This window comes from Streptomyces sp. NBC_01618 (assembly GCF_045209435.1).
Lineage (GTDB): Bacteria > Actinomycetota > Actinomycetes > Streptomycetales > Streptomycetaceae > Streptomyces.
The window spans coordinates 6,804,341-6,862,011 of sequence record NZ_CP109297.1 but is presented as its reverse complement, the minus strand read 5'-3'; the positions used below and the strand labels follow the sequence as shown (position 1 = coordinate 6,862,011).

General features: G+C 69.8%; 45 protein-coding genes and 4 pseudogenes (2 of these 49 running past the window's edge). 26 read left to right on the top strand and 23 right to left on the bottom strand.

All coding sequences use genetic code 11. The annotated features are described in order from the left end of the window. The 3 genes from OH735_RS31865 to OH735_RS31855 all read right to left on the bottom strand — a co-directional run. Window positions 1-171, bottom strand: partial view of a DinB family protein gene (locus OH735_RS31865; protein WP_406385119.1) — the start only. Its footprint begins 387 nt before the window's first position; 171 of the gene's 558 nt are visible here — the first part of the coding sequence; it begins with the start codon at window positions 169-171; its stop codon lies beyond the left edge, outside the window. Between the two features lie 208 nt (window positions 172-379). Further along, window positions 380-886 carry a DinB family protein gene (locus OH735_RS31860; protein WP_406385118.1) on the bottom strand — a complete coding sequence of 169 codons (507 nt, stop codon included), beginning with the start codon at window positions 884-886 and terminating at the stop codon, window positions 380-382. A 76-nt stretch (window positions 887-962) separates the two neighbouring features. Further along, the gene (locus OH735_RS31855; RefSeq protein ID WP_406385117.1) at window positions 963-1,964 is read right to left on the bottom strand and encodes an aldo/keto reductase; all 1,002 of its coding nucleotides are present in this window, start codon (window positions 1,962-1,964) and stop codon (window positions 963-965) included. 113 nt (window positions 1,965-2,077) lie between these two features. Between OH735_RS31855 and OH735_RS31850 the strand changes: the two genes are divergently transcribed. After that, a complete protein-coding gene (locus OH735_RS31850; RefSeq protein ID WP_406385116.1) occupies window positions 2,078-2,968 on the top strand; it encodes a LysR family transcriptional regulator in 891 nt (296 codons plus the stop codon). A 124-nt stretch (window positions 2,969-3,092) separates the two neighbouring features. On the opposite strand, the gene OH735_RS31845 is transcribed toward OH735_RS31850, so the two are convergent. Next, a complete protein-coding gene (locus OH735_RS31845; protein ID WP_406385115.1) occupies window positions 3,093-5,543 on the bottom strand; it encodes an MFS transporter in 2,451 nt (816 codons plus the stop codon). Window positions 5,544-5,730: 187 nt separating this feature from the next. Then, window positions 5,731-6,174, bottom strand: coding sequence for an SRPBCC family protein (locus OH735_RS31840; protein ID WP_406385114.1), 444 nt, complete (start codon window positions 6,172-6,174; stop codon window positions 5,731-5,733). A gap of 150 nt (window positions 6,175-6,324) precedes the next feature. Between OH735_RS31840 and OH735_RS31835 the strand changes: the two genes are divergently transcribed. The 3 genes from OH735_RS31835 to OH735_RS31825 all read left to right on the top strand — a co-directional run bounded on the left by OH735_RS31835 (window position 6,325) and on the right by OH735_RS31825 (window position 8,877). Further along, window positions 6,325-6,480, top strand: coding sequence for a hypothetical protein (locus OH735_RS31835; protein WP_406386976.1), 156 nt, complete (start codon window positions 6,325-6,327; stop codon window positions 6,478-6,480). Window positions 6,481-6,626: 146 nt separating this feature from the next. Then, window positions 6,627-8,240 carry an alpha/beta hydrolase gene (locus OH735_RS31830; RefSeq protein WP_406385113.1) on the top strand — a complete coding sequence of 538 codons (1,614 nt, stop codon included), beginning with the start codon at window positions 6,627-6,629 and terminating at the stop codon, window positions 8,238-8,240. 67 nt (window positions 8,241-8,307) lie between these two features. Next, window positions 8,308-8,877 (top strand): GNAT family N-acetyltransferase, encoded by a 570-nt coding sequence (locus OH735_RS31825; protein WP_406385112.1) that lies wholly within the window; start codon window positions 8,308-8,310, stop codon window positions 8,875-8,877. On the opposite strand, the gene OH735_RS31820 is transcribed toward OH735_RS31825, so the two are convergent. After that, entirely contained in the window at window positions 8,849-9,427 is a 579-nt protein-coding gene (locus OH735_RS31820) for an adenylosuccinate lyase (RefSeq protein ID WP_406385111.1), read from the bottom strand. The two genes, OH735_RS31825 and OH735_RS31820, sit on opposite strands and share 29 nt — an antisense overlap. A gap of 358 nt (window positions 9,428-9,785) precedes the next feature. Between OH735_RS31820 and OH735_RS31815 the strand changes: the two genes are divergently transcribed. The 10 genes and pseudogenes from OH735_RS31815 to pssA all read left to right on the top strand — a co-directional run bounded on the left by OH735_RS31815 (window position 9,786) and on the right by pssA (window position 21,655). After that, complete coding sequence (locus tag OH735_RS31815) at window positions 9,786-11,567, top strand: 3-hydroxyacyl-CoA dehydrogenase family protein (protein ID WP_406385110.1); 1,782 nt, start codon at window positions 9,786-9,788, stop codon at window positions 11,565-11,567. Window positions 11,568-11,656: 89 nt separating this feature from the next. Further along, window positions 11,657-12,472, top strand: a complete 816-nt coding sequence (locus OH735_RS31810) for a TetR family transcriptional regulator (protein ID WP_406385109.1) — start codon at window positions 11,657-11,659, stop codon at window positions 12,470-12,472. A gap of 78 nt (window positions 12,473-12,550) precedes the next feature. Next, window positions 12,551-13,346, top strand: a pseudogene (locus tag OH735_RS31805) (GNAT family N-acetyltransferase). Between the two features lie 371 nt (window positions 13,347-13,717). After that, window positions 13,718-15,049, top strand: a pseudogene (gene ccrA, locus OH735_RS31800) (crotonyl-CoA carboxylase/reductase); the annotation flags it as partial. A gap of 223 nt (window positions 15,050-15,272) precedes the next feature. Continuing rightward, entirely contained in the window at window positions 15,273-17,285 is a 2,013-nt protein-coding gene (locus tag OH735_RS31795; protein WP_406385108.1) for a protein meaA, read from the top strand. Beyond that, window positions 17,282-18,244 carry an HpcH/HpaI aldolase/citrate lyase family protein gene (locus OH735_RS31790; protein WP_406385107.1) on the top strand — a complete coding sequence of 321 codons (963 nt, stop codon included), beginning with the start codon at window positions 17,282-17,284 and terminating at the stop codon, window positions 18,242-18,244. Before OH735_RS31795 ends, OH735_RS31790 begins: the two co-directional genes overlap by 4 nt. A gap of 2 nt (window positions 18,245-18,246) precedes the next feature. Then, a complete protein-coding gene (locus OH735_RS31785; RefSeq protein ID WP_406385106.1) occupies window positions 18,247-18,774 on the top strand; it encodes a MaoC family dehydratase in 528 nt (175 codons plus the stop codon). A gap of 2 nt (window positions 18,775-18,776) precedes the next feature. Further along, entirely contained in the window at window positions 18,777-19,982 is a 1,206-nt protein-coding gene (locus tag OH735_RS31780) for an acyl-CoA dehydrogenase family protein (protein WP_406385105.1), read from the top strand. Window positions 19,983-20,163: 181 nt separating this feature from the next. Then, window positions 20,164-20,811, top strand: coding sequence for a phosphatidylserine decarboxylase (locus OH735_RS31775; RefSeq protein ID WP_406385104.1), 648 nt, complete (start codon window positions 20,164-20,166; stop codon window positions 20,809-20,811). A gap of 22 nt (window positions 20,812-20,833) precedes the next feature. Then, window positions 20,834-21,655 carry a CDP-diacylglycerol--serine O-phosphatidyltransferase gene (pssA, locus tag OH735_RS31770; protein WP_406386844.1) on the top strand — a complete coding sequence of 274 codons (822 nt, stop codon included), beginning with the start codon at window positions 20,834-20,836 and terminating at the stop codon, window positions 21,653-21,655. Window positions 21,656-21,758: 103 nt separating this feature from the next. Here pssA and OH735_RS31765 read toward each other — a convergent pair whose 3' ends face one another. Next, window positions 21,759-22,790, bottom strand: coding sequence for a zinc-binding alcohol dehydrogenase family protein (locus OH735_RS31765; RefSeq protein WP_406385103.1), 1,032 nt, complete (start codon window positions 22,788-22,790; stop codon window positions 21,759-21,761). Between the two features lie 143 nt (window positions 22,791-22,933). Here OH735_RS31765 and OH735_RS31760 point away from each other — a divergent pair, with 143 nt between their 5' ends. The 3 genes from OH735_RS31760 (at window position 22,934) to OH735_RS31750 (ending at window position 25,426) form a co-directional block, all read left to right on the top strand. After that, entirely contained in the window at window positions 22,934-23,761 is an 828-nt protein-coding gene (locus tag OH735_RS31760) for a PP2C family protein-serine/threonine phosphatase (RefSeq protein WP_406385102.1), read from the top strand. Between the two features lie 84 nt (window positions 23,762-23,845). Continuing rightward, on the top strand, window positions 23,846-24,802 hold the full coding sequence (locus OH735_RS31755; RefSeq protein ID WP_406385101.1) for an MASE1 domain-containing protein: 957 nt from the start codon (window positions 23,846-23,848) through the stop codon (window positions 24,800-24,802). A 129-nt stretch (window positions 24,803-24,931) separates the two neighbouring features. Continuing rightward, a complete protein-coding gene (locus tag OH735_RS31750; RefSeq protein WP_406385100.1) occupies window positions 24,932-25,426 on the top strand; it encodes an SRPBCC family protein in 495 nt (164 codons plus the stop codon). 156 nt (window positions 25,427-25,582) lie between these two features. On the opposite strand, the gene OH735_RS31745 is transcribed toward OH735_RS31750, so the two are convergent. Beyond that, window positions 25,583-26,698 carry a glycerate kinase gene (locus OH735_RS31745; protein WP_406385099.1) on the bottom strand — a complete coding sequence of 372 codons (1,116 nt, stop codon included), beginning with the start codon at window positions 26,696-26,698 and terminating at the stop codon, window positions 25,583-25,585. Between the two features lie 131 nt (window positions 26,699-26,829). On the opposite strand from OH735_RS31745, the gene OH735_RS31740 reads away from it, so the two are divergent. Then, window positions 26,830-27,324, top strand: a complete 495-nt coding sequence (locus tag OH735_RS31740; RefSeq protein ID WP_406385098.1) for an NUDIX domain-containing protein — start codon at window positions 26,830-26,832, stop codon at window positions 27,322-27,324. 389 nt (window positions 27,325-27,713) lie between these two features. Then, window positions 27,714-28,451, top strand: coding sequence for an SIR2 family NAD-dependent protein deacylase (locus tag OH735_RS31735; RefSeq protein ID WP_406385097.1), 738 nt, complete (start codon window positions 27,714-27,716; stop codon window positions 28,449-28,451). A 119-nt stretch (window positions 28,452-28,570) separates the two neighbouring features. Here the strand turns inward: OH735_RS31735 and OH735_RS31730 are convergent, their stop codons facing one another. Continuing rightward, entirely contained in the window at window positions 28,571-28,975 is a 405-nt protein-coding gene (locus OH735_RS31730) for a (2Fe-2S) ferredoxin domain-containing protein (RefSeq protein WP_406385096.1), read from the bottom strand. Between the two features lie 337 nt (window positions 28,976-29,312). Between OH735_RS31730 and OH735_RS31725 the strand changes: the two genes are divergently transcribed. Then, window positions 29,313-29,897, top strand: a complete 585-nt coding sequence (locus OH735_RS31725; protein WP_406385095.1) for a TMEM165/GDT1 family protein — start codon at window positions 29,313-29,315, stop codon at window positions 29,895-29,897. A 118-nt stretch (window positions 29,898-30,015) separates the two neighbouring features. On the opposite strand, the gene OH735_RS31720 is transcribed toward OH735_RS31725, so the two are convergent. The 6 genes from OH735_RS31720 to OH735_RS31695 all read right to left on the bottom strand — a co-directional run bounded on the left by OH735_RS31720 (window position 30,016) and on the right by OH735_RS31695 (window position 36,902). Beyond that, window positions 30,016-30,540, bottom strand: coding sequence for a methylated-DNA--[protein]-cysteine S-methyltransferase (locus tag OH735_RS31720; protein ID WP_406385094.1), 525 nt, complete (start codon window positions 30,538-30,540; stop codon window positions 30,016-30,018). A gap of 19 nt (window positions 30,541-30,559) precedes the next feature. After that, entirely contained in the window at window positions 30,560-32,032 is a 1,473-nt protein-coding gene (locus OH735_RS31715; protein ID WP_406385093.1) for an AlkA N-terminal domain-containing protein, read from the bottom strand. Between the two features lie 365 nt (window positions 32,033-32,397). Next, entirely contained in the window at window positions 32,398-33,243 is an 846-nt protein-coding gene (locus tag OH735_RS31710) for a carbohydrate ABC transporter permease (protein WP_406385092.1), read from the bottom strand. Further along, entirely contained in the window at window positions 33,240-34,196 is a 957-nt protein-coding gene (locus tag OH735_RS31705; RefSeq protein ID WP_406385091.1) for a carbohydrate ABC transporter permease, read from the bottom strand. Before OH735_RS31705 ends, OH735_RS31710 begins: the two co-directional genes overlap by 4 nt. A gap of 103 nt (window positions 34,197-34,299) precedes the next feature. Continuing rightward, on the bottom strand, window positions 34,300-35,598 hold the full coding sequence (locus OH735_RS31700) for an ABC transporter substrate-binding protein (RefSeq protein WP_406385090.1): 1,299 nt from the start codon (window positions 35,596-35,598) through the stop codon (window positions 34,300-34,302). Window positions 35,599-35,726: 128 nt separating this feature from the next. Next, entirely contained in the window at window positions 35,727-36,902 is a 1,176-nt protein-coding gene (locus tag OH735_RS31695) for an ROK family protein (RefSeq protein WP_406386843.1), read from the bottom strand. A gap of 367 nt (window positions 36,903-37,269) precedes the next feature. Here OH735_RS31695 and OH735_RS31690 point away from each other — a divergent pair, with 367 nt between their 5' ends. Together OH735_RS31690 and OH735_RS31685 are read left to right on the top strand one after the other, a co-directional pair. Continuing rightward, complete coding sequence (locus tag OH735_RS31690) at window positions 37,270-37,695, top strand: hypothetical protein (protein ID WP_406385089.1); 426 nt, start codon at window positions 37,270-37,272, stop codon at window positions 37,693-37,695. Window positions 37,696-37,798: 103 nt separating this feature from the next. Continuing rightward, window positions 37,799-38,918: pseudogene (locus OH735_RS31685) on the top strand (IS630 family transposase). A 72-nt stretch (window positions 38,919-38,990) separates the two neighbouring features. On the opposite strand, the gene OH735_RS31680 reads toward OH735_RS31685, so the two are convergent. After that, window positions 38,991-39,368 carry a nuclear transport factor 2 family protein gene (locus OH735_RS31680; protein ID WP_180360588.1) on the bottom strand — a complete coding sequence of 126 codons (378 nt, stop codon included), beginning with the start codon at window positions 39,366-39,368 and terminating at the stop codon, window positions 38,991-38,993. A gap of 224 nt (window positions 39,369-39,592) precedes the next feature. On the opposite strand from OH735_RS31680, the gene OH735_RS31675 reads away from it, so the two are divergent. Next, on the top strand, window positions 39,593-40,357 hold the full coding sequence (locus tag OH735_RS31675) for a GNAT family N-acetyltransferase (RefSeq protein WP_406385088.1): 765 nt from the start codon (window positions 39,593-39,595) through the stop codon (window positions 40,355-40,357). A gap of 49 nt (window positions 40,358-40,406) precedes the next feature. On the opposite strand, the gene OH735_RS31670 is transcribed toward OH735_RS31675, so the two are convergent. The 3 genes from OH735_RS31670 to OH735_RS31660 all read right to left on the bottom strand — a co-directional run bounded on the left by OH735_RS31670 (window position 40,407) and on the right by OH735_RS31660 (window position 45,098). Then, window positions 40,407-41,281, bottom strand: a protein-coding gene (locus tag OH735_RS31670) for an IS5 family transposase (protein ID WP_406385087.1) whose coding sequence is annotated in 2 segments (ribosomal slippage) — window positions 40,407-40,924 and window positions 40,924-41,281 — 876 coding nt in all. Because the reading frame shifts where the segments join, the coding sequence is not laid out codon by codon here. Between the two features lie 179 nt (window positions 41,282-41,460). After that, window positions 41,461-42,651 (bottom strand): ROK family protein, encoded by a 1,191-nt coding sequence (locus OH735_RS31665; protein WP_406385086.1) that lies wholly within the window; start codon window positions 42,649-42,651, stop codon window positions 41,461-41,463. 326 nt (window positions 42,652-42,977) lie between these two features. Further along, on the bottom strand, window positions 42,978-45,098 hold the full coding sequence (locus OH735_RS31660) for an OmpL47-type beta-barrel domain-containing protein (protein ID WP_406386842.1): 2,121 nt from the start codon (window positions 45,096-45,098) through the stop codon (window positions 42,978-42,980). Window positions 45,099-45,851: 753 nt separating this feature from the next. On the opposite strand from OH735_RS31660, the gene OH735_RS31655 reads away from it, so the two are divergent. Both OH735_RS31655 and OH735_RS31650 read left to right on the top strand, forming a co-directional pair. Further along, window positions 45,852-46,829, top strand: a complete 978-nt coding sequence (locus OH735_RS31655) for a multicopper oxidase domain-containing protein (RefSeq protein WP_406385085.1) — start codon at window positions 45,852-45,854, stop codon at window positions 46,827-46,829. Between the two features lie 285 nt (window positions 46,830-47,114). Further along, window positions 47,115-51,158, top strand: coding sequence for a ThuA domain-containing protein (locus tag OH735_RS31650; RefSeq protein ID WP_406385084.1), 4,044 nt, complete (start codon window positions 47,115-47,117; stop codon window positions 51,156-51,158). Between the two features lie 443 nt (window positions 51,159-51,601). Here OH735_RS31650 and OH735_RS31645 read toward each other — a convergent pair whose 3' ends face one another. After that, window positions 51,602-53,017 (bottom strand): phytoene desaturase family protein, encoded by a 1,416-nt coding sequence (locus OH735_RS31645; RefSeq protein WP_406385083.1) that lies wholly within the window; start codon window positions 53,015-53,017, stop codon window positions 51,602-51,604. Between the two features lie 158 nt (window positions 53,018-53,175). Between OH735_RS31645 and OH735_RS31640 the strand changes: the two genes are divergently transcribed. Then, window positions 53,176-53,979 carry a DUF4037 domain-containing protein gene (locus tag OH735_RS31640; RefSeq protein ID WP_406386840.1) on the top strand — a complete coding sequence of 268 codons (804 nt, stop codon included), beginning with the start codon at window positions 53,176-53,178 and terminating at the stop codon, window positions 53,977-53,979. Between the two features lie 56 nt (window positions 53,980-54,035). Here the strand turns inward: OH735_RS31640 and OH735_RS31635 are convergent, their stop codons facing one another. The 3 genes and pseudogenes from OH735_RS31635 to OH735_RS31625 all read right to left on the bottom strand — a co-directional run. Beyond that, on the bottom strand, window positions 54,036-54,863 hold the full coding sequence (locus tag OH735_RS31635; protein WP_406385082.1) for an inositol monophosphatase family protein: 828 nt from the start codon (window positions 54,861-54,863) through the stop codon (window positions 54,036-54,038). A 110-nt stretch (window positions 54,864-54,973) separates the two neighbouring features. Next, window positions 54,974-56,809, bottom strand: a pseudogene (locus OH735_RS31630) (gamma-glutamyltransferase family protein); the annotation flags it as partial. Between the two features lie 379 nt (window positions 56,810-57,188). After that, window positions 57,189-57,671 carry the 3' portion of a Pycsar system effector family protein gene (locus OH735_RS31625; RefSeq protein WP_406385081.1) on the bottom strand. 63 nt of this gene lie beyond the right edge of the window, so the window shows 483 of its 546 coding nt (coding positions 64-546); its start codon lies beyond the right edge, outside the window; the stop codon is at window positions 57,189-57,191.

Here is a 57,671-nt window from a genome sequence, read left to right as displayed (position 1 = left end):
GGTGGTGCGGGCCAGTTGCGCCGGGTCGAGTCCGGCGCACTTGGTGAGGAGCGTCTCCCGGTGCCAGTGGAGCCAGCCCTCCAGCATGACGCGCTCGTCCGCGGTGCCCGCAACGTTCAGCTGGTCGCCGTCGGATGTCGTACGTTCGATGCTGGGCGCCGTCCAGGTCATGGTGGTCATCCTCCCACCGGGCGATCCCGTCCATCCACTTCACGACCGGGATCCCACGCGCGTACGTCTCCTTCGGCGCACCGGATACGGCGCCAGGATCAGTTTCGACACCCACCGGGGTGGGCCTGCACCGCGGCCAGGGCGTATCCTCCGCCGCCCGAGATGCTCGACGCCCCGACCCCCCGTAACCCCCTGGAACCGGGGGTGTTCACTCCCCGGTGACGCCGTCGATGCTCTCCCTGAGCAGGTCCGCATGGCCGTTGTGCCGCGCATACTCCTCGATCACGTGAGTGAGGATGTACCGCAGCGAGAACACCTCGTCGCCGTAACTTCCGGTGATCTCAAGGGACTCGGCGGCCTCCACGGTCGCCCGCGAGCGCGCGCACTCCTCGTGCCAGATCCTGAACGCCTCGTCGGGGTCGGCGGTTTCCACGTCGAACTCGGCGAACTCGCCCGCGTTCGGCCCGGGCCAGTGCGGCGGCGCCACCTCGTCCTTCAGCACGCGGCGGAACCATGAACGCTCCACCTCGGCGAGATGACGGACCAGCCCGAGCAGGGTCAGGTCCGAAGCGCGAACGGCCGCCCGCCTCAACTGCTCGGGCGTGAGCCCGGCACACTTCATGGCCAGGGTCTCGCGCTGGAACTGGAGGAAGCCGCTCAGCGACGCACGTTCGTCGCCCGTCTGCGGAGGAAAAGTTCTCTCGTCGTCGTGCATCGCGTCATCATGCCAACCACGACGGCCAGGCGCCCGATGATTTCGCCGGGCCCGGCGGCAGGGCCCGGCGGGGTGCTCAGCCGGCGTCCCGACCCTTGAGGATCTCGTGGATCCGGGCCAGCTCCTCGTCGGCGAACTCGAGGTTGCGGACCGCCTCGACGCTGTTCTCCAGCTGGGCGACGCTGCTCGCCCCGACCACGGCGGAGGTGACCCGGCCGCCTCGCAGCACCCACGCGAGCGCCATCTGCGCGAGGGACTGCCCACGCGCGGACGCCACCTCGTCGAGTGCCCGCAGTCGCTCCAGCAGTTCCGGAGTGACCGAATCGGGCGTCAGGAAGGGGCTGTCGCCCGCCGCGCGCGAGCCCTCCGGGATGCCGCGCAGATAGCGGTCGGAGAGGATGCCCTGCTCCAGCGGCGAGTAGGCGATCGCGCCGGTGCCCAGCTCGTCCAGCGCCGTGAGCAGACCGTCCTCGGCCCGGCGGTCCAGCATCGAGTAACGCGGCTGGTGGATGAGGAGCGGGGTGCCCAGCTCCTTGAGGATCCGGGCGGCCTCCCGGGTCTGCTCGGGCGCGTAGTTGGAGATGCCGGCGTAGAGCGCCTTGCCCTGCCGAACCGCCGAGTCGAGCGCCCCCATCGTCTCTTCGAGCGGGGTGTCGGGGTCGGGACGGTGCGAGTAGAAGATGTCGACGTATTCGAGCCCGAGCCTGGAGAGGCTCCGGTCCAGTGACGAGAGCAGAGTCTTCCTGGACCCCCATTCCCCGTACGGGCCGTCGCCCATCAGATAGCCCGCCTTGGTCGAGATGACGAGCTCGTCCCGCAGCCGGGCGAAGTCCGTCCCCAGCGCGCGCCCCATCGCGGTCTCGGCGGCGCCGGGCGGCGGTCCGTAGTTGTTGGCGAGGTCGAAGTGGGTGATGCCGAGATCGAAGGCCCGGCGCAGGATCCGCCCCTGGGTCTCCGGCGTCCGGTCGGCGCCGAAGTTGTGCCACAGACCGAGGGAGAGCGCGGGCAGCAGCAGCCCGCTGCGTCCGGTGCGCCGGTAGGGCATGGTGCGGTAGCGGTCGGCGGACGGGAGGTACATACGGGCTCCACGGAAGAGGGGCGGGTGCGGTGCGCGGAGTCCAGGTTCGCCGACCACGATCCAGCAGTCCAACAGGAGATTCTGCTGGGATTCAGCGACTACATTGCTCAATCATGGAATTGCGTCAGCTGGAGCACTTCGTCGCCGTCGCGGAGGAACAGCACTTCACCCGTGCCGCCGAGCGCCTCGCCGTGTCGCAGTCGGGTCTGTCCGCCTCCGTCCGGGCCCTGGAGCAGGAGCTCCGGACCCCGCTCTTCAGCCGCACCACGCGCAGCGTGCGGCTGACCGAGGCGGGCCGCGCCCTGCTGGTGGAGGCCGAGCGCACACTGGCGGGGGCGCGGGCGGCGCGGGACGCCGTCGACGCGGTACGGGGGCTGCTGCGCGGCACGCTGTCGGTGGGCGTCGAACAGTGCGTGGCCGGGTTGCGTCTCCCGCGTCTGCTGGCGGCCTTTCACCGCAAGCATCCGCTCATGGAGATCCGGCTCCGTCAGGAGGGCACCACCAGCCTGGTGGACGGGGTGGCCGGCGGGCGGCTCGACGTCGCCTTCGCCGCGACCGTCAGTTCCGTCGAGTGGCGCGGCGAGCTCCTCCCGCTGGCGCGTGAGCCCCTGATCGTCCTCTGCGCCCCCGGCCACCGGTTCGCGGCGGCGCGCGGCGCTGCGTGGGGTGAGCTGCCCGGTGAGTCCTTCATCGACTTCCATCCGGACTGGGGTCCGCGCCGGGCGGCGGACGCGGCGTTCGCCCAGGCGCGGGTGCGGCGCACGGTGGGGCTGGAGGTCAATGACGTGCACAGTCTGCTGGAGTTGGTGCACGAGGGGCTGGGGATCGCGCTGGTGCCGCACCACTTCTCGCGCAAACCCGAGGCCCGCGGGCTGGTGACGGTGGAGCTCGAAGAGCCCCGGCCGCCGTTCTACGAGAGTGTCGTGGTGCTCCCGGCGGCCCGGGCCATGAGCCCGGGCGCGCGGGAACTGATGACGCTGCTCCGGAGCGGCGACGGGACGTAAGGACGAGCGACGGCCGACCGTCGGCCCCGGGCGGTGTGCAGAGCGAAGCCCGGCGCACCCGGCCGCGCACGGAACGGCTCCGGCCGGGCGCCGGGCGGTGGGACCACGCCTTCCCGTGGAACGGTCAGTCCTCGTGCCCCAGTTGGAGGTCGCGTTCGGTCCGCCCGCCGCCCGCGACCTGGAGGACGGTGGCCACCGGCGGATACCCGGCCGCGATCACCGTGTACTCACCGGTGGACAGGTCCACGAACCGGAATGCGCCGTCGGGCCCGGTGGTCAGGGTGTCGACCACATTGCCCGCCGCGTCCAGGAGCGTGACCCGGGCGTCCTCGACGGGCCGGCCGCCGCTCGCCCGTACGACACCGCGCAGCACCGCACCACCGGCGAGTTCGATGTCCTGCCGGGTCTCCCTGGCGGCCTGCACGCTCACCGGCAGGGCGGCAGGCCGGAAGGCGGGGGCGCTGGCCGCCAAGGTGTACTCGCCGGCCACCAACTCCGTGATGACGTAGCCGCCTTCGCGGCCGCTGCGGGTGGAAGCGACCACTTCGCCGCGCACATCGGTGAGGGTGACGGCGGCATCGCGCACCGGGATCCCGTCAGCGGTGACGACGGTCCCGGCGAGACGCCCGGCGCCGCCGAGCACCACGTCGAGTTCGACGGGCCGTTCGCCCACGGTGACGCTGACGGCCTGCGGCTGGTGGCCGCCGGCCGCGGCGATGAGGACATAACTGCCGGCGCCGGGCACGCTCAGCGCGTACCGTCCGTCGTCCCCGCTCGCGCCCCGTCCGACTTGCTGTCCCTGGACGTCGATGAGAGTTAGGGCGGCGCGCGGCACCTTCGTACCGTCGGGGTGCTGGACGCTGCCGCACACGGGCACGCCCGACAGGTACACGGGCGGCGGAGCGGCGGCGGCGGCGCGGGCGGCGGGGATCGGTGCGGACTCGGCGGCGGATTCGGGGCTGTGGTGGGACACCAGCGGTTTCTCCTTGAGGAAGAAGGCGAAGAACAGACCGAGCGCGAGCACCGGCACGAGGTAGAGGAAGATCCGCGGCATCGCGTCGGCGTACGCCTGGATATAGCTGTCGCGCAGCGCGGGCTCCATGGCATGGACCAGCTGCGGGGTGATCGACTCGGGGTCGGGGAGATCGGCGCCGGACGGCAGACGGACCGCGAGCGCGTCCGCGAGGCGGCCGGCGAAGAGCGTCCCGAAGACGGCGGCGCCGACGCTGCCGCCGATCTGCCGGAAGTAGTTGTTGGCACTGGTGGCGGCGCCGAGGTCGGCGGGCTGTACGGAGTTCTGCACGGCGAGTACGAGTACCGGCATGATCAGGCCGATCCCGATGCCGAGCACGGCCTGCGCGATGCTGTACTCGAGGCGCGGCGTACCGGTTTCGAGCCGGGAGAGCAGCCACATGCCGACCACCGAGACGGCGCCGCCGAGGATCGGATGGACGCGGTAGCGGCCGGTCCGGGAGATCATCTGGCCGGAGACGACGGACGCGACGACGATGCCGCCCATCATCGGGAGCATCAGCAGCCCGGACTCGGTGGCCGTGGCGCCGTCGACCATCTGCAGGAACGTCGGCAGATAGCTGGCGGCGCCGAACAGCGCGACCCCGACAACGGCGCCGACGAGCGCGGTGACGTTGAAGATCGAGTCGCGGAACAGCCGCAGCGGAATGATCGGTTCGGCTGCCCGGTGCTCGACGACGAGGAACAGCAGGGCCGTTCCGACCGCCCCGGCGCCGAGCCCGAGGATGGTGCGCGATCCCCAGGCGTACTCCGTACCGCCCCAGCTGGTCAGCAGCACCAGGCAGGTGGAGGCGGCCGCGAGGAGCAGCGCGCCGAGGACATCGAGGCGGGGGCGGACGGTGGGGCGGGGAAGTTTCAGTACGACGGTGATGACGGCGAGGGTGATCAGGCCGAACGGGACGTTGATGTAGAAGCACCAGCGCCAGGAGGCGTGGTCGGTGAAAAAGCCGCCGAGCAGCGGGCCGGCGACGGAGGCGAGGCCGAAGGCGGCGCCGATGAGCCCCATGAACCGGCCGCGTTCCCGGGGCGGCACGACATCCGCGATGATCGCCTGGACACCGATCATGAGTCCGCCGCCGCCGATGCCCTGGACGGCGCGGAAGGCGATCAGTTCGTCCATGGTGCGGGACCAGCCGGCCAGCGCGGAGCCGATGACGAAGACGACGATCGCGAACTGGAAGACGCCCTTGCGGCCGAAGAGGTCGCCGAGCTTTCCGTAGATCGGCAGCCCGATGGTGGAGGCGAGGAGGTACGCGGTGACGGCCCAGGACATCTTCTCCAGGCCGTGCAGCTCACCGACGATCTTCGGCAGTGCGGTGGCGACGATCATCTGGTCGAGCGCCGCGAGCAGCAGCGTCAGCATCAGCCCGAGGAAGACCAGCCGGATGTGGCGGGGGCTGGTCTCCGGCACGGGGGACGGGGCGGCGGCGGCCCCTTTCTCGACGGAGGGCGGCGAGGGCTGCGGCATCTGCAGCGTGGACGCAGCCTCGTCGGCCCCCGTGCCGCTCGGCTCGTCCTCCAACAGAGTGATCCCACCCACCACGTGCCGCTCCCCTCGTCGCATCTGCGCCGCCCATTTCTCGCATCGGGCGACAAGCAAGGGCAAACGCGACGGGGGGCGCTGACGGCGCACTCGGGGGGCTTATCCCCCGGTGAGAGCCACTACGGCGCACAACCGACGGGCCGAGAAGACCACCCGAACCGGTGAGGCCGGCCAAGAGGGCATGGAGCTACTTCTCGACCTCGGCGGCGAGGTTCTGCAGCAGCTCGTCGTAGATCCGGCCGAGTCCCTTGGGGGCAAAGGTCTTCTCGAAGAATCCGCCGATGCCGCCGGCGCCGTTCCAGACGGTCGACACGACCGCCTTCGACTTCCCCTCACCAGCCGGGGTGACGGTCCAGGTGGTGACCATGGAGGAGTTGCGGTCCTTCTCCACGAGGCGGCCGTCGGTGGGCTCGGTGACCTCCAGCAGGCAGTCGCGCACCCGCTTGCTGGTGGCCTGGAGCTTCCAGTGGACGAGGGTCCCCTCGCCGTCACCGCCCTCACGCACCTCGTACTCGCTGAAGTGGCCGGTCAGCACCTTGCTCCGGGTCTCCGCGTAATCGGCCAGCGCGTCGAACACCGTCTCCGCGTCCGCCGCGATGACTCGCTCTGTCGTGGCCTCGACCTGCGCCATGGCTGTTCCTCCAGCACTCGGTTGTTCGGGGGTGTGCTGAGCCAATCACCTCCGGCACGCCGCTCAAAATCCGGGCCGGGACGAAGGGGAGAAAACGATCAAGGGAACAAGCGTTCCATTCTCTGCTCCAGTGCTACCGAGGAGGCGTCCATGCGCTGGGACAATCCGGTCGAGAACCCCGCCACGGCCGGGAACAGCGCGCTCTTCACCGCCGACGCGGTGACCACGCGCACCTTTGACACCCCCGGCACCGCTCGACGGCCCCGGGCCGACCCGGCTGCCCCTGCCCCGACCGTGCGGACGTGACGTATCCGGGTCGGGGGCCCGGCGCATCCGGTGGGGGCAAACGGGTCAACTCTCACCAGAACAGGTCCTTCCCGGCGTGAATGCGGGGAGCATGCGGCGGGGGCTGCACCCCGCGCAGCCGCGTTTCCCCCACCACGGGAGGGCATATGACGAAACGTCCAGGAATTCTGTTCGCCGTCGGTGCGACGGTCGCCGGTCTGGTGACCGCCGCTCCGCCCCCGGCGACCGCCGACACCGGCGCGCCGAGCGCCGCGGCCCAGCTCACGTGGACCGACTGCGGCACCGAGTCGTACCCGCGGCTGCAGTGTTCATCGGTCAGTACACCGCTCGATCATGACGATCCGTCGGGCCGGCGGATCACCCTTGCCCTGTCCCGGATCCCGCACACCTCGAAGACCTTCCAGGGCCCCCTGTTCGTCAACCCGGGCGGCCCGGGCGGCAGCGGCCTCTCGATGGCCGGGTTCGTCGCGTCCTCGCTGCCGAAGCGGATTGCGGCGCAGTACGACGTGATCGGCTTCGACCCGCGCGGCGTCGGCAAGAGCCGGCCCGCGATGGACTGCGTACCGAAGTACTTCGCTCCGCTGCGTCCCGACTCGGTGCCGGGCTCGCCCGCCGTGGAGGAGGCCAACCGGAACCGGGCCCGCTCGTTCGCGCAGGCATGCGGGGAGAAGTATCCGGATCTGCTGCCCCACATGGATACGGTCAGCGCCGCCAAGGACCTCGACGTGATCCGGCAGGCGACCGGTTCCCGGCAGCTCAACTACTTCGGGTACTCCTACGGGACCTACCTCGGCGCGGTGTACGCCAAGCTGTTCCCGGAGCGGGTGCGGCGCCTGGTGCTCGACTCGAACGTGGACCCGGAGGGCGTCTGGTACGACGACAACATCGGCCAGAACTACGCCTTCGACGCCCGTCACAAGGCGTTCGCCGCCTGGGTGGCGAAGCACGACAGCGCCTACGGGCTCGGCAGCGACCCCGCGGTGGTCGAGCGTGCCTGGTACGCGATGCGTGACGCCGTCGAGGCGCACCCCGCGGGCGCAACGGTCGGGGCGAGCGAGGTCGAGGACACCTTCTTGCCGGGCGGCTACTACAACGGTTACTGGCCCTACCTGGCCGACGCGTTCGCCGCGTATGTGAACGACCACGACCAGGACGCGCTCGTGAAGGCGTACAAGAAGCTCGGCGCGGTCGACGCGAAGGGCGACAACGGGTACTCGGTCTACACGGCCGTGCAGTGCCGCGACGCCCAGTGGCCCCGCGAGTGGAACACCTGGCGCAACGACAGCTGGATCGTCCAGGCCAAGGCGCCCTTCTTCACCTGGAACAACACCTGGTACAACGCCCCGTGCGCCGACTGGCCGGTGGAGCCGCTGAATCCGGTGCGGGTCTCCAACAGCAGCCTGCCGCCGGTGCTGCTCTTCCAGGCCACCGAGGACGCGGCCACGCCGTACGAGGGCGGTGTCACCTTGCACAGCAAGCTGCGCGGCTCCAGCCTGGTGGTCGAGCAGGGCGGCGGAAACCACGGCATCACGCTGAGCGGCAACGACTGCCTGGACACCTATCTGGCGGACTATCTCGCCAAGGGCACCGTCCCGCGCGGCAGCGGCAGCCAAGCCGACGCGGACGCGGTCTGCGCGAAGTCCCCCGACCCGAATCCGCTGACCGGCAAGGCGGCGGCGAAGTCGGTCAAGTCGGTTCCGGGAACGGAATCCGGCAGCAGGGGCAGCGTCCTGCACACCCTGCTCGGTTTCCGCGGCTGACGGCCGTCGGACCGGGGCCGGACGAACCGGTACGGGCCGTCCTGGCGCATGGGCCAGGACGGCCCGTATGACGATACGGACCACGCCGCCCCGCATGCCCGATGTGCGCGTTCGGGACATGACCGTCGACGACTGCGAGGCGGTCGCGAAGGTCCGGGTGCGCGGCTGGCAGGCCGCGTACGCCGGGCTGATGCCGCAGTCGCATCTCGACGCCATGGACATCGCCGAGGACGCGCGGCGGCGCCGCGGGTTCTTCGCCGAGGGAAACACGGTCGTGAATATGGTGGCCGAGCGGCCGGGCCTCGGGGTGATCGGCTGGGCCTGCTACGGCCCGTACCGCGAGAACGGCCGACGGACGGCGCGGGGCGAGCTGTACGCGATCTACGTGGCGCCCGAGCAGATCGGGACCGGGGTCGGCCGCGCCCTGATGACGGAGATGCTCAGCCGTGCCGCCGCGGACGGCTTCCCGGACCTGGTGCTGTGGGTCCTGAGGGAGAACGCCCCGGCCCGCCGCTTCTACGAGCGTGCCGGGTTCCTCCCCGACGGCGCCGAGGAGCCCTTCGAGGTGGACGGCGTACCGGTGCCCGAGTTTCGCTACGTACGCGCCCTCAGGCCTCCGGCCCCCGCAGCCGACTGAGCGCGTCCCGCGCCGCGCCACCCAGTCGCGGGTGCGGCACCGCCGACTCCAGAACCGGGCGGGCCCGCTCGTCCCCGAGTTGCCCGAGCCCCTCCACACAGGCGAGCGCCACCCGCCAGTGCGGATCGCCGGGGGCCAGCAGCCGCTCCAGGATGCTCATCAGCGCCGGTACGGACTCCGGGGCCCGCAGCGCGGTGAGGAGCCGCACCGGATGCAGGGCGTACGCGGTGCGCAGGGTGTTGGTCGCCAGGGCGGCGGCTGCCCGCGGGGTGCGGGGGTCGCCGAGGCGCACCAGTGCGTGGGCGGCGCAGACGCAGCGCTCGGGGTCACGGTGGTTGAGCAGCAGGACCAGCGCCTCGAAGGCCCGTCGGTCTCCGGCGCAGCCGAGCCGGAACGCGGCGATCTCCCTTGCCCAGAGCGGGCGTTCGCGTTCCACGAGGACGCGGGCCAGTTCCTCGTCGTCGTCGGTGGCGAGCAGCCTGCGGTACGCCGCCGACTCCCCCGCCTCGTCAGCCAGCCGGTCCGCCAGGGACCGGAACTCCTCGTCCATGACCGTCAGCGTATCGACGGGGACTCTGCGTATCGAGGGCCGTGGCGAATGTGACATGACCCACGACGACGCGGGGCTGGCGCGCTCGTTACCCACCGGTTAAGCTCATGTGAGCGGGACACACTCCCCGCTTGCTCCGATGGCCTGGTGACGCAGCCATCCGGAGTGCCTGTCGGTTCGGCAGCTTTGCGAGACGTGACTCGGGACAGAGTCCGTCGCCCCTTCCCGGTCCGGGCGCGCCCAGCGTTCCCCGGCCCTGAGCACCACGACACGCAATTCCCTCACGCACTGCGCCCGTTCGCCCTTTCGGCGCGCGCCGTGCTCCTCACAGTCGTCACTCATTCTCTGGAGTCCCGTGATGGACACCCCGCTCAGCACCATCGCCGTCGTCGGTCTCGGCACCATGGGCACCGGCATCGCCGAGGTACTCGCCCGCGCCGGCCACGAGGTCATCGGTATCGACATCAGCGAGGCGGCCGCCCGTCAGGCCGTCGCCGCCCTGGAAGCCGCGACCGCCCGCGCCGTGCGGCGCGATCGGATCACGGAGGAGGAGCGGAGCGACACCCTCGCCCGGTTCCGTACCTTCGGGGACCTTCGGGCCGCCGCGGAGGCGGAGCTGGTCATCGAGGTCGTGCCCGAGTCGTACGAGATCAAGCAGCAGGTCTTCCGGGAGCTCGACGCGATCGTCTCCCCCACGGCGATCCTGGCGACCGGCACCAACGCCCTGTCTGTGACCCGGCTGGCCGCCGAGTCGCTGCGCCCCGAGCGCGTGCTCGGCCTGCACTTCTTCAACCCGGCGCCCGCGATGAAGCTGGTCGAGGTGGTCTCCTCGGTGCTGACCGCGCCGCCGGCCGTCGAGGCGGTCACCGCGCTCGCCCGCAGCCTGGGCAAGGAACCGGTCGCGGTCGGCGACCGGCCGGGTTTCGTCGCCGACGGACTGTTGTTCGGGTACCTCAACCAGGCCGCCGCGATGTACGAGGCGAACTACGCCTCGCGTGAGGACATCGACGCGGCGATGAAGCTGGGCTGCGGTCTGCCGATGGGCCCGCTCGCCCTGCTCGACCTGATCGGGATCGACACGGCCCGTACCGTCCTGGAGGCGATGTACTGCGCGTCGCAGGACCGGCTGCACGCCCCGGCCCCCGTTCTCAGGCAGCTCAGCGAGGCGGGGCTGACCGGCCGCAAGTCGGGCCGCGGCTTCTACACGTACGCGGAGTCCGGCAGCCAGACCGTGGTGCCGGACGCGCTCACCCCGCAGGACAGCGCGTCCGCGGTGGCCGGGCGCACGGTGCGGTCGGTGGGTGTCGCGGGCTCGGGGACGATGGCCTCGGGGATCGCCGAGGTCTTCGCGAAGGCCGGCTACGACGTGGTGCTCGCCGCCCGCAGCCAGGAGAAGGCGGACGCCGCGAAGGGCCGGATCGCCAAGTCCCTGGAGCGTTCCGTCACCAAGGGGCGGCTGACCACCGAGGCCCGGGACGAGGCCCTGGCCCGGATCACCGCGGCCGGTTCGCCGGACGCCTTCGCCGATGTCGATCTCGCGGTCGAGGCGGTCGCCGAGGACCTGGCGGTCAAGCAGCAGTTGTTCGGGACGCTGGACAAGGTCTGCAAGCCGGGCGCGGTGCTCGCCACCACCACCTCGTCGCTGCCGGTCGTGGCGATCGCGCGGGCCACCTCCCGTCCGCAGGACGTCATCGGGATGCACTTCTTCAACCCGGCGCCCGCGATGAAGCTGGTCGAGGTGGTCCGCACGGTGCTCACCGCGGACGATGTCCACGCCACGGTCCGCGAGGTGTGCGTCAAGGTCCGCAAGCACCCGGTGGACTGCGGGGACCGGGCCGGCTTCATCGTGAACGCGCTGCTGTTCCCGTACCTCAACAACGCGATCAAGATGGTCGAGGAGCACTACGCGAGCCTCGACGACATCGACGCCGCGATGAAGCTGGGCGGCGGTTACCCGATGGGCCCGTTCGAACTCCTCGACGTCGTCGGGCTCGATGTCTCGCTCGCCATCGAGAAGGTGCTGCACGGCGAGTTCCGCGATCCGGGCCTGGCCCCCGCACCGCTGCTGGAGCACCTGGTGGCGGCCGGCTGCCTCGGTCGCAAGACGGGGCGCGGCTTCCGCGAATATGCCCGGCGCTGAGCGGGTCCGGGTGGGGAGGGCTGCTCGATCCGTCGGGCGGCCCGCCCCCACAGGCGCGTTCCCCCGCACCGATGCAGTACGTTCACACCATGTCCCAGCCCGCCAGGTCCCCCCGTGTCTCCGCCGCGCCCGACCCCCAGGAGAGTGCCGCAGGCACCCGCGCCGCCGCCCAACGGCTCAAAATGCGCCGCGAACTGGCCGCCGCGGCAATGGAACTCTTCGCCACGAAGGGGTACGAGGCGACGACCGTCGACGAGATCGCGGGCGCCGCCGGAGTCGCCCGGCGGACCTTCTTCCGGCACTTCCGTTCCAAGGAAGAGGCGATCTTCCCGGACCACGACGACACCCTCGTCAGGGCCGAGGCCGTTCTCAATGCCGCCCCCGCGCACGAGCACCCCCTCGACACCGTCTGCCGCGGCATCAAGGAAGTCATGAAGATGTACGCGGCGAAGCCCGCGGTCTCCGTGGCCCGCTACAAGCTCACCCGTGAGGTCCCGACCCTGCGCGAGGCGGAGATCGCTTCGGTGGCCCGCTACGAGCGGCTGTTCACCCGCTATCTGCTGGGCCATTTCGATGAGCGCGACCACCACGTCGGCAACGACGACCCGCTGCTCGCGGAGGTCGCCGCGTCCGCCGTCGTCACCGCGCACAACCATGTGCTGCGCCGCTGGCTGCGGGCGGGCGGCGAGGGCGATGTGGAGGCCCAGCTCGACCACGCATTCTCGATCGTCCGCGACACGTTCGGGACCGGCATCGGAGCCGGCCGGACCGTCGGCGCCGAGCCCGCGAAGCAGCCGGCCGCCTCGGTGACGTCCCAGAACGAGGTGCTGGTCGCCGTGGCACGGACGGACGCGCCGCTCGACGAAGTGATGCGCACGATCCAGCAGGCGCTCCAGGACCGCTGACCGGGGCGTGCCGCCCGGCACGCCCCCCCCCGCCGGAACCTGGTTGCCACGCCCCCGCTCCGGTGCTGTGGTGGGCCGATGAATCGTGATCACGAAGCACTGCTGACCCTTTTCGACCGCGAGATGCGCGAGTACGCCCGCCCCGACGGCCCCGGCGTCCGGGTCGAGCGCACCGGCGACTTCGTACGGCAGACCGGCACGGCCGACGACTGGAACGGCGTCGTCTGGTCGGCCCCGGACCTGGACCCCGCGCGGGCGGACGCGGTGATCGCGGCCCAGGTGGCGCACTACGCGGCGCTCGGGCACGGCGGGTTCGAGTGGAAGCCGTAACGCGCACGACCGGCCGGCCGGTCTGGCGCACCGGCTCCTGGCGGCCGGTTTCGAGGCGGAGGAGCCGGAGACCCTGCTCGTCGCCCCGGTCGAGGAGCTCTCGACGGCAGTGGAGCTGCCCGACGGTGTGCGGCTGCGCACCGTGCGGGACGCGGACGATGTGGAGCTGATGGCCAGTGCCCATGAGCGGGCGTTCGGCTCGGACCGGTCGCGGCTGCGGCACCAGGTGCTGGCCAGGCTGGCCGAGGACCCGGACGGCTTCGTCGGCGTCCTCGCCATGGTGGGCGACGAGCCGGTGAGCTCGGCCCGGATGGAGCTGTACCCGGGCACGGGCTTCGCGGGACTCTGGGGTGGCGGAACCGTCGAGGCGTGGCGTGGGAAGGGCGTCTACCGGGCCCTGGTGGCCTTCCGCGCCCGGATCGCAGCGGAGCGCGGCTACCGCCACCTTCAGGTCGATGCCTCCGAGATGAGCAGCCCGATCCTCCGGCGGCTCGGATTCGTGGCCCTGAGCACCACGACCCCCTATGTGTACCGGTCGCGCTGATCGATCATTCGCGGTTTTTTCCAGGGCATATCCCCGTGAAACACCCCCCACACCGCTCATCGGTGCCCGGCGGGTGACAAGTGAGGGAAATTGTTGGCACCGAGTGCCTTGTCAGGTGTCACGGAGTGCCATACGTTGAAGTTGTCCGGGCGGCCGGCGTGCTGGAATCTCACGTACGCCGGCTGTCCCCGCAAGCGATTTGCCTGCGCGCCCGGACGCCTGCGTCACAGGCGAACCCTTCTGCTCCACAGAGCAAGCCGAAGCTTTGACAGCCGAACCGACGGCAGCACCTCCACACCACACAGCTCCCCCCGCTGCTGGCAGGGACCCTCAAACGCTCCCTCAGCGCCCCCATCCGCCGGAGGCACACCGTGAAGGAAATCCTGGACGCGATCCAATCGCAGGACGGTACGGCCGCGGATTTCGCGGCCCTGTCCATCCCTGAGTCGTACCGCGCGGTGACCGTGCACAAGGACGAGACGGAGATGTTCGCGGGGCTCGCCACCCGTGACAAGGACCCCCGCAAGTCGCTACATCTGGACGAGGTCCCGGTACCCGAACTCGGCCCCGGTGAGGCACTGGTCGCCGTCATGGCGAGCTCGGTGAACTACAACTCCGTCTGGACCTCGATCTTCGAGCCGATGTCCACCTTCGGCTTCCTGGAGCGCTACGGAAAGCTCAGCGAGCTCACCAGGCGCCACGACCTGCCATACCACGTGATCGGCTCCGACCTGGCGGGCGTCGTCCTGCGTACCGGCCCCGGCGTCAACGCCTGGAAGCCCGGCGACGAGGTCGTCGCACACTGCCTCTCGGTCGAACTGGAGTCCTCGGACGGCCACAACGACACGATGCTCGACCCCGAGCAGCGCATCTGGGGCTTCGAGACCAACTTCGGCGGCCTGGCAGAGATCGCACTTGTCAAGTCCAACCAGCTGATGCCGAAGCCGCAGCACCTCAGCTGGGAGGAGGCCGCCGCTCCGGGCCTGGTCAACTCCACCGCGTACCGCCAGCTCGTCTCGCGCAACGGCGCTGCCATGAAGCAGGGCGACAACGTGCTGATCTGGGGCGCCAGCGGCGGACTCGGTTCATACGCCACGCAGTTCGCCCTGGCCGGTGGCGCCAACCCGATCTGTGTCGTCTCCAGCGAACAGAAGGCGGACATCTGCCGGAAGATGGGCGCCGAGGCGATCATCGACCGCAACGCCGAGGGCTACAAGTTCTGGAAGGACGAGCACAACCAGGACCCGCGCGAGTGGAAGCGGTTCGGCAAGCGCATCCGTGAACTGACCGGCGGCGAGGACGTCGACATCGTCTTCGAGCATCCGGGCCGCGAGACCTTCGGCGCCTCGGTGTACGTGACCCGCAAGGGCGGCACGATCGTCACCTGCGCGTCGACGTCCGGCTACAACCACGAGTACGACAACCGCTACCTGTGGATGTCGCTCAAGAAGATCGTGGGCTCGCACTTCGCCAACTACCGCGAGGCGTGGGAGGCCAACCGCCTGGTGGCGAAGGGCAAGATCCACCCGACGCTGTCAAAGGTCTACTCCCTGGAGGAGACCGGCCAGGCCGCGTACGACGTCCACCGCAACCTTCACCAGGGCAAGGTCGGCGTGCTGGCGCTGGCGCCGCGCGAGGGCCTGGGCGTGCGCAACGAGGAGCTGCGCGAGCAGCACATCGACGCCATCAACCTGTTCCGTGACGCGTCAGCGGAGGGGACCGACAAGCACAGCCGTGACGCGTCAGCGGAGGGGACCGACAAGCACAGCCGTGACGCGTCAGCGGAGGGGACCGACAAGCACAGCCGTGACGCGTCAGCGGAGGGGACCGACAAGCACAGCCGTGACGCGTCAGCGGAGGGGATCAATAAGCACAGCCGTAAGGCGTCAGCGGAGCGGACCGACAAGCACAGCAGGGATGTCTGACATGAGTGGGCGTCAGAAGGACCGCCCGTGGCTCATGCGGACGTACGCCGGTCACTCGACCGCCGAGGCGTCCAACGAGCTCTACCGGCGCAACCTCGCCAAGGGCCAGACCGGCCTGTCGGTCGCCTTCGACCTGCCGACGCAGACCGGGTACGACCCCGACCACGTCCTCGCCCACGGCGAGGTCGGCCGGGTCGGCGTGCCCGTGTCGCACCTCGGTGACATGCGCCGGCTGTTCCAGGACATCCCCCTGGAGCAGATGAACACCTCGATGACGATCAACGCCACCGCAATGTGGCTGCTCGCGCTCTACCAGGTGGTCGCCGAGGAGCAGGGCGCCGATCCCACGAAGCTCCAGGGCACCACGCAGAACGACATCGTCAAGGAGTACCTCTCGCGCGGGACGCATGTCTTCCCGCCCGGCCCCTCGCTCCGGCTGACCACCGACATGATCACGTACACGGTCAACCGCATCCCGAAGTGGAACCCGATCAACATCTGCAGCTACCACCTGCAGGAGGCGGGAGCCACTCCGGTCCAGGAGATCGCGTACGCCATGTCGACGGCCATCGCGGTCCTGGACGCCGTACGGGAGTCCGGCCAGGTGCCCGAGGAGAAGTTCGGCGATGTGGTCGCACGGATCTCCTTCTTCGTGAACGCGGGCGTCCGCTTCATCGAGGAGATGTGCAAGATGCGCGCCTTCGGCCGCATCTGGGACCAGGTCACCCGCGAGCGGTACGGCATCACCGACGCAAAGCAGCGCCGCTTCCGCTACGGCGTCCAGGTCAACTCGCTCGGTCTGACCGAGGCGCAGCCGGAGAACAACGTCCAGCGCATCGTCCTGGAGATGCTGGCCGTCACCCTGTCCAAGGACGCCCGCGCCCGGGCCGTCCAACTGCCCGCCTGGAACGAGGCGCTGGGGCTCCCCCGGCCGTGGGACCAGCAGTGGTCGCTCCGCATCCAGCAGGTCCTCGCGCACGAGAGCGATCTGCTGGAGTACGAGGACATCTTCGCCGGCTCGCACGTCGTCGAGGCCAAGGTGGACGAGCTGGTCACCGAGTCGCTCGCCGAGATCGGCCGGATCCAGGAGATGGGCGGCGCCATGGCTGCCGTGGAGTCCGGCTATCTGAAGTCCGAGCTGGTCTCCTCGCACGCGGCCCGCCGGGCCCGGATCGAGGGCGGCGAGGAGAAGATCGTCGGCGTCAACATCTACGAGACGACGGAACCGAACCCGCTCACCGCGGACCTCGACGGGGCGATCATGACCGTCGATCCCGCCAACGAGGCCAGGGTCGTCAGGGCCTTGGCCGAGTGGCGCGACAACCGTGACGAGGCCCGCGCCACCGACGCGCTGGCCGCGCTGAAGAAGGCCGCCGCGGGCACCGAGAACCTGATGGAAGCGACCGTGGAGTGCGCCCGCGCGGGTGTCACCACCGGCGAGTGGTCCTGGGCGCTGCGCGATGTCTTCGGCGAGTTCCGGGCTCCGACGGGCGTCTCGTCGGCGCCGGTCGCGGTGACCGCGGAGGCCGGCACACCGCTCGCTCTGGTCCGCCAGAAGGTCGCCCGGACCGCGGCCGACCTGGGCGCCGGGCGGCTGCGGCTGCTGGTCGGCAAGCCGGGCCTGGACGGGCACTCCAACGGCGCCGAGCAGATCGCCGTACGGGCCCGCGACGCCGGCTTCGAGGTCGTCTACCAGGGGATCAGGCTGACCCCCGAGCAGATCGTCTCGGCCGCCCTCGCCGAGGACGTGCACTGCGTCGGCCTGTCGATCCTGTCCGGTTCGCACGCCGAGCTCGTGCCGGACGTACTCACCCGACTGCGCGAGGCGGGCGCCGCCGACATCCCGGTCATCGCGGGCGGGATCATTCCGCCCGCCGACGCGTCGGCCCTGATCGGGGTCGGTGTCGCCGCGGTATTCACCCCGAAGGATTTCGGTATCACGGAGATCATCGGCCGTATCGTCGACGAGATCCGGAAAGCGAACAAGCTCGACCCTCTGGAGGTCCCCGCATGACTGCCGTCAACCGCCTGCGTCCGCGCCGCTCGTGCCTGGCCGTGCCCGGCTCGAACCCGCGGTTCCTGGAGAAGGCCCAGGGCCTCCCGGCCGACCAGGTCTTCCTCGACCTGGAGGACGCCTGCGCGCCGCTCGCCAAGGAGGGCGCCCGGCACACCATCGTGGACGCGCTGAACAATGGCGACTGGACGGGCAAGACCCGGGTCGTGCGGGTCAACGACTGGACGACGCACTGGACGTACCGCGATGTCATCACGGTCGTCGAGGGCGCCGGCCAGAATCTCGACTGCATCATGCTGCCGAAGGTCCAGGACGCCCAGCAGGTCGTCGCCCTGGACCTGCTGCTGACCCAGATCGAGAAGACGATGGGCTTCGAGGTCGGCAGGATCGGCATCGAGGCGCAGATCGAGAACGCCAAGGGCCTGGTGAACATCGACGACATCGCCGCCGCCTCGCCCCGCCTGGAGACCCTGATCTTCGGCCCGGCCGACTTCATGGCGTCGATCAACATGAAGACCCTGGTCGTCGGTCAGCAGCCGCCCGGGTACGGCGCGGACGCGTACCACTACATCCTGATGCGCATTCTGATGGCGGCCCGTACGCACGACCTCCAGGCGATCGACGGCCCCTTCCTGCAGATCCGTGACGTGGACGCGTACCGCGAGGTCGCGGGCCGTGCGGCGGCGCTGGGCTTCGACGGCAAGTGGGTGCTGCACCCCGGTCAGGTGGACGCGGCCAACGAGGTGTTCTCGCCCACGCAGGAGGACTACGACCACGCCGAGCTGATCCTCGACGCGTACGACTGGTGCACCTCGGAAGAGGGCGGCAAGAAGGGCTCGGCGATGCTCGGCGACGAGATGATCGACGAGGCGAGCCGCAAGATGGCCCTCGTCATCGCGGGCAAGGGCCGCGCGGCCGGCATGCAGCGCACCTCCAAGTTCGAAGCGCCGGAGGCCTGATCATGCGGTTCGGACGTACCTATGAGGAGTTCGAGGTCGGTGCAATTTACAAGCACTGGCCCGGAAAGACGGTCACCGAGTACGACGATCACCTCTTCTGTCTGTTGACCATGAATCATCACCCGCTGCACATGGACAGCAACTACGCGGAGAAGACCACCGATTTCGGCAAGAACGTTGTAGTGGGCAACTACATCTACTCGTTGCTGCTCGGCATGTCCGTGCCGGACGTCTCCGGAAAGGCGATCGCCAACCTGGAGGTCGAGTCACTGAAGCATGTCGCGCCGACGTTCCACGGCGACACGATCTACGGCGAGACGACCGTTCTCGACAAGACTCCGTCAAAATCCAAGAACGACCGCGGAATCGTCCACGTCGAGACCAAGGGCTACAAACAGGACGGGACGCTCGTCTGCGTGTTCCGTCGCAAGGTGATGGTCCCCACCGAGACGTACATCAAGGAACGCGGCGGGGAGCAGCCCGGCCGTCCCGAGCTGAACCAGCCCTCGCAGAAGAACGTGGAGAAGTAGCCATGACGCGACTCGCCCAGACTGCCGGCCTCAATGACGTCCAGCAGGAAATCCTCTCCACGGTCCGGGATTTCGTCGACAAGGAGATCATTCCGGTCGCGACCCAGCTGGAGCACCGTGACGAGTACCCGACGGAAATCGTCGAGGGGCTCAAGGAGCTCGGCCTGTTCGGGCTGATGATTCCCGAGGAGTACGGGGGGCTGGGTGAGTCGCTTCTCACATACGCGCTGTGCGTGGAGGAAATCGCGCGCGGCTGGATGAGCGTGTCGGGAATCATCAATACGCACTTCATCGTGGCGTACATGCTCAAGCAGCACGGCACCCAGGAGCAGAAGGACACGTTCCTGCCGCGGATGGCGCTGGGCGAGGTCCGGGGCGCCTTCTCGATGTCCGAGCCGGCGCTGGGCTCGGACGTCGCGGCCATCACGTCCAAGGGCGTCAGGGACGGCGAGGAGTACGTCCTGAACGGCCAGAAGATGTGGCTGACGAACGGTGGCACGTCCTCGCTCGTCGCCGTCCTGTGCCGGAGTGACGAAGGCCACCCCGAGGGGACCGCTCCGCACAAGTCGATGACGACGTTCCTGGTGGAGAAGGAGCCCGGATTCGGTGAGGTCCTGCCCGGTCTCACCATTCCCGGCAAAATCGACAAAATGGGCTATAAGGGCGTGGATACGACCGAACTCATCATGGACGGGCTACGTATTCCAGCCAATCGCGTACTGGGCGGCACCACCGGTCGCGGGTTTTACCAAATGATGGACGGCGTCGAGGTCGGCCGGGTAAATGTGGCCGCGCGTGGCTGCGGCGTCGCTCAGCGTGCATTCGAACTGGGCATTTCCTACGCACAGCAGCGCCAGACCTTCGGAAAGCCGATCGCGCAGCACCAGGCGATCCAGTTCAAGCTGGCCGAAATGGCCACCAAGGTCGAGGCCGCCCATGCAATGATGGTAAATGCAGCACGCAAAAAGGACTCTGGGGAACGAAATGACCTGGAGGCAGGGATGGCGAAGTACCTCGCCTCCGAGTACTGCAAGGAAGTCGTCGAGGACGCCTTCCGAATCCACGGCGGCTACGGCTTCTCCAAGGAGTACGAGATCGAGCGCCTCTACCGGGAGGCCCCGATGCTGTTGATCGGTGAAGGTACCGCCGAGATCCAGAAAATGATCATTGGGCGCCGACTCCTGGAGGAGTACCGGTTCCAGGGTTGATTGTCCCTTTCACGCCGCTTTGGCCGCGAAGAAGATCACACCCTGTCATCCTAGGCCGGTGCCTTCAAGCCGTCCGACTCGGCTGCTGGCTTGCCCAGTTGCGGCTGGCAACCGCTAACATCGCCGGAAAAGCCGCCGTCCCCCGTTGCCAGCGCGGCATCATCCGCTACGAAGGTCATCCATGCCCGACAGCCAAACCTCTGCACCACGCGGCGGAGTCCGCCTTGCGCGCGGAGCTTCGCCGTGGCTCCTGCCGACCGTCGCCACCGCGGCACTCAGCCTCGCCCGGGCCCGCAAGTCCGGACGCTGGGCGGCGGTGGCCGTGCCCACCACCGCGCTCGCGGCGGGCATGCTGTGGTTCTTCCGCGACCCCGAGCGCGAGATCGCCCAGGGCCGGGTCATCTCACCGGCCGACGGTGTGGTGCAGAGCATCATGCCGTGGAAGGACGGACGTACCCGCGTGGCGATCTTCATGAGCCCGCTGAATGTCCACGTCAACCGTGCGCCCCTGGCCGGCACGGTGGCCTCGGTCGAGCACGTCCCCGGTGGGTTCGTTCCGGCGTTCAACAAGGAGAGCGAGAACAACGAGCGCGTTGTCTGGCACTTCGACACCGAGCTCGGCGACATCGAGATGGTGCAGATCGCGGGCGCGGTCGCACGTCGTATCGTCCCCTACATCCCGCAGGGCACGAAGGTGGAGCAGGGCGAGCGCATCGGCCTGATCCGCTTCGGCTCCCGGGTCGACATCTACCTTCCGGAAGGTATCGATGTCGCGGTCGAGGTCGGCCAGGCCACCACCGCGGGGGTGACTCGAATTGACCGTGATTGATCCCGAGACCCAGGCAGGCTGGGTGCCCGAGGCGGAGTCCGAGGAGGACGCCGGCGAGGACATGCCGCTCTCTCTGCGGCTGTCGATAGCGGACACCCTCACTCTCGGCAATGCCACGTGCGGTTTCATGGCGGTGTACTTCACCACCACCGGAATCCTCATCCCGCACCTCACGGGCAGCAACGAGACCGGCATGGCGCGGCACTCCGCGGCCACCGCCGTGATCCTCATGCTGCTCGCCGCGGTGTTCGACCTCTTCGACGGGCTCGTGGCCCGCAAGCTGCGCTCCTCGCCGATGGGTGCCGAGCTGGACAACCTCTCGGACCTGATCAGCTTCGGGCTCGCCCCGGCGTACTTCGTCCTCGTCTACGGCATGGTCGCGGACGACGCGCACCAGCGCGTGTCGGCGCTGGCGGCGATCGTGGTGCTGCTGGCGGTGGTGCTCAGGCTTGCCAGATTCTCCTGCGTGACCATGAAGGACGGCATGTTCCAGGGCATGCCGAGCCCCTTCGGAGCGCTCACGGTCGTCTCGATCGTGCTCCTGGAGCTGCCCTTCGTACCGACGCTGCTCGCGATCGTCGCAGTGGCGTGGCTGATGGTCAGCCGGGTCGAGTACCCGAAGCCGCGGGGCATTCTCGCGGTGGCGATGCTCAGCTGGATCGTGGCCGCGATGGGGCTCCTCGCCGCGTGGGCGTTCGAGGCCCCCGGCGGCCAGCTGCTTCTCCAGACCGGCTGTGCGCTGCAGGTGGTCCTGGGAGCGGTCATCCCGCTCTTCGCGACGGCCCGGCGGGTGAACACCTTCCGCGGCAACCGACGTGAGGCCCGGGCGGCCCAGCTACCGTAGGGCCGGAACAACGGAACACGCAGAACACGCGAGAGGGCCCCGGGTGCTCCCCAGCACCCGGGGCCCTCTCGCGTGTCCGCCGGTCGGTCCGGGCCGGTGGCTCTCAGCCGGGTACGAGTACGGCGGCCCCGTTCACCCGGTCCGCCGCCAGATCGGCCAGCGCATGGTCGGCCCTGCTCAGCGGGTAGGGGCTCACCGTGACCCGGATGCCCACGCGCGCCGCCAGGGCGAGAAATTCGCGGCCGTCCTCACGGGTGTTGGAGGTGACGCTGCGCAGATCGCGCTCCTGGAACAGGTGGCGCTGATAGTTCAGCACGGGAACGTCCGACAGATGGATTCCGGCGACGGCCAGCGTGCCGGACCGGTCCAGTGCCTCCAACGCCACCGGCACCAGGTCGCCGACGGGTGCGAACAGGATCGCCGAGTCCAGGGGTTCCGGCGGGCGGTCGTAGGCGTCACCCGCCGACGCGGCCCCCAGGTCGAGAGCGAGCTCGCGTGCCCGCGGTGAGCGGGTCAGGACGTGAACGGTGGCGCCCTCGGCGAGGGCCACCTGGGCGGCGAGGTGGGCGGACGCGCCGAAGCCGTAGATACCCAGCCGCCCGCCCTCGGGCAGCGCGCTGCGTCTGAGGGCCCGGTATCCGATGATGCCCGCGCAGAGGAGCGGGGCGAGCCGGGCGGCGTCCTGGTCGGCCGGGAGCCGGTAGGCGTACGCCTCCGGAACCAGTGCCGTGTCGGCGAAGCCGCCGTCCGCGTCCCACCCCGTGTAGACGGACCGCGGGCAGAGGTTCTCCCGGCCGCCCCGGCAGTACCGGCAGCTCCCGCACGTGCCGCGCAGCCAGGCTCCACCGACCCGGTCGCCGACACGGAAGAGGCCGACCCCGGCACCGAGGGCCGCCACCCGCCCGACGATCTCGTGGCCGGGGACGGTGGCGGGCCGGTGCGGCGGGAGATCGCCCTCGGCCAGATGGAGATCCGTACGACAGACGCCGCACGCTTCCACGTTCAGCAGCAGCTCCCCGGGGCCGGGAGCCGGCACGCCTCGCCGTACACGCACCAACGGCCCGGTGCCGATCGGACCGGGTGTCTGGACGGCCCAGCCGGTCTGCTCGGCCGGGGCCGGCGCGGGAACAGCCACAAGTCCAGCGTGCGGCTGCACGGGGGCGGAGGCAACCGGCCCCGACCGCGTGCACCGGGGACGTGCCGCACCCGTGCCGTGCTGCGCCCGCCGGTAGGAGGGCTAAGGTTTCACCAGGGGCCGCACCGACACGCGCGGGAATTATGCACCGACACCACAGCGCACCGGACAGCACCCAGGAGCTCCTGGTCACCCTCGGGCGTCTGGTCGATCAGACGTTGGAGAACATCAGGATCGAGCGGTCCCGGGCGGAGCTGGGCATGGCGCTGCAGCAGCACATGCTCCCGGGCGAACTGCCCGACTTTCCGGGGCTCCGGATCGCGGCCAGCTACTCGCCCTCGCAGGACGGGCTGGCTGTCGGCGGTGATTTCTACGACGCGTTCCCGATGCGGGACGGGGTCGCCGGTATCGCCATCGGTGACGTGCAGGGGCACGGGGTGGAGGCGGCGGCCTTCATGGGTGAGGCGCGGGCCAGTCTCCGGGCCCTCGCCAGCGTCACGGACGACCCCGGACAGGTACTGGCCTGCGCCAACGATCTGCTGATCTCGTTGGGCGGCGACCTGTTCACGACCTGTTGCCTGCTGAGCATCGCCCCGCAGAGCGGTGCGCTTTCCGTCGCCCGGGCCGGACACGTCCCGATCATCTGGGGCACCGATGACGGCGATTCGGGCATCTCCCTGGACGTCGGCGGGGTTCCCCTGGGGATACTGCCTGGTCAGCAGTACCCCGTGACCCGTCGGAGGATGAAACGGCCCGGTTTTCTCGTCCTGGTGACCGACGGGGTCGTGGAAGGTCCGACCTACCCGATCGACGAGGGACTGGCCACGGTGTGCGCGCTGGTCGGCACGGCGGCCACGACGGATCCCGCCGAGCTCGCCGCACAGGTGATCCGGGTGGCGGACCTGACGGGTCATGAGGACGACGCCGCTGTTCTCGTCATCCGCTACGACGGTGTGCCGGGCGCAGGTTAGCCGGATGCGCCTCGTGCGTCCGCTTCGCGGGTGTGGCGTCGGCGTGGCCCCGGCGTGCCAGAGCGGCGGGGGCACCCGGGTGTGGTGTCTGATGCTGATGTGGTGGACAGCGCACAGCTCCGGCGGCACACGGCTACGGCCCTCACGCTCCTGGCGGTGGCCGTCTGCTACTACGCGACGGCCCGCCTGGGGCTGCTCGAGCAGCTGGTGCGCGGCCAGGTCACGCCGCTGTGGCCACCGACCGGGATCGCGGTCGCGGCTCTGCTCGTGTTCGGTCTGCGCGTCTGGCCGGGGATCGCGCTCGGCGCCCTCGTGGCCAACGTGTTGATCGGGCCTTCCGCCCTGCCCGTACTGATCATCGCGGTGGGAAACACCCTGGCCCCGATCTGCTCCTGCCTGATGCTGCGCCGGGCCGGCTTCCGCGACGACCTCGACCGCTTACGGGATGCGCTGGCCCTGGTCTTCCTCGGTGCGCTGGGCGGCATGCTGATCAGCTCGACCGTGGGCAGCGGCATCCTGGCCATGTCGGGGGCGCTCCCGGCCGGGGGCTTCTGGCCGACCTGGTGGGTCTGGTGGACGGGCGACGCCATGGGCGTCATGGTCGTCACGCCGTTCCTTCTCGTCCTGCGCAGGGCCCGGCTGCCGCACGGTGTCGGCCTGACCCGATGGGCCGAGGCGATCGCGCTGGTGGCGTGTACGACGGCCGTCACCCTCGTGGCGACCGACACCTCCCATACCTCGTTCCTCTTCCTCGTGTTCCCCTTCCTGATCTGGGCCGCGTTCCGCTTCGAACGGGCGGGCGCCGCGTGCTGCGCACTGGGCGTGTCCGTGTTCGCGATCCTCGCCGCCGAACGGATGACCGGCCCCTTCGCCCACCACCGCCTCCTCACCAACATGATCACGCTCCAGGCGTTCAACGGAGCGGTCTCACTCACCGCTCTGCTCCTCGCGGCGGTGATCACCGAGCGGAAGCGCACATATCAGGAAATCAAGCGGCTCTGCGAGCAACTCTCCGAGAAGGTGGCGCGACTCGACACCTGATTCACTCCATCGGTCGTGCGACGCGTGCGCGGACCCCCGATCGGCAGCAGGCTGAGGGGCGACGGCACCGCGACGAGGGCTATCGGACGCCGAGACTTCGGGCGACCGGTCGCCGTAAGAGGTGGAGCCATGCCCCGTGTGTCAGCGAATGTCCATGTGTCCCGCCCTGCCGACGAGATCTTCTCGTTCCTACGGGATCCGCGGAATCTGGCCGTGTGGTCATCGACCATCGATCACGTGATCGAGGGCCCGATCACCACGGAACTCGGCGACGAGTACACCTGCAAGTTCCCGGGCAGGCGGCGGGCGCACCGCCTTACGTGCACCGCGAGCACACCGGTCGAGTACCTGGCGTTCCGCGGTGCGTGCATGTGGACCCCGCTGGGGCGCCACTCGCCGGAACTGGAGTTCCGGCTGAGTCCCAGCCGACGGGGAACGATGGTCAACGTATCGGTCAAGCCGCATCTGGACGGCGGCATGATCATCCTTGCCCCGTTCGTGACGATGGCGTGGCGTCGTGACCTGCCGGCGGAGCTGCGGATCCTGGCGGAGCTGCTCGCCGATGGGGAGGGTCCTGACGCGGACACGAGTGACGGTCAGGGGGCCGAGCCGTCCGTGGGGTGACGCGGAGGGGTGGGGGGTTCGTCCTGGAGGGTCCGTCCTGGGTGGTCCGTCCTGGGTGGTCCGTCCTCGCCTGCCGGACGGACGCGGATTTTCGATCGCCGGACGGGCCTGGTCTGCTGCCCCGCCCGGCGATCCACGGTCGTAACCGGGGGCGTACTACAGCAGGAAGTCGCGCGCGATCGCCTCGGACGCCCGTTCCAGCAGCGGTCCCGCCTGGGCCATGGAGATCGCGGGGTCCGGTTCCAGGTCCGCGAGGGCGTACGCGCGGCTGATGCCCGCGCCGGCCAGGGCCTCCGGCGGCAGGGCGAGGCGGCCGCAGACGGCCACGACCTCGATGCCCGCGGCGCGGGCGGCCGCGGCCACGCCCGCCGGGGCCTTGCCGTGGAGGGTCTGCTCGTCGAGCGAGCCCTCTCCGGTGATCACCAACGTGGCGCGTGCCAGGGCGGGGGCGAAGCCGAGGACGTCGAGCATGACCTCGATGCCGGGGCGGAACCGGGCGCCGAGGGCGACCAGCGCCCCGTAGCCGATGCCGCCCGCCGCCCCTGCTCCGGGCAGCCGGGCCTGGTCCGGGCCCAGGACGGACGCGTAGTGGGCGAGCGCGGCGTCGAGCGTCGCGATGTCCTCCTCGGTCGCGCCCTTCTGCCGGCCGTAGACCTCGGGGGCGCCCTTCGGGCCCGTCAGCGGGTTGTCCACGTCGCTGGCGAGGATCAGGTCGACGTCGGACATGCGCGGGTCGAGGCCGGACAGGTCCGCCTCGGCCAGGTCGGCGAGGCCACCACCCCCCGGGCCGACCGGCTTGCCGTCCGCGTCCAGGAAGCGGGCACCCAGCGCGGCCAGCATGCCGGCACCGCCGTCCGTGGTCGCGCTGCCGCCGACGCCGAACACGATCGTGCGGGCGCCCGCGTCGAGCGCCGCGGCCAGCAGCTCTCCGGAGCCGTACGTCGTGGCCGTGAGCGGGGCGAACACCCCTGCGGGGAGGTGCTGGAGGCCCGAGGCCTCGGCCATCTCGACCACGGCGGTGGTGTCGCGCAGCGCGTACGCCGCGGTCACCGGATCCCCGAGCGGCCCGGTCACCCGCGCCTCGTGGCGCTCGAACCCGGCGGCCACCGCCGCCGACACCGTGCCGTCGCCGCCGTCCGCCACGGGCAGGGTCTCGACCCGCACCCCGGGCACGACGCGCCGCAGCCCGGCCGTCACCCGCTTTGCGACCTGTACGGCCGTGAGCGAGCCCTTGAACTTGTCCGCCGCGACGAGCACGCGTGCGGTCTCCATCACTGCTCCGTCCGCCACCTTGCATCCCTTGCTTTCGAACAGGCAGTCGCGCCGTCCTCGACCCTATCGGCAGCGCATACCCGCTGCCCAGAGCCGTCTCACGCCGGCACCGCCCGCACTACGCTGCCCGCGTGACCACCACTGATTACGCCACCTACATCGCGGGGCTCCCCCGGGTCCTGGCCGCCGCGGCCACCGTGTTCCGGGACGTCCACGGGCGAGTGCTGCTCGTCGAGCCGAACTACCGGGACGGCTGGGCACTGCCCGGCGGGACCGTCGAATCCGACCAGGGCGAGAGCCCGCGTCAGGCCGCGCGGCGCGAGACGGCCGAGGAGATCGGGCTCGACCGGAAGCCGGGACGACTGCTCGCGGTCGACTGGGCACGCGGGCCGGCGCGGCCGCCGATCGCCGCGTATCTGTACGACGGCGGAGTGCTGAAGGACGCGGAGCTGAAGGCGATCCGGCTGCAGGAGGAGGAGCTCCTGTCCTGGGAACTGGTCGAGCCCGACGACCTCGACCGCTATCTGCTCGGCGGTCTCGCGCTGCGTCTGCGGGCGGCCCTGGACGCGCTCGATTCCGGTGGCGGCGCGGTGGAACTGGAGGACGGCCGCCCGGCGAACATCTGACCGGTAGGCCCGCACAGGGACGGCTGACTGCAGGCGCGCACGAAGACGGCTGACCTGTCGGCCCGCAGCTGCCCCGTATTCCCGTTGTGTTTGCTCATTCCCCTTTGCGCCCCGTTGTCTTGACGCGCCGTCACCTGACAGTCCGGTCGGCGGCTGCCGGACGCCCGAGTTCATTTGGCATTCGACGGCAGAGGCTGGCAGTCGGGCCACGGGACTTCACCGCCGACATGAACGGCGACGGCGTCCTCGACGGCGACACGGCCGATACGCCCGACCACCGGTACGGCTGTCGGTCCCGCGGCGCTCGTCCCTGGCGGCCCCGCGGCCTGACGTCCGTCGCGTGCGGAAACTCCTCGCGGATGCCGGCCGGCGCTGCGTAGGCTCGTGCCATGACTCTCGTCGCGATCCTCAGCGGCGCCGGCATCTCCACGGACTCCGGCATCCCCGACTACCGCGGCCCGCGCGGGCTCTGGCGCAAGGATCCGGAGGCCGAGAAGCTCGTCACGTACGACTTCTACATGGCCGACCCGGAGATCCGCCGCCGCTCCTGGCAAATGCGGCGCACGAGCGCGACCTGGGCCGCCGAGCCGAACGCGGCCCACCGCGCGGTGGCGGAGCTGGAGCGGTCCGGCACCCCGGTGCGGGTGCTCACGCAGAACGTCGACGGCCTGCATCAGCTCGCCGGTCTCCCCGCCCGCAAGGTCCTCGAACTGCACGGGACCGCACGCGAGACGGTCTGCACCCGCTGCCACGCCCGTGCTCCGATGGCCGAGGCACTGGCCCGCGTCGAGGCGGGCGAGGCCGACCCGCCGTGCACGGTCTGCGGCGGCATCCTGAAGTCGGCGACGGTCATGTTCGGTGAGCGGCTCGATCCGGTGGTGCTGGGCGACGCGATGTCGATCGCCAAGGCCTGCGAGGTGTTCATCGCGGTCGGTACGACGCTGCAGGTGCAGCCCGCCGCGTCGCTGGCCGGGATCGCGGCGGACAACGGGGCCCGGCTGATCGTGGTGAACGCGGAGCCCACGCCGTACGACGAACTGGCCGAGGAGACCATCCGCGAGCCCATCGGCACGGCGCTCCCCGCGCTGCTGGAGCGCCTGGGCACGGGCTTGGACTCCGGTGGCTGAGTGGCCGGCACGGCCATCCACCGCGACCTGGCCCCGGGGCGGCCGTCTGTTGCCGATGGTCGAGCCCGTAGCGGCGCAGCGGCCCGGCCGGGATCTCCGGCGCCGCCGCCGGACAGGGCCTAGTGGTCGAGTTCCCGCTGCAGGCGGCGCGAGGGGCGGAACGTGTACAGGTCGAGGATCTCCGGCGCGTCCTCCAGCCCCGGGCCGCCCGCCGCGGCCCAGGCGGCGATGTCCTTCACCGCGTCCGAGTCGTTGACCAGCCCGAGCCAGACCGGGCGGCCGCCCGCCGCGCGCCCCTCCGCGGAGGGCTGTACGACGATGACGTTGGCCTGCTCGCAGGCGTCCAGGCACTCCACGGCGCGGACCGTGGCGGTTTCGCCGAGCGAGCGGCGCAGTTCGGCGAGCTGGCCGGCGTGGTCGACGTCCGGGATCTTCGCCGTCCCGCAGCAGCAGCCGCGGCAGACACTGACGGTGGGCCGGGGTGTGCCCCGGTCGGGGGCAGCCTTGCGGGTGCGGTGGCTCATACGGGGACGCCTCCGGTGTCGGCGCGGATGATCACCGGGGGACTGTACCGATAACTGCCACCGGTTCGAACACCTGCACTCCCCCGTCGGCCGGTGGGGTAGAGTTGATGGCTGCGAAGGGGAGTAGCCCCGCAAACCGGTCGTCGACACACTGGAGCCCTCGGGTTCCCGGTGGCCGGGCCCGTAGATCCTTACGGGCGGGCGAGACCTTCGGTCAGGTATGACACGCCCGCGCCCCGTGGGCGCTGACGTCATGCCGGGCCGAGTGGTCCTCCGAAAGCCCGAGTGGCGCTTCGCGAAGGTCCCGGGGCCCGGCTCTCACAGAAAGCCACCCGGAATGCACCTCGACCCCCTGGCGATACTCACCGCCTTCGGGCTGATCTTCCTCGCGGAACTCCCGGACAAGACGATGTTCGCGTCGCTTGCCATGGGCACCCGCATGCGACCGCTGTACGTCTGGTTCGGTACGTCGTCCGCGTTCATCGTGCACGTCGCCATCGCCGTCGGGGCGGGCAGCCTGATCGGGTTGCTGCCCGACTGGATCGTCAAGCTCGTCTCGGCGTCCCTCTTCGCGTTCGGGGCGTTCATGCTGCTGCGCAACGGCGGCGGCGATGACGAGGAGGAGGGCGGCACCAAGACGGTGACCGGCTTCTGGCCGGTCTACTCGACCGCGTTCATGGCAGTCTTCATCAGCGAGTGGGGCGACCTCACCCAGATCACCACGGCCAACCTGGCCGCGAGCAACGGCACCTGGTCCACGGCGATCGGCTCCGCCGCCGCCCTGATGTCCGTCTCGGCGCTGGCGCTGCTGGCAGGGCAGTTCATCGCGAAGCGGATACCGCTGAAGACGGTTCAGCGGATCGGCGGGATCTGCATGCTGGGGCTGGCGATCTGGACCGTCGTGGAGATCTTCGTCGGCTGACGTCTGTACCGCTTCGGGTCGCGGCGTTGTCTCCGCTGCCGCGGCACGGCCGTGAAGGACGGGCCTGGTTCTCCCGGGCCCGTCCTTCGCGTTTTCTCGACGCGTTCGTTCGGCGGTGTCAGAAGAGTGCGGGGGTGTCGTCCTGCGTGCCGCTCTCGAAGGCCAGCAGCCGCTGCTTGCGGTCGAGCCCGCCGCCGTATCCGGTGAGGCTGCCCGAGGCGCCGATGACGCGGTGGCACGGGACGATGATGCCCACCGGGTTCTTGCCGTTGGCGAGGCCCACCGCACGTGAGGCGCCCGGTTTGCCGAGGAGCTCGGCCAGTTCGCCGTACGAGCGGGTCTCGCCGTACGGAATCAGCCGGAGCTGCTCCCAGACGCTGCGCTGGAACGGGGTTCCGTCGAGGTGCAGCGGCAGGTCGAATTCGCGCAGTTCACCGGCGAAATAAGCGTCGAGCTGGCGGATCGTCTCCGTGAAGGGGCGCGGGTCGGGCTCGCCGAAGGTCTCCTCGGGCGGGCGGTGCCGTTGGCCGGTCATGTAGAGGCCCGCGAGGACGCCGTCGGTGGCGACGAGCGTGAGCGGACCGTACGGGCTGTCGACGACCGTGTGCTGCCGGGTCGCCGTGCGAGGGTGCGTCGCGGTCATGGGTGATTTCCCAACGTGCTTATGCGGGCAGGTGGTTGATGGGGTGATCGTCCACGGTCCAGAGGTACTGAACCGCGTAGGCCCGCCAGGGCCGCCAGGTCGCCGCGCGGGCGGTGAGCGCTGCGGGCGTCGACGGGAGGCCGAGCTCCTCGGCCGCGCGCCGGATGCCGAGGTCCGTGGGGAGGAAGGCGTCCGGGTCGCCGAGCGCCCGCATCGCGATCACCTCGACGGTCCAGGGGCCGAAGCCGGGCAGAGCGGCGAGTTCGGACCGGGCCTTCTCCCAGTCCGTGTCGGTGCCCAGCCGCAGCGTGTCGTCGGCGAGTGCGCCGACGAGGGTGGTGAGGGTGGTGCGGCGGGTGCGCGGCAGGGCGAGCTGTTCGGGGTCGAGTCCGGCGAGGGCCTCGGGGGTCGGGAAGAGATGGGTGAGGCCGCCCTCCGGGTCGTCGACGGGGACACCGTACGCGGTGACCAGCCGGGCCGCGTGGGTGCGGGCGGCCGCGGTCGAGACCTGCTGCCCGAGCACGGCCCGTACGGCGAATTCCGCACCGTCGACGGTACGCGGCACCCGTCGGCCGGGCGCCTTGTCGACCAGGGGGGCGAGCAGCGGATCGGCACGCAGCTGGTCGTCCACGGCCACCGGGTCGGCGTCCAGGTCGAGCAGCCAGCGGCAGCGGCTGATCGCGAGGGTGAGGTCGCGCGGATCGGTGAGGAAGAGGCGGCAGGCGATGTGGTCGGGGTGCGGGGTGAGGGCGACGATGCCGTGCCCGTACCGGAGGGTGAGCGTGCGGCGGTAGGCGCCCTCGCGCCACTCCTCGACGCCGGGGACCGCGGTCGCGGCGAGGTGACCGAAGAGGTTGGTCGGGTTGAGCGGGGCCCGGTACGGCAGCCGCAGCGCAATCACGCCGGGCGTGGGCAACGGTGCCGCGGACCGGGTGGCGCGGCCGCGCAGCTCGCCCGGGGCGAGCGCGAAGACCTCACGGACGGTGTCGTTGAAGGTGCGGATCGAGGAGAACCCGGCGGCGAACGCGACCTCGGCCATGGGCAGCCCGGTCGTCTCGATCAGCAGCCGCGCGGTCTGCGCGCGCTGCGCGCGGGCCAGGGCGAGCGGACCGGCGCCCAGCTCGGCGAGCAGCTGGCGCTCGATCTGCCGGGCGGAGTAGCCGAGCCGGGCCGCGAGACCGGGAACGCCCTCGCGGTCGACGACGCCGTCCCGGATGAGCCGCATCGCACGTGCGACGGAGTCGGCGCGGGCGTTCCACTCCGGGGAGCCGGGGCTGGTGTCGGGCCGGCACCGTTTGCAGGCCCGGAATCCGGCCTGCTGGCAGGCGGCGGCGCTGGGGTAGAAGGTCATGTTCTCGACCTTGGGCGGCACGACGGGGCAGCTGGGACGGCAGTAGATCCGGGTGGTCAGGACCGCCGTGAAGAACCAGCCGTCGAAGCGGGCGTCCTTGGACTGGACGGCCCGCACGCAGCGCTCGGTGTCGGTGTGCATGGTTCAAGCATCGGTCACCGGGGACCAGGGGGGCTGGCGAAAATCCGACATCAACCTCGCACTACCAGGAACTCTTCGACTTCCGTCGTTTCGCGAACAGATCGGACCACCGATCGGCCACGCCACCATCGACCCCGCCCGGGCCCGACGGTCGGCCATGCCCCCGCCGAGTCACACGGCCGACCGCCGCTCGCCATGAACGCACCAGGAGACAGCGCGGCGGAGAGCAGGTCCGGCCGCGCCGCCCGTACGGCTCCGGATCCCTCGCAGGGCCGTTGGTGGTGGCGCCGTCCCGGGCGTCGGGCCCGCGGTCGGAGCCGGCTCCGACGATCGGACCGGCTCCTTCCCTCCGAAGAGTGGGGCTACTACTTGACGGCGCCCGCAGTGAGGCCGCTGCGCCAGAAGCGCTGTAGTGCGACGAAGGCGACGAGCAGGGGGACCAGCGAGACGAACGCTCCGGTGATGGGGAGCATCGACGGGACGCCGTTGGCGAACTCCGAGCGCCACTGGACCAGGCCGACGGTGACCGGCAGTTTGGAGGCATCGTTGATCATGAGCGCGGGCAGCAGGTAGTTGTTCCAGACACTGACGAACTGGAACAGGAAGATCGTCACCAGGGCCGGGGCCATGACCGGAAGCGCGATACGGAAGAAGGTCCGCTGCTCGCCGGCGCCGTCGATGCGCGCCGCCTCCAGCAGCTCGTCGGGGACGGACGCCGACGCGTAGACGCGCGAGAGGTAGACGCCGAAGGGGCTGACGAAGCTGGGGAACAGAACGGCCCAGTAGGTGTCGGTGAGTTGCATCTTGGCCAGCATCAGGAACAGCGGCAGGGCGAACATCGGAGCCGGGATCAGCACCGAGGCCAGGACCACGTTGAAGATCGTCTCGCGGCCGCGGAACTTGTACTTGGCCAGGGCGAAGCCGGCCATGACCGACAAAAGCGTGCTGACCGTCGCGCCGACCAGGCTGTACAGCGCGCTGTTGGCCAGCCAGGAGGAGAAGACCCCGCCCTGGAAGGAGAAGACGCGGTCGAGGTTGCCGCCCAGGTCGAAGTGCGAGAACCACAGCGGGCTGCCCTGGTGGAGGTACCCCTCGCCCTTGGTCGCCGAGACGAACAGCCACCACAGCGGGATGAGGGTGTAGAGGGCCATCAGGCCGAGCAGAGCGTTGACGACCAGGCGTTCGGTGAGCGGGCTGCGGGTGGTGGTCATGCGTCGGCCGTCCTTCGCTGAGTGAACTTCAAAAGCCCGAAGGAGAGAACGAGCGTCACAAGGGCCAGCAGAACCGATTCGGCGGCGGCCAGGTTCGGGTCCGCCTGGGAGGCGGTGAGCGTGGTGTTCATGATCGGACTGAACTTGTTGGAGGCACCGGGTATCCGCGCGGCGGCGAGCACGGCCGGCTCGGTGTAGAGCTGGGCGGTACCGATGATGGAGAACACCGTCGTGAGGACCAGGGCGGGCCGCACCATCGGAATCTTGACGTACCAGGCCAGGCGCCAGCCGGTGCAGTTGTCGAGGGTCGCGGCCTCGATCACCTCGCCGGGCACAGCCTGCAGCGCCGAGTAGATGATCAGCATGTTGTAACCGGTCCAACCCCAGGTGATCATGTTGCCGATCGACACCGAGATCCAGCCGGCCGAGAGGAAGTCGGTGTGGATGCCGATCGCCGCCAGCGGCCCGGTGAACGGCGAGAGGTCCTTGACCAGCAGGAACGACCACATCACCGCAGCGATCGCACCGGGCAGCGCATAGGGCAGGAAGAAGGTCAGCCGGAAGGTCTTCCTGAACCGGGCCGAACGCGAGTCCAGCAGCAGCGCGAGGACCAGGGCCAGTCCGAGCATCACCGGCACCTGGATGACGCCAAGCAGCACCACCCGGCCGAGCGAGGCTATGAAGTCGCCGTCGTGGAGGGCGACGGCGAAGTTGTCGAAGCCCACGAACCGCTCGGTCTGCGCACCGCCGAACAGGCCCTGGCGTTGGACCTGGTAGAAGCTCTGATAGATCGCGTAGCCGATCGGTGCGAGCATCATCGCGGCGAACAGGACGCCGAACGGAACCAGGAACCCGGCGGCGTTCAGCGCGGTCCGGCGGCGGTGGTGGCGGCTCGGTCCTGCCACCACGCGCGGGGGCGCCGGTGCGGGCGGTGATGCTGTCTGGGTGCTCATAGTGTTCGTTCCTCGCGCGCTTGCGGTATGGACGGGGCCCCGCGGCGCCGCACCCTTGAGCGGCGCCGCGGGAATCCTCGGGCGACCTGACGTCCCCTCGACATCAGCCGCCGGTCACGGAGAGCCCCAGGCTCTTGATCTTCTCGACCGTCTTCTGCTGGACCTCGGTCGTGGCCCGGGTGTAGCTCCCCTTGCCGATCGCGTCCGAGTAGTCCGCCTCGATCTGACCGAACGTCGGCCCGACGACCCAGGTGGTGGGGATGTTCGCCGCGGACTCCTTGAAGACGTCGTAGATCTTCTGCCCGCCGAAGTAGGGGTCACCCTGGGACAGCAGCGGGTTGTCCAGACCGGCCTTCGACGCCGGGTACAGGCCGCCGACCTTGATGCCGGTGCTGACCGCGTCCGGGTCGGTGGACAGGAACGCGGCGAACTGCGCGGCCTCCTTGGGCGTCTTGCAGCCGGTCAGGACGGAGGTGGCGGAACCGCCGGAGTTCGCGCTGGTCCGGTCGCCTGCAGTCCAGGTCGGCATCGGGGCCACGGCCCACTTGCCGGCGAGGGCCTTGAGGTCCCCCTTGATGCCCGGGACGGCCCAGGCGGCATTGACGAAGGTCATGACCTTGCCGGCTTCCGACGCCTTGCTGAAGGTCGGGTCCCAGGCGTTGCCGTTGTTCATCACCAACTTCTTGTCCTTCAGGTCCTGCCAGTACGTGGCGACCTGTCGCGTGCCCGGGTTGTCGATGGAGACCTGCCACGAGCCGTTCTGCGTGCCGAACCAGGACTTGCCGGTCTGCCAGGTCAAGGCGGCCATGTCGTAGGCGTCCTGGGGCGCGGTGCCGAAGGCGACGCTCGGGTCGGCCGCGTGGACCTTGGCGGCGTCGGCGGCGTACTCGTCCCAGGTCGCGGGAGGCTTGGAGATGCCGAACTTCTTGAACAGGTCGGCGCGGTAGTACAGGGCCATCGGCCCGGTGTCGACGGGGATGCCGTACATCTTGCCGTCGGCCGAGGCCGCCGCGACGGTCCAGTCCAGGTACTTGCCGGAGTCGTCGGAGGCGTACGGGGTGATGTCCATCAGCGCCTTCTTGACCAGCATCGACGGAATGTCGTTGTAGGTGACCTGCGCCAGACACGGGGCCTTGCCCGCCGTGATCGCGTTGGTCATCTGGTCGTAGCCGCCCTTGGCACCGGACGGGATCTGCTTGAACGTCACCTTGATGTCCGGGTGGGCAGCGTTCCACTGGGCGGTGATCTTGTCGTAGCCCGGGGCCCAGCCCCAGAACTCCAGCGACACCGGTCCGGCCTGCGTCGCCTCGCCGGAGTCGCTGGATCCGGAACATCCGGTCACCAGAAGGGCGAGGGAGAGGGCTGCCGCACCGGCGGCGGATCTGGAGGTGAATGTACGCATGACTTCCTCATGAGACGGTCGTAAGGACGGGACGGCGGTTGGGTGCTTCGTCAACCCGCGTCCTCGCCCTGCGGATTCAGTAAGCAGTGGGGGATGGTTCGATCGACGGAATCAGACCGGACGAGCACTCAGAGCGGTCTGGACAGCCGGGCACGGAGGCTCTCCTTGATGACAAGGCAGGCGGCACCTCGTGCCCATAGCGTCTCGCTCTCCTCGTCGATCTTGATCACGCAGTCGCGTGCCACGGTCGAGACGGCGTGGCGCTCCAACGCGGCGGTCATGGCGGGCCCGAAGTGCTCATGGGCCACCACGCCTTCGCCCGCGATCACGATCAGTCCCGGGTTGAGCAGGTTGCACAGGCATGCCAGTCCGCGTCCGAGCGCGTCTCCGGCCACGGCGAACGCATCGAGCGCGGCGCGTCGTTCGGCTTCCGGCCCTGACCGCGCCAGCTCCGTGACAGCGTCGTAGTCGGCTTCGGGCCGGCCACCGGCCTCGCGGAACATCCGCAACACCGCGTCGGAACAAGCCAGCGCCTCCACGCAGCCGCGGTTGCCACAGGCGCAGTCCGGACCGTTCGGCTCGACCGGCAGATGTCCGAACTCGGTAGCCATTCCACCGGCACCCGAGGGAAGAGTTCCGTGGATCATCAGCGCACCGCCGACGCCGCGCCCGACCGAGATCACGGCGAACGAATCGACATCCCGGCCCTCACCGAACCAACGTTCGGCAATGACCAGAGCGTTGACGTCGTTGTCCACCACCACCGGCAGTCCGGTGGCGGCACTCAGCGGAGCCGCGACGGCGACATCGGTCCAGCCCAGTCGCACCGCCGAACGGCACACCCCGCTCGCCGCGTCGACATGGCCGCCCACACCGACCCCGACGCCCAGCACCCTCGCGTCGGCACTCGGTGCCTGCGCGATGAGCCGGGCCGCCAACTCCGCCGCCACCGAAAGCACGTGGGCGGGCTCCAGGGAATCGAGCATGTGCTCCAGGCGGCACAGCGGACGGGCACCGAGGTCGGTGAGCACGGCCGCGACATGAGTGCGCGCGATCTGAATCCCGACGACCAGGCACTGGTCGGCGTTGACCTGCAGCAGGCGTTGGGGGCGGCCCGGACCCGTCGCGGTCTTCTGTCCGGTCTCGCTCAGGTAGCCGTCCTCGATCAGCGGCGCGAGCAGCCGGGTCACCGTGGAGGGTGACAGCCCGAGGCGCTGCGCCACGGCCGTTCTGGAGATCGGGCCCGCTGTGAGTACTTGGGCGAAGATCTCGGCTCCTGTCCGGTCAGGCACCAGGGCCGTCATCGCGCTCACGTCATGTCTCCCCAACGGATTGACTCATTGTCACCAAGAGTTCGTCGAGAGATACTTTTACGCATCAAGAAAAGAACTGGCAAGGGGTGCAGGACACCGGATTCCCTCGTCGGCTCGACACCACACGCTCCCAGATCTCGACCACATCACGACTGTTGACTCTTGATCCGATGTGTTCAATCATGTTCGCAGCTCAATCTCGACGAGCGGGACGAAGTCCCTGCAGGGACGGGAATCTTCCCAAGTCTCCCAAATTCTGCAGCCCGTGCACGATCACGCAAGGCCTGTTCAGTTCTGGTTGATTCGACGAGGTGCGTACACCGCCGCGTACCCCAACCGCCTTGCGTGGACTTATGTCGTGTCCACGCAAGGCAGCCGTCGAAGCAGCGCAGTCGCCGCCCTCGGCATGGTCGCGCTTCTTACGCTCAGTCATGCTCCAGCGGCCAGGAGGCCACGAAGCCGGGCGGCGACGGCGCCGGAAAGGTGGATTGGCGAGATCTCTCTGACGTATCTGCAGAAGCAGGGCAACCAGGAGTACTTCGTCGGCGAGGCCGCGGGGGCCAAAGCGAGGGCCGGGACCGCGACGGCCGTCGGCACCACCACCGCACTCGGCACCGGCGGCTGGCACAACGTCGCGTTCACCCTTGAGGGCTCGCCCCTCTCCGCGACGGCGGACGGCGTCACCGTCGGCAGCACCACCGACTCCAGCTACACCAACGGGCAGGCCGGCCTCGGCGTGACCGGGTACGGCCTCGGGGAACATCGGTACAGCCGTTGGCGCTGAGAACGATCATGGTCAGCTAGTGCTGTGACCGTGAAGGTTCGCCGGGTTGGTGGTCGCGACGGTTGGATGTGCGGTGACGTCCGATCCGATCGCTGGAGGCGCGGTGGCTGAGCCTGTCCGTGTACGCAGACTGACCGACCAGGAGGGGCAGAAGCTGCAGCAGATCGTGCGCCGGGGCAGCACGAGTTCGGTGCGCTACCGGCGCGCGATGATGCTGCTCGCCTCGGCGGGCGGGAACCGGGTGCCGGTGATCGCCCAGCTGGTCCAGGCCGACGAGGACACCGTGCGCGATGTGATCCACCGCTTCAACGAGATCGGCCTGGCCTGCCTGGACCCTCAGTGGGCGGGAGGCCGTCCCCGCCTACTCAGTCGTGACGACGAGGTTCGTCATCCGGACGGCCACCACTCGCCCCAGCAAGCTCGGCCAGCCCTTCACCCGCTGGTCGATCCGCAAACTCGCCGCCTACCTGCGGAAAGCGCACGGACGTGTCATCCGCATCGGCCGTGAAGCCTTACGGTGCCTGCTCCGGCGCCGCGGCATCACCTTCCAGCGCACCAAGACCTGGAAGGAGTCACCCGACCCTGATCGCGATGCCAAGCTCGACCGGATCGAGCAGGTGCTGGACCGCTTCCCGGACCGGGTCTTCGCCTTCGACGAGTTCGGGCCCCTGGGGATCCGGCCCACCGCAGGCTCCTGCTGGGCGAAGCAGGCCAAGCCCAACCGGCTGCTGGCGACCTACCGCCGCACCCACGGCGTCACCTACTTCCACGACTGCTACTCCGTGGGCGACGACCGCCTGTGGGGCGTCAACCGCCGCCGCAAGGGCACCGCCAACACCCTGGCCGCGCTCAAGTCGATCCGCGCCACCCGACCCGACGACGCGTCGATCTACATCATCCTGGACAACCTCTCCTCCCACACCGGGGCGGACATCCGCCGCTGGGCGAAGAAGAACAAGGTCGAGCTGTGCTTCACCCCGACCTACGCTTCCTGGGCCAACCCGATCGAGGCCCACTTCGGCCCGCTGCGGCAGTTCACCCTGGCCAACTCCCACCACCGCAGCCACCCCGCGCAAACCCAGGCACTGCACCGCTACCTGCACTGGCGCAACACCAACGCCCGCCACCCCGACGTACTCGCCGCCCAACGCAAGGAACGTGCCCGCACCCGCAGCGAAAAGGGCATCCGCTGGGGCGGACGCCCCCTCAACACCGCGGCCTGACCAACCGCGAACAGCAGCCCCCGAGCGCCGAAGGGGGCAAGTTCAGGAGAAGGACAGCGACAGAAGGATGACTCAGGAGGCGAACGGCTCGATCTCCCCCGCAAAGACGATGACCTGGTCGATGAGGCTCCGCCGCAGATGGACGACATCCGTTCCCGCCAGGCGGGGGCCTCCATCCGGCGTGGTGAAGACCCACTGGTACCGGGCCCACTCGTCAGGCATGTCCACCGCTGAGCAGCGCACCATCGTGCCGGTCCCCGCCGGGTGGCGCCGGATGTCCAGCACGAACCGCTCGACCGCCGCGATTCCTTCGCTGCGGCCCAACGGCCCCCAGAAGACCACGTCTGAGGTCAGGGCCTGGGAGAGCAGGGCAGTCACATAGCTGTCGTCCGAGGCGTTGAACGCGGAGATGAACGTGTCGATCGCGGAGCGTGCGGTCTCTTCCTGCATGTCCCAGTAATACCAGCCGTTTCGCGTGCGCTCGTCCCGCGAGCCGCCTTCCGATCACGGTGAACCATCCCGGTCACAGCACTAGGCCGTGTATCGAATGTGCTGGTCGCCAGCGCGACACCGTCGGCGGACGACCCAAAATCGCATGCGATCTCCGCCCAGTCATGCTGGGATCAATCGCTATGAATGATCATTTCCTCAGTGAAGCCGACTTGATGGACAGGATGGAACGGAACCTGGCGGAACATGCCTGTCACCTGCATCGGAGCATGACTGGTGCGGCCGTCACAGAGGCTGGTGACCTCCTGGTCGCCGACAGCGGCCTGGACGACGACACTTTCAACATCGTTGCCGCGGCCCGCTTCACCGCTGCCACCGCCCCGGCACGTATCACCGAGACCGCTCGGACGCTGGCCCGCACTGGCCGCCGTTTCTCCTGGTGGGTGGGGCCTGCCTCGACACCACTGGACCTCACCGCCCGCCTGACGGCGGCCGGTCTGTCGGCGTCCGAACGCGAGACGGCCATGTGGGCCGAGCTGGACGACACCCTGCCACTGCCCGCCGTCCAAGGACTGGACATTCAGAGGGTGGCCACGCCCGAACAGCTTGCCGACTACGCCACGGTTCTCGCCGCGAACTGGGACCCGCCTGCTGACACCGTCCGCCGCTTCTTCGCCCAGGCCGCCCCGCAGGCACTGGCCGCGCACTGCCCGGCCCGGTACCTGGTCGGCTACGTGGAGAGCCGTCCGGTCTGTTCGGCTGAAGTGTTTCATCACGCGGGGGTCGCCGGTATCTACAACATCTCCACCCTGGCCGCCCACCGCCGACGTGGCTACGGCGGTGCTATCACGCTCGCGGCGCTCCGCACGGCCCGCGACCGAGATCACCGCATCGCGGTCTTGCAGGCGTCAGCCGACGGCGAGCCCGTCTACCGCCGCCTGGGGTTCCGCTCCTGTGGCCAGTTCACCGAACACACCATCAACCCCTGAACCACCTAAACGCCACTGGCCCTCCGCCCGCCTTTCCTGACGGTGCTGGTCACAGCCACTCGTTGATGGCCGCTACGAGGACAGTGGCCTCGTAGCGGACCGCGAGCTTGTCGTATCTCGTGGCCACAGCGCGGTGCCTTTTGAGGCGATTAATGCCGCACTCGACCGCGTGCCGAGCCTTGTAGTCCTCGGCGTCGAACTTGGGCGGCCGGCCACCACGCGAGCCGAGCTTCTTGCGGTTGCGGGTCTGATCGGCCTTGTCCAGGATGGTGCAGCGGATGCCGCGTCGGCGTAGGTAGGCGCGGTTCTTTCGGGACGCATACGCTTTGTCGGCGCGGACCCGGTCGGGTCGGGTCCGCGGACGCCCCGAACCCAGGCGGGCGACATGGACCTTCTTCAAAACGGGCTCGAACTGCGGGGAGTCGCCGCGCTGTCCGGCGGTGATCACGATGGACATGAGCCTTTGCCCCTGCTCGACGGCCAAGTGCAGCTTGGTCGTCAGGCCGCCGCGCGAGCGACCGAGGCCGTGGTCGTCGGACTCGACGGTGATACCGCCGGGAGGCTCCTTCTGCAGAGCCCCTTTTTCCTCGCCCCGGCGGCGTGCTGGTGGGCCCGGCACACGGTGGAGTCGATGTTGAGGTCCCAGTTGATGAGCTTCTTGGCGTCGGCCTGGGCCTGCAACTCGGCGAAGATCCGCTGCCAGGTGCCATCCCGCTGCCAGCGGCGGAACAGGTCGTACACCCGGGCCCAGGGCCCGTACGTCTCCGGCACATCCCGCCACGGGACACCGGTGCGGGTACGAAACCGTATGCCGTCGATCAGCTGTCGCCTGGTCCATATCCGCGGACGACCCGGCTTCCTGCCCCTGGGCAACACCGGCTCCAAGCGGGCCCACTGCGTATCCGTCAGATCTCCACGCGCCACAGAACCAGATCACCCACCTCGAGATCCACTTCCGATACACGCCCTAGTGCCGCGACCGGCACTGGATCCGGGGCCGGCGCGGAACGCAGGATTCAGCAGCGCTCCGGTCGGCCCCACTTTCAAGGCGCGGTACGTCGCTGGGCTCGCCTCACCACGGGTTCCGGCCGCGTATCGAAGCGTCAGGCCGGCGAGAAGACGTGGTTGCTGATCAGCCGGGCGGCGCCGACGACGCCGGCGACCTGGCCGAGTTCGCCGAGCACGATCGGCAGGTTGCCGGTCGCCAACGGCAGCGACTGACGGTAGACCTGGGTGCGGATGCTCGCCAGGAGGTTGTGGCCCAGTCCGGTGAGCCCTCCTCCGATGACCACCAGGCCGGGGTTGAAGAAGCTGACCAGGCCGGCGATGACCTGACCGGTACGGTTGCCTCCCCAGCGGATCAGATCCAGGGCCGCGGCGTCTCCGGCGCCCGCGGCGGCCGACACGTCCTCGGGGGTCAGCTTTCCGGCCGATGCGAGCCGTCCGGCCAGCTCCGTCGAGCGGCCGGACTGGGCGAACGCGGTCGCGTCGCGTGCGAGGGCGTTCCCGCTGAAGTAGGCCTCCAGGCAACCGATGTTGCCGCAGGCGCACCGCGGCCCGTCCGGGTCCACCTGGATGTGGCCGATGTCGCCTGCACTGCCGGTGATACCGCGGTGGACCTCGCCGCCGACGACGATGCCGCAGCCGATGCCGGTCCCGAGCTTCACGCATAAGAAGTCGCGCACGGACCGGGCGACGCCGGCCTGCTGCTCGCCCAGGGCCATCAGGTTCACGTCGTTGTCGACGAGGACGGGACAGCCGAGCTCCTGGCTCATCGCCTCGCGGACGGGGAAGCCGTTCCACCCGGGCATGATCGGCGGCGCGACGGGAACCCCCTCGGGGAACCGGACGGGTCCCGGCACGCCGATCCCGGCGCCGTCGAAGTGTTCCACCGACATCGTCTCGCGCAGCTTGCCGACCAACGCGAGCACCCGCTCGAAGACCGCGACCGGACCGTCGCGCACGTCCAGCGGCTCCGCCACGTGGCCGAGGATGTCCAACTCGGCGTTGGTGACCGCGACATCCACGGAGGAGGCGCCGATGTCCACGCCGACGAACCGCAGTGACGGGGCGATCCGGACGTTGTGCGAGCGGCGGCCGCCGCGGGAGGCGGCAAGGCCGTCCGGGACGACCAGACCGGATTCCAGCAGGCGGTCGATCTCGAACGCGAGCTTGGAGCGCGACAGCTCTACCTGGTCGCCGAGGGCGACCCGGGACTGCGGGCCGAGGTCGCGCAGGAGGCGGAGCAGCCGGGCCTGATGGATATTGGCCGGTCGAGCCGTCGTACTCCTCACGCCGCCCCCGTCGTGGCCAGAGCCGTTCGCATGCCCGGTGCTTGGGGGTGCGACTTCCACCCGGACCGTAGCACCGTGCTGTCGAAGGCAAAAGAAACTAGTGCACCGATTCACAGGACTTTCATCAGCTCAAGGACAAAGCTGGTGCGAGGCAGCACTGCCTCGTTGCCGCCTCGGCTGCTGGGGAGCCGGCCGGGCCCGATGGGGTGGAGCCGTCCAACTCTCCACCCCATCGGCCCTGGTGTGCTGTCCGGGTCACCTCGGCGGACTGTTGATGCAGTCGACGGAGGCACACGGCTCAGGCGGTGTCACCGCCGGGCCGTGACTCAGCGACCGGCGGAACCGCGGCTCGGCATGCCGACGTCGGACTGGCCAGCCGCCTTCTTGATCTCGGCGGCCTCCCGCTGGTCGAGGACTCCCTCCTTCCGCAGCGTCGTGACGATCTCCCCGACGTGCGAGACGAACGCGCCGTGGTTCTTCCAGACCCGGTGATCCTCGATCAGTTCGTTGATCGTGCAACCGTTGGTCGTGACGCGGTTCGGGACACCGGTGTTGATCGAGCCGGTGAACACGGTGGAGCGGTCGTCCGTTTCAGAACAGTCGGTCGGCGGCTTGCTGTCGACGATGGTGAGGGACAGCGACTGCGGCGTGGATGTGTTGCCGGCCTTGTCGGTGGCCCTGTAGAGCAAGGTGTGGCTCCCGGCTCTGTCAATCGCCACCGGGGCGGAGTACTGCAGGTAGGGGCCACCGTCGAGGGAGTACTCGATCCTGGCCACACCCGACTCCGCGTCCGAGGCCGTCACCGTCACCTTCGCACTGCCGACATACTCACCGGCGTCGTTCTTCGTGCCGGAGACGGAGGCCGACACCTGCGGCGGTGTCCTGTCCTCGGGCGGAGCCGCCACGACGGTGAACTCCACCGACTGCGCCGACGAGGTATTGCCCGCCTTGTCCGTCGCTCGGTAGGTCAGTGTGTGTCGGCCCACGGCGTTGACAGCGACGGGCGCCGTGTAGTCGCGGTATGACGCGCCGTCGAGCGAGTACTCGATTCCAGCCACACCCGACTCCGCGTCAGAAGCCGTCACTGTGACCGTCGCACTCGACACGTAATTCCCGGCGGAGTCCTTGGTTCCCGAAACCATCGCCGACGTGTCAGGCGCAGTGGTGTCCTTCGGCGGCTCGGGGGCCACAACGGTGAACTCAACCGATTTCACCGATGACGTGTTACCCGCCTTATCGGTAGCCCGGTAAGTCAGCACATGTTGGCCCACGCTGCTGACAGCAACCGGGGCCGTGTAGCTCCTGTACGACGCACCATCGAGCGAGTACTCGATTCCAGCCACACCCGACTCCGCGTCAGAAGCCGTCACTGTGACCGTCGCACTCGACACGTAATTCCCGGCGGAGTCCTTGGTTCCCGAAACCATCGCCGACGTGTCAGGCGCAGTGGTGTCCTTCGGCGGCTCGGGGGCCACAACGGTGAACTCAACCGATTTCACCGATGACGTGTTACCCGCCTTATCGGTAGCCCGGTAAGTCAGCACATGTTGGCCCACACTGCTGACAGCAACCGGGGCCGTGTAGCTCCTGTACGACGCACCATCGAGCGAGTACTCGATTCCAGCCACACCCGACTCCGCGTCAGAAGCCGTCACTGTGACCGTCGCACTCGACACGTAATTCCCGGCGGAGTCCTTGGTTCCCGAAACCATCGCCGACGTGTCAGGCGCAGTGGTGTCCTTCGGCGGCTCGGGGGCCACAACGGTGAACTCAACCGATTTCACCGATGACGTGTTACCCGCCTTATCGGTAGCCCGATAGGTCAGCACATGTTGGCCCACACTGCTGACAGCAACCGGGGCCGTGTAGCTCCTGTACGACGCACCATCGAGCGAGTACTCGATTCCAGCCACACCCGACTCCGCGTCAGAAGCCGTCAGTGTCACGTTCGCGCTGCCGACGTAGTTCCCGGCGGAGTCCTTCGTCCCGGACACCGTCGCTGACGTGTCCGGCGCAGTGGTGTCGTCGCCGGGCGCGGCGGTGACAATGAGCGTACCCGCCATCATCTGGTGGCCCGGCATCGCGCAGAAATAGCGGTAGACGCCAGGTGTGAGGGTGACTTCGGCCGTGTGCCTGCCTCCCTCGGAGTCGAAGGGGCTCGCCAGGATGTTGAGGCTGACGTCGTTGTTGTAGTCGGGGTTCGAGGCGTCGAACGTCAGGGTGTGCGTCAACCCCGTCGTATTGCCGGTCGCCGCGCTGCTCTCGAACACGATGGTCGCCTTGCCGGCCACCGCGGTGGTGGGGGCTGACGTGTACTTCATGTAATCGTCGCTGGCCGTCCAGGTGAGCACCTGGGGCGCGGCGGTCTCGTCCGCGCGGCTCACCGCCGCGTAGGCGGCCGGCACGGCCAACGCGAAAGCCGTGAAGACAACGGCCATCAGCGCCATCAGCACCGGATGCGCGCTGAGTCGGTCACGTAGCACGGATCTTGAGGAGGGCGGATCCGTCTGGGCATGGAGCAGTCTTCTGAACACCGCTGCACCTTCCGGGAATTCGCTTGTGCGGCACCGCGCAGGACTCGCGGTCCCGCCGGGTGGACGATCAGCCGCCGGGATGAGCATGTTCGAGACGCGTGTACTCCGCTCACCGGACCGGCGCCCTGGACGGAACGGGGCAAGTGCCGCGCTTAGGTAGTTCGTCCGCGCGCGCCGACGGCGGGGGCCGCCGTCACTCACGCACAGGCGGCATCCACCCCTGTCGCTGCGAGGCCGCCGGCACCGCGAACCCGAGGGCGGGGTTCACACAACCTCATTCCATGCGGCAACGATGGGAAGTTAGCGGGTCTTTTGACTATCTGCCAAGACCTATGACCGGGATCCAACCAACTTTGACCTGAGTCTGGAAAAACTGGATGCGTGCCCGCTACGGTATCGAGGTCCCGAGGCGAACCCCCTTCGCCCAACCGATCCGATCCCGGCCATGGCCGGCCCATCGAGCCAAGCCGGACCGCTTCCACGGTCCGGCCAAGTCGGACCGTCTCCACCGGAGTTCGGTTCGGCAACCGCCCCGCCTGCCTCGCGGGGCCGAACGCCCGGCGCACCACCGCGTACCGCCGTGACGGGACAGCTACCGTCGACGGCGGCTCACACCACGACCACGAAACGCCTTCGGGTACCTCGCGTTTCGAGGATTGGAGAGCGATGACCGACTCAGGCGTAGGCACGAGACGCCTCTTCTCCCGGCGAGCGTTCGCCACCGGCGCGGCCGCCGCGGCGGTCGTGCCCACGGTGCTCGGCACCACCGCCGCCGCCCCGAAGGACAAACCCGGTGAAGGAAGCGGTCAAGGAAACGGCAAGGGCACCGTCCGTGAGCTGACGCTGTACATGGAGAACCTGCCGAACGGGGAGATGGGCTACGGTCTGGAGCCCGGTAAGGCGTCGATTCCCGGCCCGCTCATCGAGCTGACCGAGGGCGACACGATGCACATCGAGGTCGTCAACAACCTGAACGTCGCCGCGAGTCTGCACGTGCACGGCGTGGACTACGACGTCGCCAGCGACGGCACCAAGATGAACGACAGCGTTGTCGAGCCGGGCGGCCGGCGGACGTACGTCTGGCGCACCCACGCCCCGGGGCCGAACCACGACGGGACCTGGGAGGCCGGCAGCGCCGGCTACTGGCACTATCACGATCACAACGTGGGGACCGCACACGGCACGGGCGGCCTCAAGAAGGGCCTGTACGGACCCGTGATCGTGCGCCGCAAGGGCGACGTGCTGCCCGACAAGCAGTTCACGGTCGTGTTCAACGACATGACGATCAACAACAAGGCCCACCACGACAGCCCCGACTTCACGGCCGTCCGCGGCGAGCGGGTGGAGTTCATCGTCATCACCCACGGGGAATTCTTCCACACCTTCCATGTGCACGGGCACCGCTGGGCGGACAACCGCACCGGCATCCTGCAGGGTCCGCAGGACGTGAGCCGGGTCATCGACACCAAGACCGTCGGCCCCGCGGACTCCTTCGGGTTCCAGGTGATCGCGGGTGCCCGGGTCGGCGCGGGTGCCTGGATGTACCACTGTCACGTCCAGAGCCACTCGGACATGGGCATGGCCGGGATCTTCCTCGTGACCGAGGCCGACGGCACGGTCCCCGGCGGCATGCCCCACCACTAGAAGGCGACGGCGGGGCCCTGATGCGGGCTCCGCCCCCGAAGCCACGCCCGTCAGGCCTGCCTGACCGCCTGACGGGCGTGTACCAGCCTGCCGCCGGTCGGTCCTCGCCCGCCAGGACCGGAGGAGAACCTGACCTCCCTGCTCCGGCATCCCCTCCTTCCCGGGCAGCGTGACCGCCCGCCGAAAGCCGCCTCGCCCGGCGCATACCTGGCGGGGCCCCTGCGGCAGCCCTCGCTCCAACCCCCTGATCGCTCTTCCGTTTCCGGATCGAGTCAAGGAGCAAGTATGGGCAAGAGAGACCGGTTCGCGCTGTCGAGACGACGCGGATCGCCGCCGTCACGTCCTGCGGGGACCTCTCATCACGCGTGGCCCTGGCGCCGCGCGGTCGTTCTGCTGTCGAGCGCCGCGCTGACGGTGGGGCTGACCGGGCTGCCGGCCATGCAGGCACAGGCGCAGCCGCCCGTCGAAGGCGTCAGCCAGGACCAGGGTGCCGCCACCGACACCCAGGTGAACGTCCTGGTCTTCCACGGACCGGCCGCCAAGCAGGACGACCCGGTCAACAAGGCCACGGCGGCGATAGAGAACCTCGGCAAGAAGAACGGGTTCAAGGTCGTCGAGTCCGAGGACACGAGCGTGTTCAACACCGCCGACCTCGCCAAGTACCGAGGGGTGGTGTTCCTGTCGGCCGACGGCGTGAAGCTCAACGCCGAGCAGGAAGCTGCGTTCCAGTCGTACATCAACAACGGCGGCGGCTTCGTCGGCGTCCACGACGCCGCCCGGGCCCAGTCCGACTCCTCCTGGTTCACCGGGCTGATCGGCACCCGCCCCGCCCTGGGGCTGCCCGACGCCGAGAAGGTCGTTGAGAGCGCGGTCAACTCGGAGAACCCGCCGAACGAGGGCAAGGACAAGCTGTTCGACGGCAAGAACGACACCAAGTGGCTGGCCCGTTCGACGACCGGCTGGGTCACCGCGAAGCTGGACAAGCCCGTCGCGGCGGTCAACTATGCGCTGACCTCGGCCAACGACTACCCGGGACGGGACCCGAAGAACTGGAAGCTGCAGGGCTCGGAGGACGGCGAGACCTGGAAGACCCTGGACACCCGGACCGGCGAGACCTTCTCGTCGCGGTTCCAGACCAGGCAGTTCCAGTTCACCAACAGCACGGCCTACCAGCACTACCGGCTGGATATCACCGAGAACAGTGGTGAGCCGCTGATCCAGTTGGCCGAGCTGCGGCTCTTCAGCGCCAACCCGACGCCCCCGCAGGATTCCAAGGTCCAGCAGGCCGTCGTTGATGTGACGGACCGTCAGCATCCCGCAAACGAGGGACTTCCACTCAACTGGACCCGCTCCGACCAGTGGATCAACTGGGACCCCAGCCCGATCGGCAAGGTCCACACCATTGCCCAGGTCGAGGAGTGGAAGTACAAGCCGGGTCTCAGCGCCAACGGCCCGTTCCACCCGATCTCGTGGTGCCGGGACTACGACGGTGGTCGTTCCTTCTACACCGGCATGGGCCGCACCGAGGAGAGCTACACCACCGACACGAAGTTCCAGAGCCACCTCCTCGGCGCCATCCAGTGGACCACCGGCATGGTCCGCGGTGACTGTCAGGCGACCATCGCGTCCAACTACACGACCGAGCGGCTGACCGCCCAGAACCAGGCGGGGCAGCTCGACCAGATCGGTGAGCCGCACGGTCTGACCATGGCCCCCGACGGCAAGGCCTTCTACATCGGCAAGGCCGCCTGCCCGTCCGGCCCGATCGGCTCCTGGAACGACCCCAAGGTCGGCCTGGGCTGCGGCACCATCCACCAGTGGGACCCCAAGACCAAGAAGGTCAAGCTGCTCACCACACTCGATGTGATGGGCAACCGGGGCAGCGGTGACGAGCTGGTCAAGAACGAGGAAGGCCTCGTAGGCGTCACCCTCGACCCGAAGTTCGACAAGAACGGGTGGATCTACATCTACTGGATGCCGCACGAGTCGATCGACCGCGACAAGCGGATCGGCCAGCGGACGGTCTCCCGGCTGACCTACGACTTCGCGACCGAGTCCATCGACCAGGGCACCCGCAAGGACCTGCTGCACTGGGACACCCAGATCCACAGCTGCTGCCACGCCGGCGGCGGCATGTCCTTCGACAAGGACGGCAACCTCTACATCGGCTCCGGTGACAGCAACTCCTCCGGCGGCTCCAGCGGCTACTCCGGGAACAACTGGACCCAGGACTACAAGGGTCTCTCCTTCCAGGACGCCCGCCGCACCTCCGGCAACACCAACGACCTCAACGGCAAGATCATCCGCATCCACCCCGAGGCCGACGGCACCTACACCATCCCCAAGGGCAACCTCTTCGCGCCGGGCACGGCCAAGACCCGCCCGGAGATCTACGTGATGGGTGTCCGCAACATCGCGCGGCTCTCCGTCGACCCGGTGCACAACTGGCTGAACGCCGGCTGGGTCGGACCGGACGCGGGAGCGTCGAACCCGGAGCTGGGCCCGGCCAAGTACGAGACGGCCACGATCATCACCTCCGCGGGCAACCAGGGCTGGCCCTACTGCATGGGCAACCGGCAGCCGTACCGTGACCGCAGCAACACCGACGCCAGCGTCCTCACCGGCTGGTACGACTGCAACAACCTCAAGAACGAGTCGCCGCGCAACACCGGCCTGGTGGACATCCCGCCGGCCCGCGACAACATGATGTGGTACTCGCCTCAGGGCGGCGGCCCGGTCTTCCCGAAGCGCGCGGACGGCAGCGGTGTCCCGAGCTACGTCGACAGCGAGGCCACCTACACCCAGCCGTACCTCAAGGGCGGCGGCCAGGCCGTCATGTCCGGTCCGACCTACCACCGCTCCCAGGTGGACACCAAGAGCGGTGTCGCCTGGCCGGCGTACTGGGAGGACAAGTGGTTCATCGGTGACGAGTCCAACTCCAACAACCGGGTCGCGGTGACCGTCGACCCCGACCAGGTCAAGGACGCGGGCGCGCCGGCCTTCGGCGAGGACGTGCGCAGCATCATCGCGCCCGGCAGCGGCTCCACCCAACTGCAGAGCTGGATGGACGCCAAGTTCGGTCCCGACGGTGCGCTGTACATGCTCGACTACGCGGGCGGTTTCTTCAGCCTGCACTCCAACCAGAAGCTCATCCGCATCGCCTACCAGGGTGGCCCGGCCACCCCGAAGCCGCAGGACGCCGGGGCGCGCGTCATCACCCAGAGCAAGCCCAAGACGGTGGCGTTCTCCGGTGCCAAGGTCGGCGGTGTGGCCTGGGAGTGGGACTTCGGTGACGGCAGCGCGCCGTCGCACGAGGCCAACCCGACGCACACCTACGCCGACTACGGCACGTACCACGCGAAGCTGACGGTCACCTACGCCGACGGCGAGAAGGCCACCGCGACGTTCGACGCCGAGGCCGGCTGCCCCGCCCCCGACGCCCGGAAGACCGTCAAGCTGCTCGACACCGACACCGGCGTGGCCAACCACCGCGCGGGCGGCGGCTGCACCGTCAACGACCTGATCGACGACGAGGCGTCCTGGCCGAACCACGGCGAGTTCGTCAGCCACGTCAACGCCGTGGTCAACGACCTCCGCAAGGAGGACGTCCTCGACAACCGCGAGTCGGCGGCGATCAGCAAGGCGGCGGCGCAGAGCAAGATCGGCAAGGTCGCCGGGTACCAGCCCCTCTTCGACGGGACCGCGGCGAGCCTCGCCGACTGGCGGCAGGCGGGTGCTGGGAAGTTCTCACTCCTGCCCGACGGCACCATGCGCAGCTCCGGCGGTATGGGCATGCTGTGGTACGCCAAGCAGGAGCTCGGAGACTTCTCGGTCCGGCTCCAGTTCCGGGACGTGGCTCCGGGTACCGGCAGCGCCAACAGCGGGCTCTTCATCCGGTTCCCGGACCCACGGACGCCGCTGGCCGACCGCCCGGCCGGCAGTTGCGGGACGGTCGGTTCGGCTCGCACCGCCCCCGAGTGGGTCGCCATCTACTGCGGCCAGGAGATCCAGATCTACGACGGGGCCACGGGCGAGGCCCAGAAGACCGGCTCGGTGTACAACTTCAAGCCGGTGGGCCTGGACAAGGCGGGGGTGACCCCGAAGGGCCAGTGGAACGACTACGAGATCCGCGCGGTCGGGCAGCACTACACGATCATCCGCAACGGCGTGGTGATCAACGAGTTCGACAACACGCCCGGCAAGTCGTCGTCCCGGGCGGGTGACCCGCCCACGGACCTGCGTCAGTTCCTCAGCGGGTACGTGGGGTTGCAGAACCACGGCAACAACGACCTGATCGAGTTCCGCAACATCCGGGTGCGGAACCTGTAGTCGCCCAGCGGCCGGCGCCGGGCCCGGAGCAACAGCCCCGGGCCCGGCGCCGACGCGAGCGGTCAACCCGAAGCGTGGCTCCGGGGGCCTGCTGGTGGGAGTCGGCCCTCCGCGACCACGGCCGTATCTTCAGTGGTCGAACACCCCCTCGGACCCTCGCTGCAGCGGCAGGGCCGCGGCCTCGAGGTCGCGGCCCTCGTTGCGTGTTCGCAGTCGGCCGATGTCCCTCAGGGGCGCCGGCTCAGGACGTGATGGAGGCCCGGAGGTGGTAGCGGTCACCGCGGTGGACGGCCGGCGTCAGTTCAACGTCCACACCGGCCCAGAGATGATGTGCAGGACAGCCGTCAGTCTCCCTCGATCGTGCTTGGCCGCCTGTGCCGTCGGACACCAAGGCGCCGCGGAGTTCCGCCCGGGCCCTGTGCGCTCCCTGAGAGCCGCGCCGCTCAGGCCGACCGCAGCCGCCGCCAGACCGCCTTCGCCGCGTGGTGGCCGGACATGCCGTGCACGCCCGGTCCCGGCGGGGTGGCGGAGGAGCACAGGAACACCGCCGGATGCGCCGTCGCGTACGGCACGCGTGCGAGCTTGGGCCGGATCACCGTCTGGAGGCCGGAGAACGCGCCGCACGCGATGTCGCCGCCGACGTAATTGGCGTTGCGTGCCGCGAGTTGGGGCGGCCCGGCGACCGCTCGGGCGAGCACCAGGTCACGGAAGCCGGGAGCGAAGCGCTCCAGCTGCCGTTCGATGACGTCGGTGGCGTCGCCCTCCCAGCCCGCCGGGACGTGTCCGTACGCCCAGAAGACGTGCCGGCCCTCGGGTGCGCGCGACGGATCGATCAGGCTGGGCTGCGCGGTGATCAGGAACGGCACGCTCGGGTCGCGGCCCGCCACCGCGGCGCTCAGCGCGGCGTCGATCTCGCCGGCCGTGGGGCCGATGTGGACCGTTCCGGCCCTGCGGGCCTCCTTCGCGGTCCAGGGGACGGGGCCCGAGAGCGCGTAATCGATCTTGAAGCAGGACGCTCCGTACCGATAGCCGCGGTACGCGTGACCCAGCCCCGCGATGCGGGCGAGGGCGGTCGGCGAGGTGTCGAAGACGTAGGCGCGGGCGGGCGGGAGTTCGTCGAGGCGCTTGACCTCCGTACCGGTACGGATCGTGCCGCCCTGTTCCCGTATGTACGAGGCGAGGGCGTCGGAGATGGCCTGCGAGCCGCCGCGCGGCACCGGCCAGCCCTTCTCGTGCGCGGCGAGGGCGAAGAGCAGGGCGATTCCACCGGTGGCCACGCCGCTGACGGGGGCTATGGCGTGGGCGGCGAGCCCGGCGATCAGACCGCGCGCCTTCGCGCCGTGGAAGCGGCGGGAGAGCAGCGTCGCGGGCTGGAGCGCGTCCAGTCCGAAGCGCACCCAGCGGTACGGGTCGCGGGGCAGCCCGTCCCACGGGGTGCGGAGAAAGTCCTCGGCGAGGGTGTCCCAGTGGCCGAGGAACGGGGCGACGAGCCTGCGGTACGCCCCTGCGTCCCGGGCGCCCAGCGACATGGCGCTCTCCCCCACCGAACCGGTGAGCACGGCGGCCGATCCGTCCGGGAACGGGTGGGCGAGCGCCAGCTCGGGCTGGAGCCACTCCAGGCCGTGCTGGTCGAGCGGCATCCTGGCGAACGCGGGCGAGCCGATGCCCAGCGGGTGGACGGCGGAACAGGGGTCGTGGCGGAAGCCGGGAAGGGTGAGCTCTTCGGTACGGGCACCGCCTCCGACGGTGTCGCCCGCCTCGAAGACCTCCACGGCGAAGCCGCGGCGGGCCAGTTCGGCCGCGGCGGTCAGTCCGTTGGGCCCCGCCCCCACGATGACAGCATCAAGCATCGACGGCACCTTCGGACTCCTTCGTCAGCCGACGGCCAGGACACCCAGGATATTCCGAGGCACCGACACTGCGGTCGCGGGTAGGGTCACCCCCCGTGATCACACCGAACTCCCCGGCCGCGCCCGCGACGGGCGCCGACGCGGGCGTTCCCGCCCGTATCGCGGACATGGCCTCCCGGCTCGGCACGCTGCCCGGCATCCGGGCCGTCGTGCTGGGCGGCAGCCGGGCCCGTAGCACCCACCGCCCGGACTCCGACTGGGATCTGGGCCTGTACTACCGCGGCACCCCCGACCTGGCCGCGCTGACCGCGCTGGCGTCCGAGGTGCAGGGCTCCCCGGCCGAGGTGGCGGGTCCCGGCGGCTGGGGTCCATGGGTCGACGGCGGGGCGTGGCTGCGGGTGGACGGCGTCCCGGTGGACTGGATCCTGCGCGATCTGGACCGGGTCGAGGCGGTCTGGGCGGACTGCCGCGAGGGGCGCTACGAAGTGGGCGTGCAGCCGGGGCATCCGCTCGGGTTCTGGTCACCCGCGTATCCCGGGGAGGTCGCGCTCGGCCGCGTACTCGCCGACCCACACGGTGAACTGACGGTGCTTCAGCGAGAGACCCGTACCTATCCGGAGCCGCTGCGCACCGCGCTCGTCGCAGCCGCGTGGGAAGCCGACTTCTCGGTGGCCGCCGCCCGCAAGTCGGCCCCCACTGGTGACACGCTCCATGTCGCCCTGTGCCTGTCGCGGGCGTTCGGCATCCTCACGCAGTCCCTCCACGCCCACCACCGCACCTGGTGTCTCAACGAGAAGGGGGCGTCGGCCGCGGCGGCCGCCCTGCCGGACACGCCCGTGAACTTCGCCGGACGGATCGACGAGGCGCTGCGGGGGCTGGACGCGGCGGCGGTGGAGCGGGCCGCTGAGCTGGTACGGGACGTACGGTCGGCACTCGCCACGGGCACCGCTCAGGGCGGGGGCCGGCCGTGATCGCCCGACTGCAATGCGTGGTCGGGCACGGCAGCGGCGTGGCGTGAGCGGCGCGGTCAGGCGCCGTCGCGCAGCGCCTGAAGGACGCGTTCGACGGTCGCCTCGTCGCGGGCCGCCGTGAACGGGAGGGCGTTGCCGCCGGTGATGCGGAACGGGGCGCCAAAGAGCGTGGCCTGCGCGCCGCCGGCCTCGGTGACCAGGAGCAGCCCTGCCGCGTGGTCCCAGGCGTACTCCCAGCTGAAGGCGACCGCGTCCTGGTCGCCGCGCGCGACGGCGAGGTATTCGAGGCCCGCCGAACCACAGGGGCGGGCGTCGATGCCGTCGGTGCGCAGGCCGAGCAGCGCGCGCTTCTGCGCATCGGTGGTGTAGTCGGGGTGCGACATCGCCACCTTCAGCACGGCGCCGGGCGCGGGCGAGCCGGAACGTATCGGCTTGCCGTCGAGCGTGGCGCCACGGCCGCGGACCGCGATCGCCATCTCGTCCAGAGCGGCGGCGTACGTCCACGAGGCGAGGAGTTCACCGTGGCGGGCGAGGGCGACCAGGGTGCAGAAGCCCGGTTCGCCGCGGGCGAACTGGCGGGTGCCGTCGACCGGGTCGACGATCCACACCGGCGCGTCGCCGCCCAGGGCGTCGTACACCTTCGGATCGGCGTGGACCGCCTCCTCGCCCACGACCACCGAGCCGGGCAGGAGCCGGGACAGGGCGGCGGTGAGGTGTTCCTCGGCAAGGCGGTCGGCGGTGGTGACGAGGTCGTGCGGGCCGCTCTTCTCGACGATCTCGTGCGCGGCGAGCCGGCGGTAACGGGGCATGATCTCGGCGGCGGCCGCTGCGCGGATCGCCGCCTCGACCTCGGTCAGGTCCCGGTCAAGGAATTCATCAATCATGCCCCCAGCCAATCACGGCCCGCCGGGGAGCCGACGACCTGGTCATGGCGGGGAGGTGGCCAGTCGGCGTCCGACGGCGTATCCCTGCCTGACGGGGAGGTGGCCGGTAAGCGTCCGACGGCGTACCCCTGCATGCCGCGCGGGTTCGCCGCAGCGGAGAGCACTCCGGTCTCCGGGGCGCGGGCCACGGCACACAGCCGCCCCTCGGACCACGGGGCGCCGACGGTGACGTCATGGCCGCGGCGGCGCAGCTCCTCGACGACCTCCGGGTCCATGCCCGCCTCGACGGTGACGCAGCCGGGGCGCATCCCGCGCGGGAAGAAGGAGCCGGGGAAGCTGTCGTTGTGCCAGTTCGGGGCGTCGATGGCACCCTGGAGGTCGAGGCCGCCGCGGACCTCGGCGCGCAGGGCGACCGCCAGGAAGAAGTGGACCTGCCACTGGTCCTGCTGGTCGCCGCCGGGCGTGCCGAACGCCATGACGGGGACGCCGTCGCGCATGGCGAGGGACGGGGTCAGGGTGGTGCGGGGGCGGCGGCCGGGGGTGAGGGAGTTCGGCAGGCCCTCGTCGAGCCAGGCCATCTGGAGCCGGGTGCCCAGCGGGAAGCCGAGCTCCGGCACGACCGGGTTGGACTGCAGCCAGCCACCGCTGGGCGTGGCGGAGATCATGTTGCCCCAGCGGTCGACCACGTCGATGTGACAGGTGTCGCCCCGGGTCGCGCCGCCCTTGGAGACGGTCGGTTCGGCGGCGTCGAGAGCGGCGCCGTCCTTCGCGACCGTCGGTTCGCCGACGCCCGCCGTCGGGATGCCCAGGGGGTCGAAGCCGGCCGCGCCGGAGGCGACGGCGTGGGCGTGTCCGCTGAGGACGGGGGTGCGGCCGTCCGGGCTGCCGGGCCGCAGCTCGTACGAGGCCTTGCCGGTGACGAGGGCGCGGCGCTCGGCGTTGTACGGCTCCGAGAGCAGCGTGCCGAGGGGTACGTCGGCGGCGTCGCCGTACCAGGCCTCGCGGTCGGCCATGGCGAGCTTGCAGCCCTCGATGAGCAGGTGGACGTAGTCCGCAGAGCCGTACCGCGGCAGCTCAGCGGGGAGCAGAGCGAGTTGCTGGAGGAAGACCGGGCCCTGGCTCCAGCCCGCCGCCTTGGCGAGCGTCCAGCCGTTCCAGTCGTAGGTGGCGGGCGCCTCGTAGGACGCGGACCAGCCGGCCAGGTCGGCGGCGGTGAGCGTGCCGGTGTGGCGGCAGCCGCTGGTATCCATGGTGGGGCGGGCGGCCTGGCGGACGAGGGCCTCGGCGATGAAGCCCTTGCTCCAGATCTGCCGTGCGGCGTCGATCTGGGCGATGCGGTCCTCGCCGCCGGTCTGCGCCGCCTCGGCGATCAGCCGGCGCCAGGTGGCGGGGTTGCGGAACAGCTCGCCCGGCTGCGGAGACCTGCCGCCGGGCAGGTAGACGTCGGCGGAGGACCGCCACTCGGTCTCAAAGAATTCCCGGACGGTCTCGACGGTCTGGCCGACCCGTTCGACGGGCGCGTGGCCGTCCTCGGCGTACCCGATCGCGTACCGCAGCACCTCGGCGACGGTCTTGGTGCCGTGGTCGCGCAGCAGCAGCATCCAGGCGTCGAAGGCACCCGGCACGGCCGCGGCGAGGGGTCCGGTGCCGGGGACCAGGTCGAGGCCGAGGGAACGTTAGTGGGCGACGGAGGCACCCGCGGGGGCCGGGCCCTGGCCGCAGAGCACCTGGACCTCGCCGTCCTTCGGCCCCAGGATCATCGGCACCTCTCCGGCCGGGCCGTTGAGGTGCGGTTCGATGACATGCAGGACGAATCCGGCGGCGACAGCGGCGTCGTAGGCGTTGCCGCCGTCCTCCAGCACGGCCATCGCGGACTGCGAGGCGATCCAGTGGGTGGAGGACGCCATGCCGAAGGTGCCCTGGAGGGTCGGTCGGGTCGTGAACATCGCGCGTCACCTTGCCATTCGTACGTGTCAAGCGGACCGATCACGGCTCACGATCGGGCCTGAGGACAATCTGGAGAGTTCGGCCCTGCCACCGGGCCGCCACCGCACTCGCTCCACGCCGTTCCGCTTGGGATCGTCAAGATTCCCGTCAGAATCTCCCAATTAGCGGCTCCTGGGCGGCGCAGGGGGGCCGCCGCCCTTTGCCGCCGCCCTTTGTGCGGGCGGCGGACCCCGGCTTGCGGACCGGTGGCTGAAGAGCCAGGGGACGCCGTGGATTCCAACTGCGCTCGGTCTGATGAGGGTCGTCTGCGTCAGTCGATATGTGATCTTCAAGCGGCAGGACTGGCTGTAGACACGTGATCCACTGCGATGCTGGCACTCACCGCAGTGCCGCCGTCAGTACCGCCGCACCGCCCGCCGCCAGACACGCCACTGCCCACCGCATCCAGCGGTACTTGGCCGCGAGGATGAGCCCGAGGGCGCAGGACTGCTCCAACATCCAGCGGCCGGGGTCGCGCCCTGCGGCAAGGACCGACGCCGTCAGCTGGTCGGGGCCCGCGGCGCCGTCGAGTGCGGTCACCGTCAGGGGGGACCAGGCGCCGCCGGACCGCCGACGCCTGGTCGTCCCGGTGCGCGGCAGGATCACCAGGATCAGCATCGCGATCCCGGCCAGCCACGTCGCGACACCGACCGTTGCGACCAGGCCGGAGACCAGCCGCCCATGCCCGACCGAGACGACGAGGGCGGGCATGGCGACGGCACCCGACAGCAGGATCGAGGCCTTCGTGTCGGCCCGCGCGATCTCCTCGCGAACCGTGCCGAGCAGCCGCTCCGCGACGAGCCGGGGGCCTGGCTCGGACAG

Bases quoted from the DNA above. Each gene is read 5' to 3' on its own strand.
- OH735_RS31785 (WP_406385106.1), top strand. From the start codon at position 18,247: ATGCGGTTCGGACGTACCTATGAGGAGTTCGAGGTCGGTGCAATTTAC.
- OH735_RS31855 (WP_406385117.1), bottom strand. From the start codon at position 1,964: ATGTACCTCCCGTCCGCCGACCGCTACCGCACCATGCCCTACCGGCGC.
- OH735_RS31820 (WP_406385111.1), bottom strand. From the start codon at position 9,427: ATGGACGAGGAGTTCCGGTCCCTGGCGGACCGGCTGGCTGACGAGGCG.
- OH735_RS31700 (WP_406385090.1), bottom strand. From the start codon at position 35,598: ATGCGTACATTCACCTCCAGATCCGCCGCCGGTGCGGCAGCCCTCTCC.
- OH735_RS31795 (WP_406385108.1), top strand. From the start codon at position 15,273: ATGAGTGGGCGTCAGAAGGACCGCCCGTGGCTCATGCGGACGTACGCC.
- OH735_RS31810 (WP_406385109.1), top strand. From the start codon at position 11,657: ATGTCCCAGCCCGCCAGGTCCCCCCGTGTCTCCGCCGCGCCCGACCCC.
- OH735_RS31720 (WP_406385094.1), bottom strand. From the start codon at position 30,540: ATGACCGCGACGCACCCTCGCACGGCGACCCGGCAGCACACGGTCGTC.
- OH735_RS31735 (WP_406385097.1), top strand. From the start codon at position 27,714: ATGACTCTCGTCGCGATCCTCAGCGGCGCCGGCATCTCCACGGACTCC.
- OH735_RS31675 (WP_406385088.1), top strand. From the start codon at position 39,593: ATGGAACGGAACCTGGCGGAACATGCCTGTCACCTGCATCGGAGCATG.
- OH735_RS31725 (WP_406385095.1), top strand. From the start codon at position 29,313: ATGCACCTCGACCCCCTGGCGATACTCACCGCCTTCGGGCTGATCTTC.
- OH735_RS31650 (WP_406385084.1), top strand. From the start codon at position 47,115: ATGGGCAAGAGAGACCGGTTCGCGCTGTCGAGACGACGCGGATCGCCG.
- OH735_RS31730 (WP_406385096.1), bottom strand. From the start codon at position 28,975: ATGAGCCACCGCACCCGCAAGGCTGCCCCCGACCGGGGCACACCCCGG.
- OH735_RS31745 (WP_406385099.1), bottom strand. From the start codon at position 26,698: ATGGAGACCGCACGCGTGCTCGTCGCGGCGGACAAGTTCAAGGGCTCG.
- OH735_RS31780 (WP_406385105.1), top strand. From the start codon at position 18,777: ATGACGCGACTCGCCCAGACTGCCGGCCTCAATGACGTCCAGCAGGAA.
- OH735_RS31710 (WP_406385092.1), bottom strand. From the start codon at position 33,243: ATGACCACCACCCGCAGCCCGCTCACCGAACGCCTGGTCGTCAACGCT.
- OH735_RS31860 (WP_406385118.1), bottom strand. From the start codon at position 886: ATGCACGACGACGAGAGAACTTTTCCTCCGCAGACGGGCGACGAACGT.
- OH735_RS31815 (WP_406385110.1), top strand. From the start codon at position 9,786: ATGGACACCCCGCTCAGCACCATCGCCGTCGTCGGTCTCGGCACCATG.
- OH735_RS31850 (WP_406385116.1), top strand. From the start codon at position 2,078: ATGGAATTGCGTCAGCTGGAGCACTTCGTCGCCGTCGCGGAGGAACAG.
- OH735_RS31750 (WP_406385100.1), top strand. From the start codon at position 24,932: ATGCCCCGTGTGTCAGCGAATGTCCATGTGTCCCGCCCTGCCGACGAG.
- OH735_RS31715 (WP_406385093.1), bottom strand. From the start codon at position 32,032: ATGCACACCGACACCGAGCGCTGCGTGCGGGCCGTCCAGTCCAAGGAC.
- OH735_RS31835 (WP_406386976.1), top strand. From the start codon at position 6,325: ATGCGCTGGGACAATCCGGTCGAGAACCCCGCCACGGCCGGGAACAGC.
- OH735_RS31680 (WP_180360588.1), bottom strand. From the start codon at position 39,368: ATGCAGGAAGAGACCGCACGCTCCGCGATCGACACGTTCATCTCCGCG.
- OH735_RS31760 (WP_406385102.1), top strand. From the start codon at position 22,934: ATGCACCGACACCACAGCGCACCGGACAGCACCCAGGAGCTCCTGGTC.
- OH735_RS31840 (WP_406385114.1), bottom strand. From the start codon at position 6,174: ATGGCGCAGGTCGAGGCCACGACAGAGCGAGTCATCGCGGCGGACGCG.
- OH735_RS31790 (WP_406385107.1), top strand. From the start codon at position 17,282: ATGACTGCCGTCAACCGCCTGCGTCCGCGCCGCTCGTGCCTGGCCGTG.
- OH735_RS31775 (WP_406385104.1), top strand. From the start codon at position 20,164: ATGCCCGACAGCCAAACCTCTGCACCACGCGGCGGAGTCCGCCTTGCG.
- OH735_RS31825 (WP_406385112.1), top strand. From the start codon at position 8,308: ATGACGATACGGACCACGCCGCCCCGCATGCCCGATGTGCGCGTTCGG.
- OH735_RS31640 (WP_406386840.1), top strand. From the start codon at position 53,176: ATGGCCTCCCGGCTCGGCACGCTGCCCGGCATCCGGGCCGTCGTGCTG.
- OH735_RS31660 (WP_406386842.1), bottom strand. From the start codon at position 45,098: ATGGCGCTGATGGCCGTTGTCTTCACGGCTTTCGCGTTGGCCGTGCCG.
- OH735_RS31705 (WP_406385091.1), bottom strand. From the start codon at position 34,196: ATGAGCACCCAGACAGCATCACCGCCCGCACCGGCGCCCCCGCGCGTG.
- OH735_RS31655 (WP_406385085.1), top strand. From the start codon at position 45,852: ATGACCGACTCAGGCGTAGGCACGAGACGCCTCTTCTCCCGGCGAGCG.
- OH735_RS31830 (WP_406385113.1), top strand. From the start codon at position 6,627: ATGACGAAACGTCCAGGAATTCTGTTCGCCGTCGGTGCGACGGTCGCC.
- OH735_RS31695 (WP_406386843.1), bottom strand. From the start codon at position 36,902: ATGACGGCCCTGGTGCCTGACCGGACAGGAGCCGAGATCTTCGCCCAA.
- OH735_RS31635 (WP_406385082.1), bottom strand. From the start codon at position 54,863: ATGATTGATGAATTCCTTGACCGGGACCTGACCGAGGTCGAGGCGGCG.